The 57671-nt window shown below is 75.1% G+C and carries 40 protein-coding genes, 1 tRNA gene and 1 pseudogene (1 of these 42 running past the window's edge); 16 read left to right on the forward strand and 26 right to left on the reverse strand.

Annotated features, from left to right (window positions below; translation table 11 throughout):
- The coding region (locus tag ACYVO2_RS25890) for an aldehyde dehydrogenase family protein (RefSeq protein ID WP_461010400.1) at nt 1-369 on the reverse strand (369 nt) is incomplete at its 3' end.
- Nucleotides 370-396: 27 nt separating this feature from the next.
- Nucleotides 397-1326, reverse strand: a complete 930-nt coding sequence (locus tag ACYVO2_RS25895) for a proline dehydrogenase family protein (protein ID WP_461010401.1) — start codon at nt 1324-1326, stop codon at nt 397-399.
- A 148-nt stretch (nt 1327-1474) separates the two neighbouring features.
- On the opposite strand from ACYVO2_RS25895, the gene ACYVO2_RS25900 reads away from it, so the two are divergent.
- Entirely contained in the window at nt 1475-2674 is a 1200-nt protein-coding gene (locus ACYVO2_RS25900) for a PucR family transcriptional regulator (RefSeq protein WP_461010402.1), read from the forward strand.
- 165 nt (nt 2675-2839) lie between these two features.
- On the opposite strand, the gene ACYVO2_RS25905 is transcribed toward ACYVO2_RS25900, so the two are convergent.
- Complete coding sequence (locus tag ACYVO2_RS25905) at nt 2840-3691, reverse strand: SAM-dependent methyltransferase (RefSeq protein WP_461010403.1); 852 nt, start codon at nt 3689-3691, stop codon at nt 2840-2842.
- A 425-nt stretch (nt 3692-4116) separates the two neighbouring features.
- Between ACYVO2_RS25905 and ACYVO2_RS25910 the strand changes: the two are divergent.
- A pseudogene (locus ACYVO2_RS25910) lies at nt 4117-4444 on the forward strand (LLM class flavin-dependent oxidoreductase); the annotation flags it as partial.
- 206 nt (nt 4445-4650) lie between these two features.
- On the opposite strand, the gene ACYVO2_RS25915 reads toward ACYVO2_RS25910, so the two are convergent.
- The 4 genes from ACYVO2_RS25915 to ACYVO2_RS25930 all read right to left on the reverse strand — a co-directional run bounded on the left by ACYVO2_RS25915 (nt 4651) and on the right by ACYVO2_RS25930 (nt 8541).
- Nucleotides 4651-5283, reverse strand: a complete 633-nt coding sequence (locus ACYVO2_RS25915) for a fascin domain-containing protein (protein WP_461010404.1) — start codon at nt 5281-5283, stop codon at nt 4651-4653.
- A gap of 540 nt (nt 5284-5823) precedes the next feature.
- Entirely contained in the window at nt 5824-7347 is a 1524-nt protein-coding gene (locus ACYVO2_RS25920; RefSeq protein WP_461010405.1) for an MFS transporter, read from the reverse strand.
- Between the two features lie 73 nt (nt 7348-7420).
- Complete coding sequence (locus ACYVO2_RS25925) at nt 7421-7966, reverse strand: TetR/AcrR family transcriptional regulator (RefSeq protein ID WP_461010406.1); 546 nt, start codon at nt 7964-7966, stop codon at nt 7421-7423.
- A gap of 499 nt (nt 7967-8465) precedes the next feature.
- A tRNA-Arg gene (locus ACYVO2_RS25930) sits at nt 8466-8541 on the reverse strand.
- A gap of 489 nt (nt 8542-9030) precedes the next feature.
- On the opposite strand from ACYVO2_RS25930, the gene ACYVO2_RS25935 reads away from it, so the two are divergent.
- The 7 genes from ACYVO2_RS25935 (at nt 9031) to ACYVO2_RS25965 (ending at nt 17959) form a co-directional block, all read left to right on the forward strand.
- Nucleotides 9031-10512 (forward strand): dynamin family protein, encoded by a 1482-nt coding sequence (locus ACYVO2_RS25935; RefSeq protein ID WP_461010407.1) that lies wholly within the window; start codon nt 9031-9033, stop codon nt 10510-10512.
- Between the two features lie 2 nt (nt 10513-10514).
- Nucleotides 10515-12128 carry a GTPase gene (locus tag ACYVO2_RS25940; RefSeq protein WP_461010408.1) on the forward strand — a complete coding sequence of 538 codons (1614 nt, stop codon included), beginning with the start codon at nt 10515-10517 and terminating at the stop codon, nt 12126-12128.
- Nucleotides 12129-12323: 195 nt separating this feature from the next.
- Nucleotides 12324-12827, forward strand: coding sequence for a single-stranded DNA-binding protein (gene ssb / locus ACYVO2_RS25945; RefSeq protein WP_461010409.1), 504 nt, complete (start codon nt 12324-12326; stop codon nt 12825-12827).
- Between the two features lie 310 nt (nt 12828-13137).
- Nucleotides 13138-14538: an LAETG motif-containing sortase-dependent surface protein gene (locus ACYVO2_RS25950; RefSeq protein WP_461010410.1), complete on the forward strand. Its 1401-nt coding sequence runs from the start codon at nt 13138-13140 to the stop codon at nt 14536-14538.
- A 624-nt stretch (nt 14539-15162) separates the two neighbouring features.
- Nucleotides 15163-16827 carry an energy-dependent translational throttle protein EttA gene (gene ettA, locus ACYVO2_RS25955; protein WP_461010411.1) on the forward strand — a complete coding sequence of 555 codons (1665 nt, stop codon included), beginning with the start codon at nt 15163-15165 and terminating at the stop codon, nt 16825-16827.
- Nucleotides 16827-17279: an acyl-CoA thioesterase gene (locus ACYVO2_RS25960; protein WP_461010412.1), complete on the forward strand. Its 453-nt coding sequence runs from the start codon at nt 16827-16829 to the stop codon at nt 17277-17279. Before ettA ends, ACYVO2_RS25960 begins: the two co-directional genes overlap by 1 nt.
- Nucleotides 17276-17959: a hypothetical protein gene (locus tag ACYVO2_RS25965; protein WP_461010413.1), complete on the forward strand. Its 684-nt coding sequence runs from the start codon at nt 17276-17278 to the stop codon at nt 17957-17959. Before ACYVO2_RS25960 ends, ACYVO2_RS25965 begins: the two co-directional genes overlap by 4 nt.
- Nucleotides 17960-18059: 100 nt before the next feature.
- Here the strand turns inward: ACYVO2_RS25965 and ACYVO2_RS25970 are convergent, their stop codons facing one another.
- From ACYVO2_RS25970 to ACYVO2_RS26025, 12 genes are all read right to left on the reverse strand, one after another.
- Nucleotides 18060-18467 (reverse strand): globin, encoded by a 408-nt coding sequence (locus ACYVO2_RS25970; RefSeq protein WP_461010414.1) that lies wholly within the window; start codon nt 18465-18467, stop codon nt 18060-18062.
- Nucleotides 18468-18534: 67 nt separating this feature from the next.
- Nucleotides 18535-19569: an FHA domain-containing protein gene (locus ACYVO2_RS25975; RefSeq protein ID WP_461010415.1), complete on the reverse strand. Its 1035-nt coding sequence runs from the start codon at nt 19567-19569 to the stop codon at nt 18535-18537.
- A gap of 76 nt (nt 19570-19645) precedes the next feature.
- Entirely contained in the window at nt 19646-20989 is a 1344-nt protein-coding gene (locus tag ACYVO2_RS25980) for a vWA domain-containing protein (RefSeq protein ID WP_461010416.1), read from the reverse strand.
- Between the two features lie 101 nt (nt 20990-21090).
- Nucleotides 21091-22218 (reverse strand): PP2C family protein-serine/threonine phosphatase, encoded by a 1128-nt coding sequence (locus ACYVO2_RS25985; protein ID WP_461010417.1) that lies wholly within the window; start codon nt 22216-22218, stop codon nt 21091-21093.
- 4 nt (nt 22219-22222) lie between these two features.
- Nucleotides 22223-24709 carry a serine/threonine-protein kinase gene (locus ACYVO2_RS25990; RefSeq protein WP_461010418.1) on the reverse strand — a complete coding sequence of 829 codons (2487 nt, stop codon included), beginning with the start codon at nt 24707-24709 and terminating at the stop codon, nt 22223-22225.
- Complete coding sequence (locus ACYVO2_RS25995; RefSeq protein WP_461010460.1) at nt 24706-25992, reverse strand: hypothetical protein; 1287 nt, start codon at nt 25990-25992, stop codon at nt 24706-24708. Before ACYVO2_RS25995 ends, ACYVO2_RS25990 begins: the two co-directional genes overlap by 4 nt.
- A 145-nt stretch (nt 25993-26137) precedes the next feature.
- Entirely contained in the window at nt 26138-27133 is a 996-nt protein-coding gene (locus tag ACYVO2_RS26000; protein ID WP_461010419.1) for a glutamate ABC transporter substrate-binding protein, read from the reverse strand.
- 83 nt (nt 27134-27216) lie between these two features.
- Nucleotides 27217-28638 (reverse strand): hypothetical protein, encoded by a 1422-nt coding sequence (locus ACYVO2_RS26005; RefSeq protein ID WP_461010420.1) that lies wholly within the window; start codon nt 28636-28638, stop codon nt 27217-27219.
- 306 nt (nt 28639-28944) lie between these two features.
- The gene (locus ACYVO2_RS26010; protein ID WP_461010421.1) at nt 28945-30138 is read right to left on the reverse strand and encodes an ROK family transcriptional regulator; all 1194 of its coding nucleotides are present in this window, start codon (nt 30136-30138) and stop codon (nt 28945-28947) included.
- Nucleotides 30139-30237: 99 nt separating this feature from the next.
- The gene (locus tag ACYVO2_RS26015) at nt 30238-34185 is read right to left on the reverse strand and encodes a wHTH domain-containing protein (RefSeq protein ID WP_461010422.1); all 3948 of its coding nucleotides are present in this window, start codon (nt 34183-34185) and stop codon (nt 30238-30240) included.
- A 7-nt stretch (nt 34186-34192) separates the two neighbouring features.
- Nucleotides 34193-34615 carry a hypothetical protein gene (locus ACYVO2_RS26020; RefSeq protein WP_461010423.1) on the reverse strand — a complete coding sequence of 141 codons (423 nt, stop codon included), beginning with the start codon at nt 34613-34615 and terminating at the stop codon, nt 34193-34195.
- A 176-nt stretch (nt 34616-34791) separates the two neighbouring features.
- Entirely contained in the window at nt 34792-35940 is a 1149-nt protein-coding gene (locus ACYVO2_RS26025) for a mechanosensitive ion channel family protein (RefSeq protein WP_461010424.1), read from the reverse strand.
- A gap of 265 nt (nt 35941-36205) precedes the next feature.
- Between ACYVO2_RS26025 and ACYVO2_RS26030 the strand changes: the two genes are divergently transcribed.
- Nucleotides 36206-36742, forward strand: a complete 537-nt coding sequence (locus ACYVO2_RS26030) for an HNH endonuclease (RefSeq protein WP_461010425.1) — start codon at nt 36206-36208, stop codon at nt 36740-36742.
- 138 nt (nt 36743-36880) lie between these two features.
- Here ACYVO2_RS26030 and ACYVO2_RS26035 read toward each other — a convergent pair whose 3' ends face one another.
- Nucleotides 36881-39925, reverse strand: coding sequence for a beta-N-acetylglucosaminidase domain-containing protein (locus tag ACYVO2_RS26035; RefSeq protein WP_461010426.1), 3045 nt, complete (start codon nt 39923-39925; stop codon nt 36881-36883).
- Between the two features lie 179 nt (nt 39926-40104).
- Here ACYVO2_RS26035 and ACYVO2_RS26040 point away from each other — a divergent pair, with 179 nt between their 5' ends.
- The 3 genes from ACYVO2_RS26040 to ACYVO2_RS26050 all read left to right on the forward strand — a co-directional run bounded on the left by ACYVO2_RS26040 (nt 40105) and on the right by ACYVO2_RS26050 (nt 43923).
- Nucleotides 40105-41517, forward strand: a complete 1413-nt coding sequence (locus tag ACYVO2_RS26040) for an amidase (RefSeq protein ID WP_461010427.1) — start codon at nt 40105-40107, stop codon at nt 41515-41517.
- Between the two features lie 3 nt (nt 41518-41520).
- A complete protein-coding gene (malQ, locus tag ACYVO2_RS26045) occupies nt 41521-43626 on the forward strand; it encodes a 4-alpha-glucanotransferase (protein ID WP_461010428.1) in 2106 nt (701 codons plus the stop codon).
- Between the two features lie 63 nt (nt 43627-43689).
- Nucleotides 43690-43923, forward strand: coding sequence for a hypothetical protein (locus ACYVO2_RS26050; protein WP_461010429.1), 234 nt, complete (start codon nt 43690-43692; stop codon nt 43921-43923).
- Between the two features lie 163 nt (nt 43924-44086).
- On the opposite strand, the gene pepN (ACYVO2_RS26055) is transcribed toward ACYVO2_RS26050, so the two are convergent.
- Entirely contained in the window at nt 44087-46654 is a 2568-nt protein-coding gene (pepN, locus tag ACYVO2_RS26055) for an aminopeptidase N (protein ID WP_461010430.1), read from the reverse strand.
- Nucleotides 46655-47003: 349 nt separating this feature from the next.
- On the opposite strand from pepN (ACYVO2_RS26055), the gene ACYVO2_RS26060 reads away from it, so the two are divergent.
- The gene (locus tag ACYVO2_RS26060) at nt 47004-48749 is read left to right on the forward strand and encodes a TIGR03767 family metallophosphoesterase (RefSeq protein WP_461010431.1); all 1746 of its coding nucleotides are present in this window, start codon (nt 47004-47006) and stop codon (nt 48747-48749) included.
- Between the two features lie 24 nt (nt 48750-48773).
- Here the strand turns inward: ACYVO2_RS26060 and ACYVO2_RS26065 are convergent, their stop codons facing one another.
- A complete protein-coding gene (locus ACYVO2_RS26065) occupies nt 48774-49754 on the reverse strand; it encodes a hypothetical protein (protein ID WP_461010432.1) in 981 nt (326 codons plus the stop codon).
- Nucleotides 49755-49868: 114 nt separating this feature from the next.
- Nucleotides 49869-52454, reverse strand: coding sequence for an aminopeptidase N (pepN, locus tag ACYVO2_RS26070; protein ID WP_461010433.1), 2586 nt, complete (start codon nt 52452-52454; stop codon nt 49869-49871).
- Between the two features lie 181 nt (nt 52455-52635).
- Here pepN (ACYVO2_RS26070) and ACYVO2_RS26075 point away from each other — a divergent pair, with 181 nt between their 5' ends.
- Nucleotides 52636-53310 (forward strand): DsbA family oxidoreductase, encoded by a 675-nt coding sequence (locus ACYVO2_RS26075; RefSeq protein ID WP_461010434.1) that lies wholly within the window; start codon nt 52636-52638, stop codon nt 53308-53310.
- 235 nt (nt 53311-53545) lie between these two features.
- On the opposite strand, the gene ACYVO2_RS26080 is transcribed toward ACYVO2_RS26075, so the two are convergent.
- A complete protein-coding gene (locus tag ACYVO2_RS26080) occupies nt 53546-54187 on the reverse strand; it encodes a superoxide dismutase (protein WP_461010435.1) in 642 nt (213 codons plus the stop codon).
- A gap of 129 nt (nt 54188-54316) precedes the next feature.
- Nucleotides 54317-55729, reverse strand: coding sequence for an amino acid permease (locus ACYVO2_RS26085; RefSeq protein ID WP_461010436.1), 1413 nt, complete (start codon nt 55727-55729; stop codon nt 54317-54319).
- A gap of 343 nt (nt 55730-56072) precedes the next feature.
- Here ACYVO2_RS26085 and ACYVO2_RS26090 point away from each other — a divergent pair, with 343 nt between their 5' ends.
- Entirely contained in the window at nt 56073-56672 is a 600-nt protein-coding gene (locus tag ACYVO2_RS26090; RefSeq protein ID WP_461010437.1) for a biotin transporter BioY, read from the forward strand.
- A 48-nt stretch (nt 56673-56720) separates the two neighbouring features.
- Here the strand turns inward: ACYVO2_RS26090 and ACYVO2_RS26095 are convergent, their stop codons facing one another.
- Nucleotides 56721-57671 carry the 3' portion of an amino acid permease gene (locus ACYVO2_RS26095; protein WP_461010438.1) on the reverse strand. Its footprint extends 534 nt past the window's final position, so 951 of the gene's 1485 nt are visible here — the last part of the coding sequence; the start codon falls outside the window, past its right edge — the gene reads right to left on this strand; the stop codon is at nt 56721-56723.

A 57671-nucleotide genomic window follows, 5' to 3' on the forward strand; every position in this document is an offset into this window, starting at 1 on the left:
CGCCATCGTCTCCCGCCACGGCCCGGCCAGCAGGTCCGCGGCCTTGAGCAGCACCGCCGCCCGGTCCTCGAACGACAGTGCCCGCCACCTCGGCCCCGCGGCCAGCGCGGCCTGCACCGCGTCGGTGACGTCCGCGTCGGTGGCGTTGCCGTAGGTGCCCAGCACGGAGCGGTGCCGGTGGGGCTGCACGACCGGCACTCGTTCACCGCCGCCCATGCGCTTCACCCCGCCGATGGTCATCGGCAACTCACGCGGCGAGGCGGCCAGCTCCTTCAGCCTGGCCTCCAACCGCGCCCGCTCCGCGGACCCGGGGGCGTAGGAGCGCACCGGCTCGTTCACCGGCACCGGCACCACCGACACAGCATCCATCGTCAACGACTCCTTGGGGACGAGGGCTCAGGCGCCCGGAACGAACGAACGGAGGAAGAAGGCCAGGTTGGCCGGGCGCTCGGCGAGGCGGCGCATGAAGTAGCCGTACCAGTCCGAGCCGTAGGGCACATACACGCGCACGGTCTCGCCGAGGTCGGCGAGGCGCTGCTGCTCGGCGGTGCGGATCCCGTACAGCATCTGGAACTCGTAGTCGCCCTTGGCCCGGCCGTGCCGGAGGGCGAGCTCCTGGGTGAGCCGGATCAGCCGGGGGTCGTGCGAGCCGATCATCGGATAGCCGCCACCGGCCATGAGGATCGCCAGGCAGCGCGCGTAGGCGCGGTCCACCTGCCGCTTGTCCTGGTGCGCCACGCTCGCGGGCTCGCGGTACGCGCCCTTGACCAGCCGCACCCGGGAGCCGGGCACCGCCAGGCGGCGGGCGTCGTCCTCGGTGCGGAACAGGTACGACTGGAGCACCGCGCCGGTGCCCGGGTGGGCGCGGCGCAGCTCTTCCAGGATGGCCAGGGTGGAGTCCACGGTGGTGTGGTCCTCCATGTCCAGGGTGACGGTGGTGCCCGCCGCGTCGGCGGCCTGGCAGACCTGGCGCACGTTGTCCAGCGCGACGTCGTGCCCGCCGTGCGGCAGCGCCTGCCCGAATGCCGACAGCTTCACGGACACCTCGGCGCGCGGCCCGTACCCCTGCGGGTCCAGCGTCTCCAGCAGCCGCAGATAGGCGTCGCGGGTGGCCAGGGCGCCGGCCTTGTCGGTGACGTCCTCACCCAGGTGGTCCAGGGTGACCGTGAGCCCGGAGGAGACCAGCCTGCGGACGGCGTGCAGCGCGTCCCCCAGGTCCTCCCCGGCCACGAAGCGGTCCACGACGGGGCGGGTGAAGGGAGCCGTCCCCACGACGCGGCGCAGGCGGTCGCTGCGCGCGGCGGTGAGCAGCAGGGAGCCGAGCAACGGTACCTCCGGTGGAGCGGACGAGCGGTGCGGGCGGGGCCGTGGGCCCCCGCGCGACCGCTGAGGGTTGTGTCCAAAAACGTAGGCAATGCGGGGCCGGTCGCTCCATGGACAGAAGTCACGTTCTGGGCGCGGCACAATTGGACAGATGTATGAAGGCGGGAGGACGGGAGTGCGCGGCGACTACCAGGACCTGGTGGAGGAGGCGGCCGGGCTGCTCGGCGCCCCGGCGACGCTGGAGGACCGCGACTTCACCCTGCTCGCCTTCTGCGCCCACGAGGGTGAGGCGGACCCGGTGCGGGCGCGGTCGATTCTCAGCCGCCGCTCGACGGCGGACGTGCGCGCCTGGTTCGAGCAGTTCGGGATCAGCACCGCCGAAGGGCCGGTGCGGATCCCGCCGCGCCCGGAGAGCGGGGTGCTCGGGCGGCTGTGCCTGCCGGCCAGGCACGAAGGCGTCACCTACGGCTACCTGTGGCTGATCGACCAGGACCCGGAGGGCGGCGGCTGGGACGCGGCGGCGCTGCGCCGGGGCATGGCGGTGGCGGAGCGCGCGGGCGCGCTGATGGCGGGGGAGGCGCACGCGGGCTTCCTGCTCGGCGCGGAGCTGGGCCGGCTGCTCGCGGGCACGGCGGCGGAGCGGCGGGCCGCCGCGTTCACGCTCGGCTCGGAGCTGGGGCTGCCCGAGGGCGCGCCCTACGCGGTGGCGTCGGTGCGGACGCCGGGCACGGGCGGACCGCCGGGCGTGGTGCGGGCGCTGCCCGGGCGCGCGGTGGTGTGGGCCGCGCCGGACGGTGAGGGGGCGGCGTACCACGAGTCGGTGCTGCTGATGCCGGTGCGCGGGGCGAGCGGCGCGGGCCCGGTCGCGGAGGCGGCGGGGCGGCTGATGGAGCTGCTCGCCCGGCGCGCCCCGGACGGCCCGGCCGCGTCCGGGGTGAGCGCCGTGCACCACGAGCTGCCGGACGCCCGCAGGGCCCTGCGGCAGGCCCGCGCCGCCGCTGCCGCCGCGAGCGCCGACCCCGGTCTGGGCCCGGTGGCGCGCTGGGACGCCATCGGGCCGTACCGGGTCCTGGCGGAGCTGCCGCCCGGCGCGGCCGAGGACCCGGTGCTGGCGCCGCTGCTCACCCCGTCCCACGAGATCCTGGTGCGCACGGTCGAGGTCTACCTGGACCGCGCGGGCCACGCCCAGCAGGCCGCGCAGGAGCTGAGCATCCACCGGCAGACCCTGTACTACCGCCTGTCCCGCGTCGAGCAGCTCACCGGCCTGGACCTGGACCGGGGCGAGGACCGGCTGCTGCTGCACATGGCGGTGAAGGCCAGACGGCTGGGCGGGGCCCGTCCGTGGCCGTGACGCCCGGCCGCCGCAGCCCCGGCCCCACAGGTGCCCTGCCCCGCCGCCGGGCCGGCCCCGCCGTCCGCCCGGCCCCGCCCGGCCCGCCCCCGCCCGTCCGGAGAAAGATGAACCCCCTGTCCGGCCGGGGGTAACCGGACAGGGGGCGTTTGGGGTGCCGGAACGCTACGGCTTGCGGGCGATCCCCGCGTACATCGCGATGTCCTCGTCGTTGACGCCCTCCAGCGTCCCGGGCTCGGGGCGCCACTTGTGCATCTGCACCACGCCGGGCTCCTCCAGCTCCAGCCCGTCGAAGAAGCGTTCCGACTGGGGCTTGGTCCGCCACCGGAGCGGCTCCCCGCGCGAGGCGTACTCCTGGCCGACGCGGGCCAGCACCTCGGGGTTGAAGTCGTCCGTGGCGATCGTCATGGCCACGTAGCTGCCCGACGGCATGGCGTCCACGACCCGGCGCACCACGCGGTAGGCGTCGTCGTCATCGAGGATGAAGTGCACCATCGCGATCAGCGTCAGGCCCACCGGCCGGCTGAGGTCCAGCGTCTCGCGCAGCTCGGGCGCGCTCAGGATCTTCTCCGGCTCGCGCATGTCGGCGTCGATGTACGCCGTTTTGCCCTCCGGCCCGCTGGCCATCAGCGTGCGGGCGTGGACCAGCACGATGGGGTCGTTGTCCACGTACACCACCCGGGATTCCGGGGCCACCTCCTGCACGACCTCGTGCAGGTTGGGCGAGGTGGGAATGCCGGTGCCGATGTCGAGAAACTGCCGGATGCCCTTCTCGGCCGCGAGATACCGGGCGGCGCGGTGCATGAAGTCACGATTGGCCCGCATGTGCACCCGCAGTGCGGGCCACACCGCCAGCGAGGCGTCACCGGCTTCCCGGTCGATGGCGTAGTGGTCCTTGCCGCCGAGAATGTAGTCGTAGATGCGTGCCCCGTGAGCGCGGTCGGTCCGCAGGTCAGTGGGGGCCTCACAGTCGGCGCCGCCCTGCCCGGGCTGTGTCGCGTCCTTCTGTTCGCTCACGGTACGACCTCTCGCAGTCTGTGTCCCGGCCGTTTGCTGTGACGCATCCTAAGGCCGGTCAAGAGTGCCAACTACCGCGAGGGTCAAGGGCGTTGTGTGAGCGTTCCCACAGGTCGCCCCGGCAACCGGGTGGATGTTCCGGCCGTTGTGGAACGGCGCAATTCACCCGGCGCGGGACCGGAAAATCCGGCGGTCGGCGAAGCGTATTCCCGCTCGACTCACCACTGGTGCCCGGGCGTTTCCTCCCGGTGATTCCCCGGGGGTGTTTCACGGACCTTTCGGGCGCGCCGGGGACGGCGGCACCCGTACCCGGCGCGCACGGCGGGGCTCGCCGAGGACGACGCGTCGTCACCCCTCCGCACGCGGCGCCCCCGGACAGCCGGCGCCCCCGCCGTGAGACCCTCGTCACACGGGGATCGGCTCGCAGGACAGGCGGTTCTCATCCCCCGGTGACGCTGCGCGAGCCGACACTGATCGCGCGGGCCCTGGCCACCCTGGACGAGCTGACGGACGGGCGGGCCGAGGCGGTGCTGTCCAGCGGGAACTTCGGCCTGCTCGCGCAGTACGGCATCGACTGGTCCCGCACCCGTCCGCCGGCCCGGGGTGAAGGAGGCGCCGCATGTGGTGCGGACGCTCCTGGACGAGGGGAGCATCACCTTTCACGGCGAGTTCCACACCTACGAGCGCCTGTTCGCCTTCGCCCGCCCCGTGCGGCGGCGGGTACCGCTGAAGTTGGGCGCGATACGCGGGCCGGGACTGGCGGGCGCCCCCGACGTGAACACCCGGCTCCGGCTGATCCACGACGAGGTCATGCCCGCGTTCGCCCGACGACCGGCCCCGGGCCTGCGCGGCCCGGAGCGCCCGGGGTCTCGCTGCGAGTCCCCGGGCGCTCACCGGCGGGTGCGGCCCGCGGCGCCGTCGCGGCGGACGTCACCGGTGCCGCCCGCCGGCGGAGGGCGTCAGGAGGTGACGAGGTCGTAGATCATGAACTCCTCCCACGAGCCCCCGATGTCGGTGGAGCGGGCGCGCAGGGTGTACTGGAGGTTGCCGGTGTAGTTGTTCTCCATCGCGACGAACAGGCCGTTCAGCTCGGACTGGAGCGCGTACCGGTCGGTCTCCTCGTTGTACCAGAGGATGAACCGCTCCCAGCCGCCCACCGAGTCCGACCGGGCGCGCAGCGCGTTCTGCGTGGCACCGGTGAAGTTCTTCTCCACCGCGACGTACTTGTTGTTCGCCTGGGACTTCAGCGCCCAGGTGTCGAGGGCCTCGTCGTACGACAGGATGTACGACTCCCAGCTCCCGGCCACATCGGTGGCCCGGGCCCGCTGGAGGCCCGTGTTGGGCGCCGCGTAGGTCACCTCGGTGGTCACGAACTTGCTGTTCTTGGCCGACTGGAAGGCGACCGGGTACTCCTCGACCTGCGCCGTCAGGCTCCGCTGGCCGGTCATCCGGCCCAGGTCGGCGCCCTCGACCCGCTCCCAGCCGCCGCCGGGCGCCGCCGCGTCGGCGGGCTCGGCCGCGCCCGCGGTCGTCGCCAGCGCGGTGGCGAGCAGGCCGCTGGTGGCCAGGAAAAGAGCTGCTGTGCGTTTCATTGCGTGACCCAACTCCCTGATGAACGTCTTTCGGGCTCGAACCGCGTCACACGCAGGCCGGTGGGAGGCGCAGGGCCACCCCAAGGCTCGAACGGAAGTTGTGGAATCACGCGCGGTGCTCCGCGAGAACCGGCGCGTCGGCCGGCCGTGCTGGTTCCCCCCGCCGCGCTCCCCCCGGAGCGCGGTGTTTCCCCGAGTCCCCCGATGTCCCCCGACTCCCCGGCTCGTACGCCGCGGGAGTAAAACCATGTCACACCGCTCGCCCTCGGCACCACCCTCAATCCGGCGTTGTCCGAATGCGCTTTCGACGTACACACGCCGTCGCGCGCCCTGTCACCCGGAGTGCTCTCTTCCGCCCCCTGTCGTTGGGTGAGGGTTCCCGAAAATACGGAGACCGGAGTACAACCCCGCACCGCCGTGCCGCCCCCCACCGCACACCCGCGGGCCCGGCCGCCCGCCCCCGCGTCCCGGGCCCCGGCCGGTTGCGTCCGTGTTCGGCCAATCCGGGCTCGGACCACGCGCGGGGGCGGGCGGCCGTGCTCACACGGTGTGCCCGGCGGGGTCCGGGGGCCGTCGCCTCAGGTGGCGGCAGGCGAACAGGCCGCCCGCGGCGAGCGCCGCCGCGGTGATGGACAGGGTGAGGGTGTAGCCGTTGTCGAAGGCGGACGTGGCGGCGTCCAGCAGGGCGCGGGCGCCCGGCGCGGGCAGCCCGTCCGCCGCGGCACGGGCCTCGTCGAGGCTCTCGGCGGCCGGGGCGGGGGCGCCCTCGGGCAGGGTGACGGTGCCGGTGTAGACCGCCGTCAGCACGCTGCCGAGGACGGCGACGCCGCTGAGGCTGCCGAGCTCGTAGGAGACCTCCTCCACGGAGGACGCCATGCCCGCGCGGTGCGGCGGTGCGCTGCCGACGATGGCGGCGGAGGCCGCGACCATGACGGCGCCCAGGCCGGCGCCCACCAGGAGCAGCCCCGGCACGGCCCAGGCCGCGCTGCGCCCCGGGCCCAGCAGGGGAGCCGCACCCGGGGTCAGCAGCAGGGTGACCAGCACGCCCAGCGCGCCCACGAGCAGACCGCCGCCGATCAGCGGGCGCGTCCCGGCGCGGTGCAGCACTCCGCCCGCGAGCACACCGGCCGGCAGCGCCCCCACGGCGAACGCGGCCACCAGCAGGCCCGCCCGCAGCGGGGTGAGGCCGACGACGAGCTGGAGGCGCTGCGTGAGGACCAACTGGACGCCCGCGGCGGCGAACATCGCCAGCGCGGCTGCGATGACGCCGGTGAGGATGCGCCGGTCCCGGAGCAGGGCGAAGTCGAGCAACGGGAACGGCTGCCGGCGCTGGCGGCGCACGAAGAGCCGGAACCCGGCCGCGGAGACCAGGAGGGCGAGGACCACCGCCCAGGGCGCGGGCTCCGGCTTGGTCACCTCCTTGATCGCGTAGACCAGGCCGACCAGTCCGACCATGACCTGCAACGACGCCACCAGGTCCCAGGGCCGGTCCCGGTGGCCCGCCCGGCCCGGCGCCAGGACGGCCGCCGCGGCCAGGGAGAGCAGCACGATGGGCACGTTGACCAGGAACACCGAGCCCCACCAGAAGTGCTCCAGCAGCAGCCCGCCCACGATCGGGCCGAGCGCGGTGCCGACGACCGACACCGAACCCCAGATCCCGATGGCGACACCGCGCTCACGCTCGTCGTCGAAGGTGATCCGGATCAGCGACAGCGTGGCGGGCATCATCGCGGCGGCGCCCACCGCGAGGAAGGCCCGCGCGCCGATGAGGACCTGCGGGGACGGGGCGAACGCCGCCGCCGTCGACGCCGCGCCGAACAGCACCAGGCCCGTCAGGAACATCCGCTTGTGCCCCACCCGGTCGCCCAGCGTGCCCGCGCCCAGCAGCAGCCCCGCCATCACCAGCGGGTACGCGTTGATGATCCACAGCTTCTCCGAGGCATCGGCCCCCAGCTCGCCGGTCAGGGTCGGCAGGGCGGTGTAGAGCACCGTCATGTCCACCGATATCAGCAGCAGCCCCGCCGAGACGGTCGCCAGGACCAGCCAGCGCCGTGCCCTGCTCATGCCGCGCCCGCGGCGTTCCGCACGCGCCGCCGCGCCCTCGGCGGCCGGCCGGTCACGGGGGAGGGGACGGCGGTCACGGCGCGGTCGCCTCCTCGGCGAGCGCGGCGATCCGCCGGCACACCGCCTCCTTGACCTCGGGCGTGAGCCGCACCCGGCTGGTGGCCTCGAACAGCCACAGCCCGTCCGCGGCCAGCCGGGCCAGGAACAGGTCCAGCCATCGCGGGTCGGGCGAGGACGGCTCCGGCAGCCACCGCTCCATCAGCGCGTCCCACGCCCGGGCCAGCTCCGGCCGCGCGGCCGCCTCCACCAGGAACGCGAGCTCCGCCTTGCTGGCCCCGCCCTGCGCCCCCACCCGCGCGTAGGCGGCCGCCCGCTCCTGCGGCGTCGCCTCGGTGAGCGGCTTGCCCAGCTCCGCGAGCAGCCGCTCCTCCCAGCCCGACGTGAGATGCCGCTGGATTTCCAGCAGCAGCTCCTCCCGGGTGCGGAAGTGGTAGAGCAGTCCGCCCTTGGTGACCCCGGCCTCTTCGGCCACCGCCTCCAGCGTCAGATGGGTGATGCCCTCCCGCTCGGTCACGCGGATGGCGGCTTCCAGGATTTTGGTCTTCGAGCTTGGTCGCATGAGCGTAACTGTACCATCCGGATGGTACAGTTACGCTGGTGGGCGGGGATCTCGGACAAGAAGACCGGCTCTGGTGGAGATGGGGGGCGAACGGTGGGCGGGGCGCCCTGGGGGCAACGGTTCACTGCGCGTGGCGGACATCGCGGAGTGCGGGCTCGCCGACCCCACCCGGTTGCCCGGTGCGTCGGCGGGCGGCCGGGAGCGTGTGGGTCGTCAGCGGCCACCGGTGAAACCGCGACCATCGGATGGTCGGGCGAGCGGACGATGCGTCCGAAGGCGGGCGGTCATGTGATCACACGCCCGAGTCCGGCCCGCCACCCCGCCCCGAACGCGTCGCCCACCGCCAAGCGTTGGCCATGACCTTCCGTCAGAAGCACTTGGCCGATGAGAAGTGATCGGCGCGGTCGCGGGACGGGCGCGCCGGACGGCCGTCGTGGAGGATCGTGAGCGGTCGCGGTGAGGAGGGCGCCGCCGGGTGTCGGCTGCCGCTGAAGGAGGATGGTGCCCCCGGCAGGACTCGAACCTGCGGCCAAGTGCTTAGAAGGCACCTGCTCTATCCGCTGAGCTACGGGGGCTGGACGGCGACCGCGCGCCGTGCCCGCTCCCGGCGGTGGTGACGGTGCCGACCGTGCGGGCCGTGGGATGGCGGGCTCGGCGGTTCCGTGACCTTGCCGGGGACAAGGATAAGGCTCGGCGGTCCTCGTACAGGTTGCTTCACCTCCACAACACGTTGTGGAGGTTCCGTGAAGCGATCCGATAATCGCAGGCGTTCGTGCCTCCTGCACAGCTTTTTGCCCATGAAGTGACGGGCGTTGTGGACTCGTTATCGCCGAGGTGGCCGAGAGTGAGCGCGGAGTGGCTGCCTGGTTGCCGCCGCGTGTCGCTGCTCGTCGCGAGGGTGCGGAGGGGGTGCGGAAAGTGTGTTCGCCGGGTCTGCCGCGCCGGTGGTCGCGCCCCCCTTCGCGGGCGGTTGCTCCCCGCGAGTGGGCCCTAACGGGTGCCGGATCGCTGGCGTCGTCCATGTGGAGCTTTCATAATGCCCCAAAATTGGGCATTCTTCCCATGTGTCGATCTTGGAAGTAGAGCCAGAACTGCTCGAGGCGCTGTCCGCACTGCGCGATCGGGTCGCCGCCGCACGCTTCCCGCTCGCCGTGCCCGGCGCGCCCCGGGCACGGCGGGCACGGCAGGAGCTGCTCGCGCAGCTCGACGACTACCTGCTGCCGAGAATGCGCAGCCCGCACGCTCCCCTGCTCGCCGTCGTGGGCGGGTCCACCGGCGCGGGCAAGTCCACCCTCGTCAACTCGCTGGTGGGCAGCGAGGTCTCCCCGGCCGGGTTCCTGCGGCCCACCACCCGGGTGCCGGTCCTGGTCTGCCACCCGGACGACCGCGAGTGGTTCGCCGACCGGCGTGTCCTGCCGGGGCTCGCCCGGGACGAGGAGCTGCGGCTCGTCGGCGCCGACGCGCTGCCGCCGGGGATCGCCCTGCTCGACGCCCCCGACATCGACTCGCTGGACGGGCAGGGCCGCGAGCTGGCCGCCGAGCTGGTGTGCGCCGCCGATGTCTGGGTCTTCGTCACCAGCGGCTCCCGCTACGCCGACGCCGTGCCGTGGAACCTCCTGCGCACCGCCAGGGAGTACGACGTCACGCTCGCCACCGTGCTGGACCGGGTCCCGCACCGGGTCGCCCGTGAGCTGTCCGACCACTACGCCGCCCTGCTCGCCGAGGCCGGGCTCGGCGACGTGCCCAGGTTCACCGTCCCCGAGCTGCCCGAGTCCGTCGGCCACGGCGGGCTGCTCCCGCACACCGCGGTCGCCGGCCTGCGCGCGTGGCTGCGGGAGCAGGCCGAGGACCCGGCCGCGCGCCTCGCCGCGGCCCGGCGCACCGCCCAGGGCGTGCTGCGCTCACTGCGCGCCCGGGTGCCCGAGCTGGCCGCCGCGTCCGCCGCCCAGCACGCCGCGGTGCTGCGCCTGTCCAGGGCAGGTGACGCGGCGTACGCCCGGGCGGCGGAGGTGATCGGCGAGGAGGTCCGCGCGGGCGCCGTCGTCCGGGGCGAGGTGCTCGCCCGATGGCGGGAGCACACCGCTACCGGCGAGGACGACGGAGTCTGGGAGGCCATCGGCGACGGCCTGGCGGCGCTGCTGCGCTCGGCGCTCGACGGCGCGGCGGAGCGCACCGCCCTCGCCTGGGCCGCCGACCCGGCGGGGACCGGCCTCACCTGGCCGGAGCACGAGACGGTGCGCACCCACCGGCGGGTGGCCGAGACGGTCGAGCGGTGGCAGAAGCAGGTGTTCGCCCTGGCCGGCGGCTCCCGGGCGGCGCTGCGCCTGGCCGCCGCCGTGGTCGGGGCGCCTGGCGCGGAGGGCGGCCGAGGCCTGGCGGAGGCCGGGCGGGAGCTGGACGCGCTCGTCGGCGACCTGGTGCGCGGGGAGTGCGAGCGGCGGCTGGCCCGGCTCGACGAGATGGACGTCACCCCGCACCAGCAGGTGGCGCTGATCGCGGCGCTTTCGGTGGTGCGGCGGGAGACCGCGGAACGGAGGGAGAGGTGACCATGACGGCCACGGCGCTGCGGACCAGGCTGGACGCCTTCGAGGACCTGCTGCGGCTCTCGGAGGAACGGGTGGAGCGCGAGGCGCTCGATCCGGCGCGCGAGTTGCTCAGACGCGCGGGGGAGCGGATGCGGCTCTCGGCGCGCCACACGGTGGTGGCGCTCGCGGGGACGACGGGCAGCGGCAAGTCGTCGCTGTTCAACGCCGTGTGCGGGCTCGACCTGGCGGTGGTAGGGGCCCGGCGGCCCACCACGAGCACCCCGGTCGCCTGCGTGTGGGACCCCGAGGGCGCCCAGGAGCTGCTGGACCGGCTCGGGGTACCGGAGCGGATGCGGTTCACCCGCCGCCGCTCGCTGGACACCGCGCGGCTCGGCGGAGAGGAGGAGCCGCGCGGCCTGGTGCTGCTCGACCTGCCCGACCTGGACTCCGCCGACCACCGCCACCGCGCCCAGGTGGACCGCATGGTGGGCCTGGTGGACGTGCTGGTGTGGGTGGTCGACCCGGAGAAGTACGCCGACGCCAGCGTCCACGAGCGGTACCTGCGGCCGCTGGCCGGGCACGCGGAGGTGATGGTCGTCGTGCTCAATCAGATCGACCGCCTGCCCGAGGACGCGGTGCCGCAGTGCACCCACGACCTGCGGCGCCTGCTGGACGAGGACGGCCTCGCCGTGGAGGAGCACGGCGAGGCCGGCGCCCAGGTGTTCGCGACCTCCGCGCTGACCGGCGAGGGCGTGGGCGAGCTGCGGGCGGCGCTCGAGCGGATGGTGCGCGAGCGCGGGGCCGCGGACCGGCGGATCAGCGCCGACCTGGACCGGGCGGCGCGGGAGCTGCGCCCGGTGTACGTGGGCGGGCTGCTGCCGGGCCTCGACGAGGAGGCGCGGGAGCGGTTCTGCGAGCGGCTGGCCGAGGCGGTGGGGGCGCGCGCGGCGGCCGAGGCCAAGGAGCGGGCCTTCGTGCGCCTGGCCGCGACCGCGTTCGCGCCCCCCTACGCGCGGTTCCTCGCCCGGACCCCGGTGCGCTTCCTCGGGCGCTCCCTGGTGTGCTCCACCGTGGCGGCGGCCGGCGACGGGGGCGAGCAGCCGTCGGACGAGCCGGTGCCGGCCCACCGCGCGGTGGTGGACGAGGCCGTGCGCGAGGTGGTGCGGGACGCGGCGGCGGGGCTGCCCGAGCCGTGGGCCCGGGGCGTGCGGGAGGTGGCGGAGCGGGGCGGCCGGGAGCTGGCCGGCGCGCTGGACGAGGCCGTGGCGGGGGCGCGCTCGGACGCGCCGGAGCGGCCGCGGTGGTGGCGGGGCGCCGAGGCGGTGCAGTGGCTGCTGCTGTGCCTCGCGGCGCTGGGCCTGATGGGGCTGCTGGGGCGGGCGGCTCGGGTGCTCGCCTGGCCGTGGTGGATGCCGGGCGCGCTGCTGGTGGGCGCCATGGTGACGGGGGTGGTGCTGGGCTGGCTGGGCCGGTGCCTGGCGGGCGGCCCGGCGCGGCGGCGGGGGCGCGAGGTGGAGTCCCGGCTGCGCGAGGCGGCCGAGGAACGGGGCGCCGCACTGGTGCTGGACCCGCTCGACGGCGAGTTGCGGCGCTACCGGCGGGTCAGGGAGCGGTACGGGGAGGCGGCGGGAGCGTGAGGCTCCTCCCTCACCCCCGCGAGCGACCGGGTTGTCCACAACCACCGAGAAATCCACAGATTTCCGCCCTCCCGTCGGCAAAGCCCTGAATACGGGAATGCTGGAGGTGTCCGGGAATGCGGCGCGGCACACAACGCGGCACCCGGCATGACACACGGCATGACACGCGGCATGACACATGGGGAGGGGCCGGAAATGAACGAGACGACGGTGACGCTGATCGGAAACGCGGCGTCGGAGGTGAAGTACCGGCAAACGCCCTCGGGAATCCCGGTGGCCAGCTTCCGCCTGGCCTCCACGACGCGACGCTGGGACCGCGGGCGCAACGCCTGGGTGGACGGGCACACGTCCTTCTACACGGTGTGGGCCTGGCGCACCCTCGCCGGGAACGTGGCCACCTCGGTGGGCCGGGGCGACCCGCTGGTGGTGCAGGGCCGGCTGCGGGTGCGCGAGTGGGAGAAGGAGGGGCAGTGGCACACGGCGGTGGACATCGACGCGGGCGCGGTCGGCCACGACCTCTCGCGCGGAACCTCCGCCTTCCGGCGGGGAGTTCGCGGCCGGCCGGGTGAGGAGGACGGGCTGGCGGGGCCGCCCTCCGGGCCCGGGGCGGTGCCGGAGGCGGTGCCCGAGGGGGCCGGGGAGCCGGAGGGGGAGCCGCTGCTGCCGGGGATGCCGGCGGAGCCCGCCCCGGTGGGGTGATCGCACCGATTGATCATCCTCTGGGGCCTTGGCGGTAATTCTCGGCAATTGCCGTGCCGTGCGGTTTTCGGCTCGTCAGGATGATTTATCGATATTCTCGCGTTCACACCTGCGACGGATAACGATTCCGAATCGAATTGGTGGTCGAGGCTTCCTCCTGTCGGAGGGTCGGCGGCGGTTCCCTAGGATTCCTCGCGTTGTACGGGGGGTCCACGATGCGTGCGCGAGGCGTGACGACCTGCGCCGCCTCGCACAGAGGGGTAAACGTATGTTCCGTGTACAAGGGCGGAGAAGTGCGCGCCTTTCCGCCGTGCTCGCGGCAACCAGCCTCGCCGCGGTCAGTGCCATAGCCGTCGCCGGCCCGGCGCAGGCGGAGGACGGCCCCGCCGGAACCGCTGCGGGCGCCCGTGCCAAGCTCGGGAACCTGCTGGAGCAGGAGTCGGGGACCGTCAAGATCGGCGAGAAGAGCATCTCCGCGGGTCTGTTCAGCCTCTCCGTCGAGGGCGGCGGCGAGCTGAAGACCTACTGCGTGGACATCTTCCACCAGACGCGGAACGGCTCCGTCTACCAGGAGACGGACTGGGCCAAGTCCACCCTCCACAGCAACGAGGACGCCGGGAAGATCGTCTGGATCCTGGAGAACTCGTACCCGAAGGTCAACGACCTGGCCAAGCTCGGTGAGGCCGCGGGCCTCGGCGCCAAGGACCTGGACGCGGCCGAGGCCGCGACGGGCACCCAGGCCGCCATCTGGTGGTTCTCCGACAAGGTCAACGCCGTCCCGAAGGAGGCCGACGCCAAGAAGCTCACCGACTACCTGAAGGACAAGGCGCAGCAGCTCCAGGAGCCCGCGCCCTCCATCACCCTCGACCCGGCAGCCGTCTCCGGCAAGGCGGGCGAGAAGCTCGGCCCGGTCAAGGTCAACACCACGGCGCAGGCCGAGGTCTCCCTCGACGCGGCCGCGCAGTCCGCCGACGTCAAGGTCGTGAACAAGGACGGCCAGGCCGTCACCACCGTGGCCGGCGGCGACGAGCTGTACTTCGACGTCCCCGCGGGCGCCGAGCCGGGCGTGGCGTCGCTCACCGTCAAGGCCCAGACCGTGGTGCCGGTCGGCCGCGTGTTCGTCAGCGAGGGCAGCCAGACCCAGATCCTCGCGGGTTCCAGCCAGGCCACCGTCCAGGCGACGGCCACCGCCACCTGGGCGGCCCCGGACTCCAAGGGCCCGATCCCGGCGATCACCACCGCCAACAACTGCGCCGAGGGCGGCGTGGACATCACCGTGAGCAACGAGGGCGACGAGGAGTTCGTCTTCGAGCTCGAGGGCAAGGAGTACACGATCGGCGCCGGCAAGACCGAGACCGTGCTCTTCCCGGTGAAGGAGGACGAGGCGTACAAGGTCTCCATCGCCATGCCTGACGGCACCGAGAAGGTCTTCGAGGGCGTCCTGAACTGCAAGACCGACAGCACCAACGGCGGCAGCGCGGGCGGCAGCGCCACCGGCGGCGGCAACGAGCCCACCCCGGCCTCCGCGGGCGGCTCCTCCGAGGGCTCCTCCTCCACCGACGGCGGCAGCACCACCGGCGGTGACCTGGCCGAGACCGGCAGCAGCAGCTCCACCCCGCTGATCGCGGGCCTGGCCGTGGTGCTCCTGGCCGTCGGCGGCGGCACGGTGTTCTTCCTCCGCAAGCGCAAGGCGGGCACCCCGGCGGCCTGAGGCTGACCGCCGGAAGGCACCCGCCCGGCGCGTGAGCACCGGAGCGGAGCACGACACAGCACGACACAGCACAGCAAGCAGTACACGGGCGGCGGGCCCCGTGGTTCCCCGGAACCACGGGGCCCGCCTCGTGCCGGACCCCGGGCCCCGGACCCCGGGCCCTGGACGCCGGACCCCGGCCCCCAGCCCCGGCCCCCGGCCCCGGACCCGGGACAGCAGTGGCGACGCCGGGGGATACGGGCACGGTCGCGCCCGAGCGGCGGGACGCCGGGCATCGAACCTCACCCAAGAGCGGGGTGAGCCGCGGCCGGCCCCGGGCGCTCCCGTCGAGTCCCCCAGGGCCATGTGCTTGGAAGGCACCTGGTCCATCGATCCGACCTGCGCCCGCGCCCGGGCCGAGCCGCTCCGGTCCCGAGTCCGCGGCTCGCCGCCCGGGGCGCCCTTCCGTCCCCGCCGTCCCTCACCCGGGTGTTCACCCGGGGGTTTCCGGGGCGGCCCCGGGATGTCACCCCTGTCCCGCGCACCCCGTGCGCACCCCGGGGAACGGCATGTGACCGGTGCCCTCGGCGTACGGCAAGATGGAAGGGATCTGACCACCCCCATGACGACGCCGGACGGTTTCCTTTGGCTGAGTACATCTACACCATGCGCAAGGCGCGCAAGGCGCACGGCGACAAGGTGATCCTCGACGACGTATCGCTGAACTTCCTGCCCGGGGCGAAGATCGGCGTGGTCGGGCCGAACGGTGCCGGCAAGTCAACCGTCCTGAAGATCATGGCCGGTCTGGAGCAGCCGTCCAACGGCGACGCCTTCCTCGCCCCGGGCTACTCGGTCGGCATGCTCCTCCAGGAGCCCCCGCTGGACGAGTCCAAGACCGTGCTGGAGAACGTCCAGGACGGCGTGGCCGAGACCAAGGCCAAGCTGGACCGGTTCAACGAGATCGCCGAGCTGATGGCGACGGACTACTCCGACGCCCTCCTCGAGGAGATGGGCAAGCTCCAGGAGGATCTCGACCACGCCAACGCCTGGGACCTGGACGCCCAGCTCGAGCAGGCCATGGACGCCCTGGGCTGCCCGCCCGGCGACTGGCCCGTCACCAACCTCTCCGGTGGTGAGCGCCGCCGCGTCGCGCTGTGCAAGCTCCTGCTGGAGCAGCCCGACCTGCTGCTGCTCGACGAGCCCACCAACCACCTCGACGCCGAGTCCGTGGCGTGGCTGGAGCAGCACCTGGCCAAGTACGCCGGCACGGTCGTCGCGGTCACCCACGACCGGTACTTCCTGGACCACGTCGCCGAGTGGATCCTCGAGCTGGACCGCGGCCGCGCCTACCCCTACGAGGGCAACTACTCCACCTACCTGGAGACCAAGCAGTCCCGGCTGAAGGTCGAGGGCCAGAAGGACGCCAAGCGCGCCAAGCGCCTCAAGGAGGAGCTGGAGTGGGTGCGCTCCAACGCCAAGGCGCGGCAGGCGAAGTCCAAGGCCCGGCTGGCCCGCTACGAGGAGATGGCCGCCGAGGCCGAGAAGATGCGGAAGCTGGACTTCGAGGAGATCCAGATCCCGCCGGGCCCCCGCCTGGGCAACCTGGTGGTGGAGGTCGCCAACCTCTCCAAGGCGTTCGGTGACAAGGTCCTCATCGAAGACCTCTCCTTCACCCTGCCCCGCAACGGCATCGTCGGCATCATCGGCCCCAACGGCGCGGGCAAGACCACGCTGTTCAAGATGATCACCGGTGAGGAGAAGCCGGACTCCGGCACCGTCCGCGTCGGCGACACCGTCAGCGTCTCCTACGTCGACCAGAACCGCTCCGGCATCGAGGCGAAGAAGACGCTGTGGGAGGTCGTCTCCGACGGCTTGGACTACATCAACGTCGGCCAGGTCGAGATGCCCTCGCGCGCCTATGTGAGCGCCTTCGGCTTCAAGGGCCCGGACCAGCAGAAGCCGGCCGGTGTGCTCTCCGGCGGTGAGCGCAACCGCCTCAACCTCGCGCTCACCCTCAAGCAGGGCGGCAACCTGCTGCTGCTCGACGAGCCCACCAACGACCTCGACGTGGAGACCCTCTCCTCGCTGGAGAAGGCCCTGCTGGACTTCCCCGGCTGCGCCGTGGTCATCTCCCACGACCGCTGGTTCCTCGACCGCGTGGCCACGCACATCCTGGCCTACGAGGGCGACTCCAAGTGGTTCTGGTTCGAGGGCAACTTCGAGTCCTACGAGAAGAACAAGGTCGAGCGGCTGGGCCCCGAGGCGGCCCGCCCGCACCGCGCCACCCACAAGAAGCTGACCCGCGGCTGATGGCGCGTCATCGGTACGCGTGCCCGCTGCGCTGGTCCGACATGGACGCGTTCGGGCACGTGAACAACGTCGTCTTCCTGCGCTACCTCGAAGAGGCGCGGATCGACTTCATGTTCCGGCTCGCTCCCGGGCAGGGCAGCACCGCCCTGTCCGGGGGCAGCGTGGTCGCCCGGCACGAGGTGGACTACCTCAGGCCGCTGGTGCACCGCCACGAGCCGGTGACCGTCGAGCTGTGGGTCACCGCGATCACCGCCGCCTCGCTCACGGTCGCCTACGAGATCAAGGACGCCAAGCAGGTGTACGTGCGCGCGAGCACCATCGTGGTGCCCTACGACCTGGAGCGGGGCAGGCCGCGCCGGATCACCGCCGAGGAGCGGTCGTTCCTGGAGAAGTACCTGGAGGACACCGTGCCGGACGGTCCCCGCAGGCGGGCCGGGGCCGCCGTCGCATGACCCGGCTCACTCTCGCCGACACCAGGGAGGCGGCGGACCTCGCCGCCTTCCTGGCCCGGCTACTGCACTACGACAAGGCCGCCGCCGTGCGCCTGCGCGCCCACGGCACCGCGCTCGCCGTCTTCGGCCACCCGCCGTTCGACGTCCTCGCCATCCGGGCCGTCCGGCTCGCCGACGAGGCCGAGCTCGACGTCACCGTCTCGGCGGGACGACTGCTCGACGGCCTGGACGACGACGCGGCCACCGCCGCCGTGCCCGAACCGGTCACCGGCCCGCCGTGGGCCGGGCTGCTGCCGCCGCGCGGTGGCTGGCGGCGGGTGGCGGAGCTGCCGCTGGAAGCCGTCCGGCGGGCCGTCGCCCAGGGCGTCGCGGAGTTCCGCGCCCGCACCGAGAGCCTGCCGGCCGACCGGCGCACCCGCGCCGAGCTCGACCGGGTGGCCGCCGAGATTTGGTCCCGCTCCCTGGACGCCGCCGCCGACCTGCCGCTGCGCGCCGTCCACGCCGCACACTCCCTGGGCTTCCTGCGGCCCGCGCGGGTGCCCGCGCAGCCCCACGAGTCACCTGAGGCGGTGGTGGTCCTGGCGTCGGGCACCTGGCTGCGCCTGCGCACGGCCTACGGCTCGGTGGCGCTGCGCCGCTCCGGCGGGCCGGGGCTGAGCGTCACCCCGGTGTCCTCCTGAGGGGGACACCCCGGCGGCTCGCCGGCGGAGGCGTCGGCGGAGGCACCGACGGGCCGGCCGAGACCGACCTCCGGGCGGAGGGGCGCGCAGGGCGCGCCCCTCACTCGTCCGTGCTGTTGATCAGGGAGCCCGCGGCGAACACCAGGTACTCCCACAGCTCGCGCTCGTGCTCCGGGGAGAGGCCGAGGCCGTCCACCGCGTCGCGCATGTGGCGCAGCCACGCGTCGTGGGCGGCCCGGTCCACGCGGAAGGGCATGTGGCGCATGCGCAGCCGCGGGTGGCCGCGCTGATCGCTGTAGGTGCGCGGGCCGCCCCAGTACTGCATGAGGAACAGCGTCAGCCGCTCCTCGGCCGGTCCCAGGTCCTCCTCCGGGTACATCGGCCGCAGCACCGGATCGTCGGCCACGCCCTGGTAGAAGCGGTGCACCAGGCGGCGGAAGGTCTCCTCGCCCCCCACCGCCTCGAAGAACGTCTCCTGACCGAGTGTGCCGCGCCGGATCTCTCTCACCCTCCCATGGTCTCATCACCGGCGGGCCGGGCCCACGGGCTGCCCCCGCGGCCCCGGCCGGCGCGCGTCACAGCCTCGGCAGCTCGTCCCGGTGCACGGTGATCGTGGTCCACGCGCCCACGTGGACCCGGTCGCCGTCCTTGAGCGGGACGGGCACATACGGCTCGATGGAGTCCTCGGCGCCGTTGAGGGTGGTGCCGTTGGTGGACTCCTGGTCGATCACCGCCCAGCTTCCGTCCGGCTGGACGACCAGCAGCGCGTGCTTGTGCGACACCCCGGGGTCCTCCGGGGGGCGGGACAGGTCGATCTCCGGGGTCTCCTCGCCCGGACGGTGCCGGGCGCGGCCGATCCGCAGTTGGTTGCCGGTCAGCTCGAAGCGGCGCTCGGGGGAGTACGGCGGGAAGAACAGGTGCTGCGCCTCGGGGCCGCTGCGGGCCATCATCGCCGCGTAGTACTCCCGGTCGGCGGTGACCGTGACGTACCAGGACGCCGGGCCCGCCGAGCGGGGTATCGGAGCTCCGTCCAGGGGCGGCCGGGATATGGGCGGCGGTCCTGGCTGCTGCGCCGGCGGCTGGAGGCGGTAGCTGCTCTCCACCGAGTCCGGCTGCGGCGCCGCTCCCCACGGAGGCGGGGCGGCCGAGGGCGCGGGACCCGGCGGCACGGGAGCGGGCGGGACAGGCGCGGGTGGGACGTGCGCGGGTGGGACGTGCGCCGGGGGCGCGGGTGGCGGCGCCCCGACCGGCGCGGGCGGTGGCGGTGGCGGCATCCGGGGCGGCGCGGGCGGGGGCGGCGGCGCCGCGGCGGCCTGCCCGGCGCCGAACTGCCAGCGGCAGCCCTCGCAGTACGCCTCCCCGTCCTCGCGGGGCGTCCTGCACCGCGGGCACAGCTCCACGGCCGCCGTCGCGTCGGGGTCAGGGCCGAGCGGCTCCGGGCCCGACTCGGGCGGCGGATACGACCCGCCGGGCCCCGCCGGGTGCGGCGGCCCCGGGTGGTGCGGCGCGGGACGGTGCGGCGCCGGACGCGGCGGCGCGGCCATCAGCCGGCCGCACACCGAGCAGTAGTCCCCGGTCTCCGACTCGTGGCCCATAGGACAGGTCGGCATGCGTTCCCCCTCCACGCTGGTGCTCTGCTTAACCGGTGCGCCCGGCCTCCCGGCGCGCCCCGCTGGCGCGGACGCCCTACTTCTTCACCCGGACGGTCTTGGTCGAGCGCGTCTCCAGCGTCATCTCGTCCTCCTGCGCCACGCCCGACTTGAGTCGAACAGTACCCTCGGCCGCGTCCACCACGTCCACGACCTTCGCCAGCAGTTTCGCGGTGTCCTCGTTGCCGGAGGCGTTCGCCAACTGGACGGCGCGGCCCAGCTTCGCGGTCGCCGAGTCCAGCCGGCCCGCCTTGCGGTCCTCCAGCCCCTGCTGGATCATCTCCGCCAGCTCCTCCTGCCCCGTGTAGTGGGCCACCTGCGGGTTGATCCTGGTGGACGCCGCCATGTCGTTCGTCCACACCGCGCGCACCAGGCCCTGCCCGAGCACCTCGGCGGCGCCGTCGGAGCGGCTGAGCACCAGGCTGACCCGCGCGGCGAGCATCTCGTCGCCCACGGACGCGGCGGGGACGCGCACGCCCACGTGGTAGTCGCGGCTCTCGTCGCCCCACGAGCCGGTCGGATAGTCGCCCGAGCGGGGACCGGACTCGGTGCGCCGCCCGGTGAGGTCCTCCACGGTCGGCGCGACCTGCTTGACGAACAGGATCTCGGCGCTCTGCGGCGTCCACAGCCGCAACTGCACGTCCGCGACCTCCTTGCCCATGGCCGTCTCCATCATGGAGCGGAAGTCCTCCTCCAGGCCGGAGGGGTCGGCGACGATGTCCACCGAGCCGAGCAGCGCGGAGGATATGCGCCGCAGCTCCTCCACCGCCCAGTCGGTGCCCACCCCGCGGCAGTCGCAGGTGAACCGGCCCGCGCAGTCCTCCAGGGCGGCGCCGAGCGTGGCGGACTCCTCGTGCTCGTTGCGCCCGTCGGTCAGCAGGATGCCGTGGCGTATCGCCACCTCGCGGGAGTGCAGCAGGCGGTCGGCGAGCCGCAGCCAGGTGCTGATCGCGGTGCCGCCGCCGGCGCTCAGCCGCCGCAGCGCGTCCTTGGCGGCGTGCCGGGTGTGCGGGTCGGCGACCGCCAGTCGCCCGCCGCCGGGATAGATCTCCCGGGCCTGGTGGGTGCCCGCCACCACGGCGAACGCCACGCCGTCGCGGACGGTGTCGATCGCCGCCGCCGTCGCCTCGCGGGCGGCGCGCATCTTCGTCGGCGGGTAGTCCATGGAGCCCGAGCAGTCCACCATCAGCACCACCGCGGCGTCCGGGGCCACGCCGTGCGCCAGGGTGGGGCTCGCCAGCGGCATGCCGCCGGTGGTGCCCCCGCCGGTCGCGGTCACCGTGACCACCGCGTTGACCTCGCGCCCGCCCTCCGGCAGGTACTCGTTCTGGTACACCTCGACGCTGAACTCGGGCAGGTTCGACTTGGCCAGCCTCGCCATGTGGGGCAACTCCTTGTCGCGGAACGGTGGTGGGGGCGCCGGTGTCGCGCCGGCCCGGGGGCCGCCGGCTCACTCGCGGCGGCGCTTCGGCCCTCGGGCCTTCAGGACGCTTCCGGCGGCGTGGCGTCGCCGCGGCCGACGGTGGGCGGGAACGGGAGGACGGCCACCGTCACGTTGTCGTGGCCGCCTCCCTCGAGCGCCACGCCGACCAGGTGGCGGGCGGAGCGCAGCGGTTCGGTACGGGCGTCAGCGGGCACGACCGCGGCGAGCTGGGCGGCCGACTCGGCGTAGTTCCACAGCCCGTCGGTGCACACCACCACCACGCCGGGGCCGTCCGGGCGGAAGGAGGTGGTGTGCGGATCGACCTCGACGGCGTCGGCGCCCAGCCAGCCCGTGATGGCGTGCGCCCGCTCGTCCGCGTAGGCGTCGGCCTCGGACATCAGGCCCGTGGCCACCATGCGGGCCGCCCACGAGTCGTCCTCGGTGAGCCGGCGCGGCGCGATGCGGTCGTCCGGTATCCAGTAGGCGCGGCTGTCGCCGATCCAGCCGACGGTGACGGCGCCCGGGTCGGCGACTGCGCTGACGCAGGTGCAGGCCGGCGCGTTGTGGTCGCGGCTCGGCCCGTCGGACAGGGCGTTGACGGCCTCCGCCGCGGTCAGCAGCGCCTGGCGCATGGCCTGCCCGGGGCTGGTCCCGGCCTCCAGCGCGTCCAGCAGGGCGTCGGTCACGGCCTCGGCCGCGGTGGCCGACGCCTCGTCGGGCCGGGTGGCCGACGACACCCCGTCGCACACCACGGCGACGACGGCGGGCGCGCCGTCGGGCAGGCTGGTCGCGGACACCTGGAACGCGTCCTCGTTCCTGTGGTGCCGCAGCCCGCGGTCGCTGACCCCGGCCACTCCTTCGAGTTCGCGTTCCATGTGATCCCGTTCCCGCGGCTGGGCGTGGCCGCACGTCTCGCAGTACCCGTCGTTGTCGATGCGGCCGCCTGAGCAGGCGGTGCAGGAACGCCCCGCCCGCTGCCCCGCGGCGCGCGCGGGCGTGCCCGCCCTGCGCCGCGGGTCCGCGCCGGGAGCGACCGCGCTCACCCGCGGCACGCGCAGGGCGAGCGTGTCGGCGCCGCTCCCGTTGACCCGCGCCCGCTCGCCCAGCGCCGCGCCGCACCCGCCGCAGAACCGGTCCTCCGGAAGGCACGGTTCGGCGCAGCCGGGGCAGGGGGTCGTCTCCGTCATGTGCTCACACCCATGTCCTCGGACGCAAGCGGTTGGCCTGCTCCACCAGTTCGATCCGCTCCCGGCCCTGCTGCGCCAGCCGGGCCAGCACCCGGTACGAGCGCTCCAGGCCGAACCGCAGCCCGCGCTCGGACAGCTCGCTGCCGAGCAGCGAGCCCCGGGACGGCGCCGCGGCGCCTCCCGCACCGGCACCGCCGTCGTCCGACAGCAGCCAGGCGAGCGCCGTGCCCAGCACCTCGACGGCCAGCGCCTCCCGCCGCTGCCGGTCCAGGTCGAGCCGCTCGATCTGCTCGGCGGCGGCCCGCAGGTCGTCCAGCAGCGGCTCGCCCGCCGGGCGCTCGCTCAGCCGGGCGCGCACCGCGGCCACCCGCGCCGCGGTGAAGTGGATGGAGGAGTCGGGGACGGACTCCAGCACCCGCACCGCCCCGGCCCGGTCCCCGGAGGCCAGCAGCACCCGGGCCAGGCCGAACGCGGCGCTGACGTAGCTGAGGTCGGTCGTCCACACCAGCCGGTAGTACTCCACGGCGTTGTCGAGCTGGCCGAGCAGCTCCGCGCACAGGCCGAGCGCCAGCTTCGGCGCGGGCTCCCCGGGGAACGCGTCGTACACCGCGTCGAAGGACAGCGCCGCCGTCGCGTGGTCCTCCCGGGCCAGCGCCACCAGGCCCTGGTACCAGATCACCCGCCAGTCGTCGGCGCGGTCCGCCTCCAGCGGGGCCAGGCACTCCCGGGCGGCCTCCACCTCGCCGAGCTCCAGGCGGGCGCGCAGCTCGCGCAGCCGCAGCTCGGGGGAGGCGGCGGGGGCGGCGCCCAGGGCGGCGACCAGCTCCTGCGGGGCGGTGGCCGCCAGCGCGGCGAGCAGCCCCGCGTTGGGGTCGGACGGGTCCACCCGGGGCACCGGCAGCGCCAGCGCGGCGGCGCGCGCCTGCGGCCGCACCACCGGGGGCGCCGTCGCGGTAGCGACCGCGCCGGGCGCGCCCGCCGCCGTGAGCACCGGCGAAGGCCGCGCCGCCACCAGCTCGGTGTCCACCACCTTCAGCTCGGGGCCGAACAGCGTGGACAGAGCCGGCCGCTGACGGCCCGTGCGCAGCGCGATCACCTCGCGCAGCACCCCGGTGAGCTGCTCGCTCATCTCCTCGGCGGAGGCGAACCGACGGTCCGGGTCCGGGTCGGTGGCCCGCACCAGCAGCCGGTAGAACGACTCGTACCGGGTGAAGACCTCCACCTCGTCGGGGTCGGGGAGGCTGTGCACGTAGGTGGTGGTGTAGCCCTGGAAGTCGAAGGTGAGCACCGCCAGGGTGCGCGCCACGGTGTACAGGTCCGACGCGACGGACGGGCCGACCTCGGCGACCTCGGGCGCCTGGTAGCCGATCGTGCCGTAGATGGCGCTGTCCTGGTCGTCCAGGTGCCGCACCGCGCCGAGGTCTATCAGCTTGAGCCTGTCCTCCTGCTGGATGGCGTTGTCCACCTTGAAGTCGCAGTAGACCAGGCCGCGTTCGTGCAGGTAGCCGAGGGCGTCCAGCGCCTCGAGCGCGTAGGCGATGGCCTGCTCCACCGGCATCGGCTCGCGCCGCCCGTCGGGGGTGCGCCGCTCGTTGGCGATCTCCTTGAGCGACTTGCCGCCGACGTAGTCCATGACGATGTAGCCGTCCATGGTGCCGGTGTGCTTGTCGAAGTGCTCGACGAAGTTGATGATGCCGACGATGTTCGGGTGGTCGATCTGGGACAGGAACCGGCGCTCGGCCACGGCCGCCGCGAGCGCGTCCTCGTCGCCGGTGTCCAGCAGGCCCTTGAGCACGACCCACTTGTCGTCCACGGCGCGGTCCACGGCCAGGTAGATCCAGCCGAGGCCGCCGTGTGCCAGGCAGCCCTTCACGTCGTACTGCCCGTGCACGACCTGGCCGGGCCGCAGCTTGGGCACGAACGAGTACGGGTGGCCGCACTTGGTGCAGAACCCCTCGCTGCGGCCGGGGCGCCCGGCCCGGCTGCGGCCCACCTGGGCGTCGCACTTGCTACAGAAGCGCTTGCGCTCGGGCACCTCGGGGTTGTCGAGCACGGCCGATTGCGGGTCGGGCCGGGGCACCACGGGGACGGACACCAGTCCGGCGCCGAGCCGCCCCCGCGTCGGCGCGCTGCCGCCGGTACGGGAGCTGCGCACCGAGACCGCGGCCGTGGAGTGGCCGGTCAGGGTGCGGGCGAGCCTGCCGGAGACCGAGCGGCGCGAGGCCACCCGCCCCGACGACGAACGCCCCGACGCCGAGCTGCCCGACGCCGACCCGCCCGACGACGACCGCCCCGAGGAGGACCTCCCGGAGGAGGACCGGCCGGACGGCGCGGACGACGGGCCCGGCGAACCACCGGAGGACGTGCCCGCCCCTCCTCCGCCCCCGCCGGCCGCCGCCTGCGGGGCCATGCCGCAGGTGTCGCAGTAGAGATGGCCGAGGCCGTCGTCCTCCAGGTTCCCCGGGCAGCCGGGACGTCCGCACGCGCTCATGTTCTCCCCCCTCGCTTCCGTTCCGCGTCCCTGGCCTCCTGCGCCAGGACGTCGGCCACCGCCTGCTGGTAGCGCAGCACCGCGTGCCCCGCGGCCCGCAGGTCGCACGGGGCGCTCCACAGCATCCTGCGGGCGACGTCGTAGCGCTCCAGCAGCTCCACGTCCTCCGCGCAGCCCAGCCGCGCCGCCTTGGCCCGGTAGGCGTCCAGCCGGCCGCGCAGCTCCGCCCGCACCGCGAGCGGCGCGGTGACGGCGCTCAGCGACTCGCGGGCGCGGGCCAGCTCCTCGTCCGCGGCCGCCTCCAGCACGTCGAGCAGCGACGACAGGCGGTGCCACTGGCCGGCCCTGCGGTAGTCCCCGGCGGCGACGATCCGCTCCCGCAGACCGGACGGCGGGCCGCCGACCGCGGGCACCTCGGACGCCGCGATCTTCGCCAGCACCTCGCCGCGCGCGCTCCTGGCCTCGGCGAGCGTGGCGTCGGCCCGGGCCAGCACGTCCCGCACCCGGTACAGCCGCTCGTCCGCCTCCTCGCGGACCCGCAGCACCGCCTCCACCTCCCGCCTGACCTCCTCCAGGGCGCGGGCGATCCGGTCGTAGCCGGAGGTGTCGGCGGCACCTGGCACCCCCGCGCCGGGAACCGCGCTGCCCGGCAGCCACAGCTCCAGCGGGTCGGCGACCACCAGCGCGCGCAGCTCCGCCAGCTCGTCGGCGACCTGCTCCAGGGCGTCGCCCGCCGGGTGCTCCCCGGGCCGCACCCCCACCGAGCGGGCCAGCGAGCGGACCCGGCCGACCTCGGCCGCGAGCAGGTCGATCCGGGCGGGCAGGGCCGTCCACACCGCGTCCGCGGCGGTGACCACCTCCATCACCTGCGCGTACCAGCCGTTCATCCGCTCGACCAGCTCCGCCAGGCTCAGCCGCTCGGCCAGCCGCGCCGGCCCGGCGAGCCCACGCGCCGCCTCGGGCACCCGCGCCCCGGCGACGGTGACGCCCTGCCCCGCCAGCAGCTCGGTCAGCTCGGCCAGGTCGCCGGGGGAGGGGCGGCTGCGCCGCGCCCGGATGCCCCGCGCCGCCTCCAGCGCCTGGCCGTACGCCTCGAAGTGGGCCCACAGCAGGGAGACCGCCTGCTCGGCGGCCGCCCACCGCTCCTTGGTGCGGCCGGTCAGCGCGGCGCCCTCGAGCAGCCTGCGCCCCGAGTGGTCCTGGAGCGCGAGGAGGGAGGACTCGATCGCCTGGTGCTCGGAGCCGAGCCGCGCCAGCGCACGGTCCACCTCCTCCCGGCTCATCGCCATGGAACCCCCTTCCGCACCGCAGTGCCGCAGCCGTGATGCCCCCGTCGTCCCGTTCGGTCGCTTCCGCTCCCCGGCCGTGGCCGCGCCCGGCCGCCTCGTCCGCATGCCCGTCGCCGTGCCCGTCGCCGTGCCCGGCGGCTCAGTCCCGGTACCTCGCCGGCGGCGGGGCGGCCGGCGGGTCCATCACCTTCGCCAGCCATGTGCCGAACGACCGCATCCAGGCGCTCTCCCGGCCGCCGGAACGGTACTGCTCGAGCACGTGGTTGACCCGCCGCACCAGGTCGGTGTCGGCCTGGTGCATGGCCACGCCGTAGGGCTTGTCGGACGGCATGGTGCCCACCATGTGTATCTGGGGGTCCTGCGCGGCGTCCCCCGCCCCGAGCGCGGCGTCGGTCAGTATGGCGTCCACCTCGCCGAGCTGGAGCCGCACCAGGCAGTCCAGTTGGTTGTTCACGACGGTCACGTCCGCGCCGCGCGCGTCCCGGCGCAGCTCCTCCAGGGCGGTCGATCCGCGGTTCGCGCACACCGTCCTCCCCTTCACCTGCGACTCCTCGAACTCCGTGACGGGGGAGTTCTTCGGCACCAGCAGCCGCAGCCCGGACTCGAAGTAGACCGTGGAGAAGGCGACCTGGGCCAGCCTCTCGCAGGTGATCGTCGTGCTGCGGATCACCATGTCCACCTTGCGGTCCTGTATCTGCGGAATGCGCTGGTCGGCGGACATGCTCTTGAAGACGATCAGGTCCTCGTCGCCGAGTATGTCCCTGGCCACGGCCCGGGCCAGGTCGATCTCGAAGCCGACGATCCGGCCGGTGGCCGGGTCGCGGTGGCTGAGCTGGTAGCTGGTCTGGCTGACGCCCACCAGCAGCTTGCCGCGCTTCCTTATCCGCTCCACGGCGGGCCCCGAGGCGGTCGACGGGCGCAGGCTCGCCCTGGGGTCGCAGTCGTCCGCCGCGGCCCGCGCGGCCGCTGCCGGCTGCCCGGTACCGCCCGCCGGAGCGCCCCGGCCGCCGTCCCCGGTCAGCAGCAGCGACGCGGCGGCGGCCAGCGCCAGCGCGCACGCGCACACCATGGCCGCCACGCCGCCCCAGCCGCGCGGCACCCGCCCGCGGCCGGGCCCGGGCGCGTTTCCACTCATCAGCCGGTCCCTCCTCGTTGGCACCCCGCCGCCCCCCTCCGGCCGCCCCGCACGGCCGTCCGCCGGCGCCCCCGCCGCGCCGTTCACCGGTACTCCGACAGCCGTCGCCCGATGCCGAGGACGGTGCCGAGCGCCGCCAGCACCGCGAGCGTGGCCGCTCCGGCGGCCAGGCCCGTGAACGCGTCGCGTCCCGCGTCCGCCGCCTGCCTGAACTCCGCCAGTTCGTGCTCGACCGCCCGCGACAGGCTGCGGTCCATGGAGTCGAAGGCCGCGCCCGTGGTGGCGCCGGTCTGCCACCCCTCGCCGCCCGGGACGCCGATGACCATCTCCAGGGCCTTGTCGTAGTCGCCCTCGTCGTCACTGGCCCGCGCCGCGGCGTGCCGGTCCGTCCACCGGTCCATGCTCCGCCGGGCGTCCTCCACGGCCTCGCGGCCCCGCGAGTCGTCGGCGAGCCGCCAGGCGACCTCGAGCAGGGTGTCGCCGCGCAGGTCGTCGCCGCTCAGCCGGCGCGTCTCCTTCCGGAACGCCTCCTCGTAGGCCGCCCCGGAGCCGCGCGCCACCAGCGTCAGGTTCTCGTCGCCGCGCGCCTTCAGGGCCGAGATCCTGGCCTCGCTGAGCACACGCACCGACCTGGCGCCCTGGTCGTCGCTGCGGTCGAACTGCCAGCGGGCCACCGAGTGCCCCGCCACCAGCCACAGCAGCAGCGCGGCCGTGCCCGCCGAGGCGGCGAGCAGCCCCACGTTGAACACCCGGTTGGTGCGCCGGTACAGCCGCCGCTGCGCCCACACCAGGCCGCCGAGCGCCACCGCGCCCAGCGCGATCGACGCCCACGGGAACTCCTCGGCGTCGGCGTAGTCCGACTCCAACTGGTCGGTCTGCGCCTGGTACAGCCGCTCGGCGGCCGGCAGCAGCGTCGTGCGCATCTTCTCCGAGGCGTACCGCAGATAGGCGCCGCCCAGCGGCAGCCCCTGCCGGTTGTTGGCCCGAGCGGACTCCACCAGCCCGGTGTACACCGGCAGTTCGCGGTTGAGCAGTGCTATCTGCCGCTGCTCGGCGCCGCCCGAGGGGGCGTCGGCCGCGGCCTCGGCGAGCAGGGTGGAGGCGATCCTTATGTCCTCGTTGTAGCGCTCGCGCGACTCCTTCGGCTCCTGGCCGCCCGCCAGGAACCCGCCGGCCGCGGTGGCGTCGGCGTCCGCCAGGTGCCGGTAGATCTCGGCCGCCTTGACGCTCAGCGGCTGGCTGTCGTCCAGCACGGCGCGCGCGGAGTCCTGGCGGGAGGTCACCTGCCAGGCCGTCAGCGCGCCGAAGACGAGCACCAGCGCGATGATCCCCGCGCCGATCAGGCGCAGCCGGCCGGGCTCGGTCGTCGTGGCGTCCCGCAGCCGGTCCCACGACTCGCGGTACGCCGGGCGCCGCGGCGGCGCCGCGGCGGGCTCGCCGCCGGGTGCCGGCGGCGCGGCGAGCACGCCCGTGGAGCCCCCACCGCCTGCCTGCGTCGCAGCCACTGACCCCTCCCCCCGGGTGCCGTACCCGCGGCAGCAGTATGGCCGCAGGCACCGACATCCACACGCTGATTCCACGATCTTGCGTAGCCCGCCCGCGGCGGGCCCGGCGGCGGCGCTCCCCCTCACCGCCCGGCCCCGCCGAGGACGGACCCGTCCCTCTGCCCTTTCCACGCGCGACACCCGCCCGCGGTTCCGCCCCGAGCTCCCTATTCGACCATCCGTGTGAATCCGGGGCTCCGACCGTTTGCCCCGCGCGCGGGCGGGCCGGACGCGCGGGTCGCGCGCCGCCGGGGCGCGGCGCGCCGGTCAGGAGCCGGCGCCCGCCGCGGCCCTGGTGTCGAAGACCTCGTCGCGGGTGGTCAGCAGCGCGCTCTGGAGGGCGCCGCACACCACCGGGTGCTCGGTGACGCCGGTCAGCACCAGCTTCGGCCGCGGCACGGTCAACTGCGCGAGCTCGGCCTGCACCAGCCGGCGCAGCGGCTCACCGCCCGCCGTGATCAGCCCGCCGCCGAGCACGATCAGCTCCGGGTCCACCACGGCGACGACCGCGGCGAGCCCCACGGCGAGCCGCTGCGCGAACCCGCGCAGCACCGCCTCCCCGGCACCGCCCGCCGCCGGCAGCCCCGCGACCGCCTGCCGCGCGTCCCGCGCCGCGATCCCGTGCTCCCTGGCCAGGGCCAGCACCGCCGGGCCGCCCGCGAGCGCCTGGAACCCGCCCTCGTTGGCCCGGCCCACGCCGCGCACCAGCGGGGTGCCGGGCAGCGGCAGGAACGCCACCTCGCCCGCGCCCCCGGTGGCGCCCCGGTGCAGCCTGCCCCCGATGACCACGGCCGCGCCGATCCCCTCGTCCCCCCACAGCAGCACGAAGTCCCGGCACGTCCGGGCCCGGCCGAGCCGCTGCTCCGCCACCGCGGCCAGGTTGACGTCGTTGTCCACCTCGAACGGCACGCCGAGCGCGGCCCCCAGCTCGTCCAGCAGCCCGGGGGAGTGCCAGCCCGGCAGGTGGGGCGCGTACCGCAGACGCCCCGTGCCGGGGTCGAACGCGCCGGGCGTGCCGATGACCACCCGGTGCAGCCGCTCCCGGCCGAGCCCCGCGTCGGCCAGCGCCCCGTCCAGGGCCCGGCGCACCCGCTCCACCGCGCCCCGCGCCCTGCGGCCCGGGGTGGGCAGCCGGAAGGAGCCGACGGTGCGCCCGGTGATGTCGGCGACGGCGGCCCGGATGCGGGCCGGGGTGACGTCGAGCCCGGCGACGTGCGCGGCGTCGGGGTTCACCTCGTACAACTGGGCGCCGGGTCCCGGCCGTCCGGCGCTGGTCCCGGTGGGCACGACCAGCCCGGCCGCCTCCAGCCGGCTGAGCAACTGGGACGCGGTGGGCTTGGACAGCCCGGTGAGGGCGCCGAGGCGGGTGCGGGACAGGGGGCCGTGCTCGAGCAGCAGGTCGAGCGCGGCCCGGTCGTTGATGGCGCGCAGGAGGCGGGGGGTGCCGGGGGTGGTGGGCATGGGCGGGGGCCTCCTCCCGGCCGGGGCGGTGTCGTCAGGAACGCCAGGGAATGTAAAGGAACCGTCGCGCGGGAGCGGGTGTCAAGCCGTTGCGGCAGGTCAGGACGGTTCGGTCAGGGGGACGCGGGCGAGGGCGGCGCGGATGGCGGTGGGGAGGTGGGGGACGGTGAGGCCGAGGGTGCGCAGCAGGGCGGCGGCGTCCTCCAGGGGGAGGCGGCGGTGGCGGGCGACGGCGAGGACGTGGTGCAGGGGGACGGGTGCGGCGGAGTCGAGCCAGGGCCGCTTGGCGTCCAGGTCCAGGCTGAGCAGGGTCAGGCACTCCTCGACCGGGAGGCCGTCGGGCAACCTGACCTCGGGCACGTCCAGGCCAAGTGCGGCCAGCCGCCCGGCGAGCTCGGCCGGCGGCAGTCCGGTGCGCTCCGCCGCGATGAGCAGCTCCACCAGGTCCATCGGCTCCTCGATGCCGGTCCCGTGCGCCCAGGCGGGCAGGAGGTGCCCGAGCTCCTCCACGGCGTCCGGCGTGAGCCGGGCGGCCGGCAGGGTGACGACCGCGAGCCCGTAGGCCCGCAGGCGCTCCGTCACGCGCCCGGGCGTGGTGCCCAGGGCCTCGGCCGCCGCGAGGACGCGGTGCGGGAACAGCGCGTCGAGCGGGCTGAGCCAGGGCGGGACGCCGTCGTGGTCCCTGCTGAGCAGCGCGAGGTCGTCCTCGTCCGCCTCGGCGGGCAGCACCGGGGGGAGCGGGAACCCGTACGCGGTGAGGCGGGCCGCCGCGTCGCCCAGCGTGATGGACAGCTCCCGGGAGGCCAGGACCAGGTGTGCCGGGGGGACCGGGGCGAGCGGGAGCAGCCACGGCGGCCTGCCGTCCAGGTTGACGCTGACCAGGCGCAGCCCCACCGTGTCGGCGGGGTCGGGCAGCGCCGGGGACGGGCAGTGCAGGCCGTACACGGCCAGGCGCCGCAGGACGTCGCCGGTGGACAGCCCGAGCGCCGCCGCGGCGGCCGACACGTGCCCCGGCGGGACGGCCTCCTTCCCGTCGTACCAGGACTCCCTGCCCAGCAGGTTCCTGCTGAGCAGCTTCAGGTCGGTGTCGTCGGGGCGCTCCGGCAGCGTGTCCGCCACCGGCGCCTGAAGGCCGTAGTACCGCAGGCGGCGCGCCGCCTCGTTCAGGCCGACGCCGAGCCGCAGGTGCACGTGCAGCAGGTGGGGCAGCAGCTCCGGGGTGTCCGTCCCGAGCAGCGCCAGGTCGACCGCGCTGACGGGCCGCTGCGCCGGGAAACGCTCGGGGACGACGCCGGCGACCCCCAGGCGGCGGGCGCGCAGGGCCACCGCGCGCGGCGGGTACCCGGTGGCCATCGCCACGCCGACGACCGCCGAGGGGATCTGCCGCTGCTCGTCCAGGAGGGCGTCCAGGAGAGCGATGTCCGTCGGCAGGGCGGGAAGCACCGCCCGGGTGTCACCGAGCTCCGGCACCACCTCCGCGAGCAGGGCGAATTCCGCGCAGCCCGGATTGGCCAGCACCCGCCACAGCAGCAGGTGCTCCGCCAGGCCCCGGAGCCTGCCGTAACGCGTGCTCACCGCCTGCTCGCCGGCCTCCGGCTTGTCCACGGCGCCGAGTTCCGCGTCCAGCTCCATGAACCCGGCGACCGCCATGTCGTACTCGCGCCCGTTCAGCGGCAGGCGCAGGCCCGAGGCGGTGGCCGCGCGGGTGACGATGTCCGCCAGGCGCGGGCTGTCGGTGGTGACCTGGGCGAGCCAGCCGAAGGTGGGCAGGGCGCGGGGCTGATCGGCCACCAGCTCCTCGGCGGCGGCCGTCACCAGGGCCTCGACGTCCTCCGAGACGTCGTCCAGGACGACGGTGCGGTCCACCGAGAGCCGGGGCGGCCGCTCCGACTGCGCCAGGTCGATCAAGGCTCCCCGCAGCACGCCCCGGTCACCGGGGCCGCTGAGTCCCGCGTTGCCCGGCGCGCCGCTCACCAGCAGCCCGTCCACGAGCAGCGCGCCGCCCCGCTCGCACCAGACCACCCGGCTGTCGGCGCACGGCACCATCGCCCCGGCCGCCGACAGGCCCTCCTCCTCCCACGGCGGGCGCTCCCTCGGCCGGGGCCTGCCCGGCAGCCACACCTGCGGGGCGCCCCGCCCGTCGTGCTCCACCTCGGTGCGGAACTCGGCGATGCCCAGCAGCCGGTCCAGCTCCCGCAGGCACGACGGCGCCCGGTCCCCGTCCCGCAGGTACAGCCGCACCCGGGTGCCCGGCTCGCCCTCCTCCCGCAGCCGCTGGATGCGGAACAGGTGGCCCGGCCCCACGATCGCCACCCGGAACAGCGGTCCCGGTCTGCCGCGCCGGCCCATGCGGCAGGTGGTGACCTCTATCTCGTCGGCCAGCATGAAGTAGCTGAGCACGCCGATGCCGAACCGGCTGTTCGGGTGCAGCCTCACCGGCGGGTCCAGCGCGTCCCAGTCCGCCTTCCCGTCCAGGAACTCGGTCAGCTCGGGGAAGCGCGCGCCCGCCTGCGAGAAGACGCCGGTCAGCTCCTCCTCGCCCATGCCCACGCCGTTGTCGGCGCACTCCAGGTAGTGGCGCCCGTGCTCGTCGGTGCCCTGGACGAAGCGGATCCTGCCCCGCCAGGCGGACCCGAACCCGCTCGTGCGCTCCAGGTACTCGTGGCGCGCCCGGCGGTAGCGGCAGGCGTCCAGCGCGTTCTGGTACAGCTCGCGGACGGCCAGCGCCCGGTTCTGGTAGAGCTGCTCGCCCATGAGCAGCTCCTGCACCCGCTGCTCGTCCAGCCGGAAGCGGTGGCCCTCGCCGTCGAAGACCGGGCGCCCGTCCACCTCGGCCGCCCGCACCGAGTCGGCGGAGGCGCGGGGCGGCAGGTGCTCCAGGGCCTTCAGGGTGGTGTCGTGCGCCGTCTCCCGCAGGACCGCGTGGAGCAGCGCGTCCACCCGCCCGGCGTGCTCGCGCAGCGCCTTGAGCACCGCCTCGTGATGGCAGTCCGCGCGCAGAACCTGCCCGGCCGCGTGCTCGTCCCAGGCGGCGTGCTCGACCGTGCCGCGCAGCAGGGCCAGGTCGACCGAGTTGGGGATGCCCAGGTGCTGCACCACGGTGTCCGGCAGGTCGGGGATCTCCACCGCCTGCATCCTGGCGACGGCGAGCAGCAGGCCGACGAGGCGGGCCCGGACGGTCTGCCGCTCCTGGGCGTCGGCGAAGCCGCCGAACAGCGGCACGGTGGCCCCCACCGCGCTCGGCCGGTCGCTGCGGCACAGGGTGACCGGGTCCAGCCGCAGTCCGTACAGCAGTTCGGTGACGGGTGTGCCGGTGAGGACGCGGCGCACCAGGGGCAGGTCGTCCCCGGCCACCCGGTCGGCCACGGCGCGCAGCGCGGCCGGTCTGCGGACGTCCTTCAGCCCGGCCAGCCACTGGTGGAACAGCCACCACCCGATCTGCTTCCCGGCGTCGGGCCGGCCGGGCAGGTCGAGCTGCGCAGCCCTGAGCAGTCGGGGATGGCGCTGGGCGAAGTGCTCGAACGCGCGGCGCTCCGGGCCCGCGGGACCCGCGGCGGGGCCCGGCGCGGCGGGCCCGACCAGCGCGGCCAGGCGCGCCGCCGCGTCGTTCCAGCAGACCTGGTACAGCAGCGGCGCCAGGCTGAGCAGCACCGCCTCGGCCGGGCAGAACGCTTCGGCGGGCGCGTCGGCGGGCCGCCGCCTGAGCAGGGTCGAGGTGTGGTGGAGCATCCGGGCGGCGAGGGTGGCGTCGAGCCAGGGGTCCTCCCCCCGCCGCAGCTCGCCCACGGCGGCGTCCCGCAACCAGGCCAGGCGGCGCGCGGCGGTCAGCGCCTGGCCGCGGAAGGCGTCCCCCGGGTCGCGGGTCAACCGCCAGACGTGGTGGTCGCGCACGAGCCGGACCCACACGTCCTCGCCCTGCCCGCCGTCGGCGGCCCCACCCGCCCCCGCCCCCGCGAACTCCACCCGCCCGATGCTCCCCGCCAGGATCACCGGTGCGTTGAACTCTCCCCCGCCGCCCAGTTCGTTGCGGGTGCCCTCCCCCTCCACGCGCGGCTCAGGGCTGCGGCGGGGGCGGCGGGGTGCCGAGGTTGAAGGTCAGGCTGCCGAAGTCCTGGCCCTGGATCATGGGGCCGTTCACGGTGGTGTCCCGCACGACGTTGTGGACGTCCCCGCGGCCGGTGGGCGCCGCCTGCTGCGCCTGCGCCCACCACTCCCGGAGCGCCTGCCCGAACTCGGGGTCGGCGGCGGCGCGGGCCCGGAGGGCGTCGTGCAGGGCCGCGGCGCGGGAGGAGTCGTCCGGGGCCTGGGCCAGCGCGGCGAGCTCGTCCTCGCCGGTGGGCGCCGCGGGGTCGGTGTCCTCGCCGCGCCGGAACGGGCGGCGGATCAGCGCGGTCAGGCCGGCCCATGTCTGGCGCCCGAACTCCCCGCCGGCTCCCCCGGCCAGAGCCGCCAGTACCGCCACCGAGATCGGATCCACACTCGCCTCCGCGGGTCGCGTCGTCTTGTGGACCAACCGTACTGGCCCGGTGGCGGGTTGACCGGGGTGCGGCGGCAACTTCCCGGGGGCGCGGCGGGTGGCGGCGGGCGGTGCCGGGAAAACGGCGGGGGACTCGCCCGAACGAGGGAACGGTCAGGCCCGTTCGGGTGAACCGGTTACTTGGAGAGACCTTCCCCGCGCGGGCCGCGCGCCCCCGGCGCGTCCGCGGACTGCGCGCCCGGGAGCGGCGACGCCGCCATGGCCTGGGGCGAGGCCGGGTTGGCCAGGGCCGACGGCGGGGCGACCGCGGCGGACGGGTCGGGGGCGGGCTCCGGCTGCCCGGCCGGGACCACCGCCGTGCCCACGATGCGGATGCCCTCCTCGTCGAACGCCCGCTTGATGCGCCACCGCAGCTCGCGGGCGGCCGCCAGGGCCTTGCCCGGCATCGTCTTGGCCTGGACCCGCACGACCATCATGTCGCCGGTCACCTCCTCCAGGCCCAGCACCTGCACGGGCTCCCACAGGACCTCGTTCCAGGGCTCCTGCGCGCTCATCCGCTCGGCGGCGGTGTTGATCACCTTGCGCACGCGGTCCAGGTCCTCGTGGTAGCCCACCTGGACGTCCACGAACGCGGTGGCCCAGCCCTGGCTCATGTTGCCGATCCGCTTGACCTCGCCGTTGCGCACGTACCAGATCTCGCCGTCGTCGCCGCGCAGCTTGGTCACGCGCAGCCCGACCTCGATGACGGTGCCGGTGGCCACGCCCGCGTCGATCACGTCGCCCACGCCGTACTGGTCCTCCAGGATCATGAAGACGCCGGAGAGGAAGTCGGTGACCAGGTTGCGCGCGCCGAAGCCGATGGCCACGCCCGCCACACCGGCGCTGGCCAGCAGCGGAGCGAGGTTGATCTTCAGCACGGACAGGATGGTCAGCGCGGCTGTGCCCAGGATCACGAACGACGCGACGCTGCGCAGCACCGAGCCGATGGCCTCCGACCGCTGGCGGCGCCGCTCGGCGACGACCAGCAGCCCGTCCAGCGCCCGGCCGGTGCCGGACGCCGAGCCGCGGGCCATCCGGGCGATCAGCCTGGTGATCATGCGCCGCACGACCACGCGCAGGACCAGCGCCGTGACCAGGATCAGCAGGATCCGCAGCCCGGCCGCCAGCCAGTTCTGCCAGTTCTCGTCCACCCAGTCGGCCGCGTTCGTCACGGACGTGTGCGCGTCGTCCAGGTTGGGCATCTGGTCCGACGGCGTGGGCGTGGGCGTGGGGGTGGGGGTGGGCGCGGCGGTGAGAACCGTGGTCTGGGCGGACCAGAACACCATTCCTCCTTACGTTCACGAGCCCCTCGAGCACGGCGTGGGGGGAGCGGGGCCCTGGACCGGCGGGCAGCCCGCTCGACCGCTCACCACAGTAACCGGGCGGAGTGCGGGCATCTCGCGGTCGTTCTGTGGGGATCCAAGGGGTGTGGCCCAAAACACTTCAGATCCGTTACCTGGTCATGGTGGCGTCATCACCAGGAGGAAGGACACACTGGAGGAGATCGTCCCGGCGCGAGCCACGCGCCGCCGGCGTAACAGGGAGGCACCCGTGCCGCATGTTCTTGTCCTCAACGCGTCGTACGAGCCACTGGGCGTCATCCCGACGCGCCGCGCGCTCGTTCTCGTCCTCAACAAGAAGGCCGTGTGCCTCGAGGAATCCGGCGTCCTGATGCACAGCGCGACCTGCGCCGTACCGGCGCCCAGCGTCGTCCGGCTGACCCGCTTCGTGCGGGTCCCTTTTCGTGGCCCCGTTCCGCTCACCCGCAGGGCGCTGTTCGCCCGGGACGGCGGCAGGTGCGTGTACTGCGGCGGCGTCGCAACCAGCGTCGACCACGTGGTGCCGCGCAGCAGGGGCGGCAAGCACTCGTGGGACAACGTGGTGGCCGCGTGCCGCCGCTGCAACCACGTCAAGGCGGACCGGCACGTCGCGGAGCTCGGGTGGCGCATGCGCCACCAACCAGCGCCGCCCACCGGACTGGCCTGGCGCATCATCGGCACGGGCCACAAGGACCCGCGCTGGATGCCATACCTCCAACCGTATGGCGCCGAGCATGCCTTGGCCCGGATCGACGGCATATCCGCCTAGATCCGGGCCTTCGTGTTCCCCGGCCCGGAACCGGGGGACGGCGACCGGACGGAGACAGGGAGCCTGTGGGCGCGCGCGCCGACGGGCTCCTTCGTCGTGCGCGCGCCGCACCCGGACGGCCCGCCGCGCGGCGGGCCGTCACTCCGCCACCGCGTAGACCTCCACGGCGTACAGCGAATACCCGTACCGCGTGGCCCGTTTCACACCCTGCACCCGGACGAAGCGGGTGCCCGGGGCGTCCAGGTGGACGGTCTCCGCGCCGCCCCGGCCGTCCCGCACCGCCGCCGCCGTGCGCCAGGCGCGGCCGTCGGCGGACGTCTGGACGCGGTACGACCTGGCGTACGCGTCCTGCCAGCGCAGCACGAGCCGGCCCACGCGCGCCGGCTCGCGCAGCTCCAGCCGCAGCCACGCGCCGTCCCGCGCGGGCGACGACCAGCGGGTGGCCGGGTCGCCGTCGACGGCCGCGGCGGCCGGGAAGTCCGGGGTCTCGTCGCCCGACGAGGCGGCCCGCGCGGTCCTGGCCAGGTCGGGGCCCGCCGTCGCGGGGTGGGTGCGCACGGTGAGCCGCTCGGTGATCACCTCGCCGTCCACGGTCAGGCGCACGGGGACCGTGTGCGCTCCGGGGGCGGCCGACCGCGGGACCGTCACCGTCAGCGGGGTGGTCACGGTCGCGCCCCGGCGCAGGGTGGCGGGGGCGGGGGCGGTGACCTCCAGGCCCTCGGGCGCCGGCGCGGCCAGGTCCGCCACGGCCGTGCCGGGGCGGGTGGCCGTCACCCGCACGGGGACGGTGGCGCGGGAGCCGGCCGCCACGTCCACCTCGCGCCGCTCCAGGGACACCTCCGCGGCCGGGGTGTCCGCGTACCAGGGGACCACCTCGTGGACGACCGGGGCGGGCGAGCCGGGGGACGGGACGACCCGGACCCGGTCCGCCCGCACGCCGCGCGCGGACAGCTCCGTCCAGCCCCCGCTCCCCAGGCGGCCCAGCGGGCGCCAGCCCTCGCCGGGCACGTGCGCCCGCACCGCGGCGCCGGAGCCGGCGGCCGGGTCCGCGAGCACGGTGAGCCGGTCCAGCGGCCGCGCCGCCCCGCCCTGCCGCGCCGCCCCGTCGAGCCGCACCGTCAGGCCGTCCCGCGGCGCCCGGCGGGACGTCGCCGCGTCGCCGTCCGCCGCCCGGCCGCCCGAGGCCGCGCCCGCGTCCCGCGGGGCCCCGCGGCCCGTGGACGCCCCGCCGCCGACGCCCGTCCAGTCGTCCGCCGCGGCGAGCGCCCGGTCGAGGAACGGGTCGAGGACGCCCTCGCCCACCGCGGCGCCGCCCCCGGCGAGCTCCTCCCGCAGCCGCAGCACCCGCAACTGCTCCCGCCACGCCCGCTCGCCGTCGCCGCGCCGCTGCGCCGTGAGCATGTCCACGGCCGCCCGGCCCGCCTCCCCGTACCGGCCGAGCTGGTCGGTCCAGGGGCGCAGCTCGCCGGCCAGGGGCAGGCGGGCCAGGTGCCCGGGTGCCTCGGCCATGCCGTCGAACGCGGCGCGCAGCGGGGCGGCCCCCGCGGCGCCGGTCCGCTCGTGGGCGGTCCAGAAGCCGTCGATCAGCTCGGCGAGGCGGGCGGACTCCCGCCCGTCCAGCGGGGAGGAGGAGCTGTTCGCGGCCAGGGCCCGCAGGGCGCCCTCGGCGCGCACGTCGCCTCCGGCCAGGTCCCGCAGCGCCGCGTCCCAGGACTGGGCCGGCCGGTACGCGCGCGGGTTCCAGGCGAAGTCGGCCACGGTGAACAGGGCGATCCTGGACGCGGCCGGCTGCCGCATGGCGTTCGCCAGCAACTGGGCGGAGGCGGCGGCCACCGCGGGGGAGCGGCCGGTGTAGGGGCCGAGGAAGACCCGGTCCTCGGCGTAGTCGTTGACCGGGTAGTTGTCCATCGTCACCAGCGGGTGGGTGAACGCGTCGCGGGCCGCGGCCAGCTCCGCGCCGGTGATGGTGCGCGGCACCACGCCCACCCCGCTCCACGCCACCTGCACGTCGCCGTCCAGGGCGTCGGCGAGCGCCGTCCGGTACTCGGTGCTGCCGTCCTGGTAGAACTCGGTGGGCAGCACGGACAGCGGGGCGGCCGCGCCGCGGTCCTTCCCGGTCAGCCAGGCGGCGACCGCGTTGGCGAGGTCGGCCTGGGCGCGGGCGGCGGCCTTCGGGCCGGTCCCGTGGGCGTCCCGGTCGGCGCCGCAGTGCCACTCCTCGTAGGACACGTCCTGGAACTGGAGCTGGTAGGCGCGCACGCCCAGCGACCACATCGCGTCCAGCTTCGCGATCAGGGCGCGCAGGTCGTCCCGGGAGGAGAAGCAGAACGACTGGCCGGGGGAGACCGCCCAGGCGAGGGTGACGTGGTTGCGGCGGGCCCGGTCGGCCAGGGCGCGCAGCTCGGCGGCCCGCGCCTTCGGGTACGGCTCGCGCCAGCGCACCTGCCGGTAGGGGTCGGCGCCGGGCGCGTACAGATAGCGGTTCTGCTTGGTGCTGCCGAGGAAGTCGAGCATGGCCAGCCGCTGCCGGTGCGTCCACGGCTCCCCGTAGAAGCCCTCCACGACGCCGCGCACGGGCGCCACCGGCCAGTCGCGTACGGCGACGCCGGGGACGGCGCCGTCCCCGGCGAGCCGGCGCAGGGTCTGGGCGGCGTGGAAGGCGCCGTCGGAGTCGGCGCCGGCCAGGGCGACGACCTCGCGGTCCCGGCCGTCCACCGCGGCGCGGCCCGCGGCCAGGACATAGCCGCCCGCGGGCAGGCGCGCGGTGCCGGGCGCGTCCAGCGCGGCCAGGACCCGCCGGGCCCCGGGGCCGCCCGCGTACACCAGCAGGCCCGTGGCGGGCAGGGGCGCGCGGGAGTCCGTGAGGGTGGTGACCTCGCGGGCGCCCGCCGAGCGCAGCGCCGTGCGCAGCGTGTCGAGGCCGGCGTCGTCCACCTCGGGGCCGGCGAGGAGCGCCACGGACGGGGTGACGGCGACGGCGGGGCCGCGCTCCCGGATCGACTGCGGACGCGGGTACAGGGCCGGCGCCGGGGCCGAGGCCCCCGGGGCGGTCGCGGCGGTCGCGGGGGAGGGGCTCGCCGGCGCCGCGGCGGCCGGGGGAGCGCCGGTGACGCCGCCGATGACGGCGACGGCCAGCGCCGCCGCGCCCGCCACCAGGGCACGGGACCGCCGGTGATGCAACACGGCCTCCGGATGTTCTCGTGGAGTTCTCCTGTCGCGGACTTGACGGGGGCGAGCCCACCACCGGGGGGACGCGCTGTCAACACGCTCGGGGAATTGCCCCGTTGTGCCGTCACCCGGACGCGGACGGCGCCCGCGCGGGCGCACTGCCCCGCACCGGTGGCGCGGCCTAGGCTGGCCGCATGCCGGAACCCCACGAGCTGACCATGCTGGAGCAGGCCGCGGCGGTCAGGGCGGGCGAGCTGTCGCCCGTCGAGCTGGCCGAGCACTACCTGACGCGGATCGAGCGGCTCGACGGGGAGGTGGGGGCCTACACGACCGTGACGCCGGAGCGGGCGCTGGCGGACGCGCGGCGGGCGGAGCGACTGCTGGCGTCCGCGCCGGAGGAGCCGCCGCCGCTGCTGGGCGTGCCGCTGCCGGTGAAGGACCTCACCCCGGTCGCGGGCGTGCGCTTCACCATGGGGTCCGCGGTGTTCGCCGACCGGGTCGCGGACGAGGACGCCGCCGTGGTCACGCTGCTGCGCGAGGCCGGGACGACGCTGCTCGGCAAGACCAGCACCCCCGAGTTCGGGCTGCCCGCCTACACCGAGTCCCGGGTCGGGCCCCCCGCCCGCACCCCCTGGGACCCGGCGCGCGGCGCGGGCGGGTCGAGCGGCGGCGCGGCCGCGGCCGTGGCCGCGGGGCTCGCGCCCGCCGCGCACGGCAGCGACGGCGGCGGGTCCATCCGGATCCCGGCGAGCTGCTGCGGCGTGGTCGGGCTCAAGCCGACCCGGGGCCGGGTCAGCCCCGCGCCCGGCGGCGACGTCAACGGCCTGGTCACCCACGGCCCGCTGGCCCGCACCGTGCGGGACACGGCCGCGCTGCTCGACGTCATGGCGCGGCCGGTGCCCGGCGACCCGTTCCCGCTGCCCCTGCCGTCCACCTCGTTCCTGCGCTGGACGGAGCGGGACCCCGGGAAGCTGCGCATCGCCAGGTGCGCCGAGCCCGACACCCCCGAGGCGGTGCTCGACCCCGAGGTGCGCAAGGCGTACGAGGAGACGTCCGCGCTGCTCGCCGAGCTCGGCCACGAGGTGGTGGAGGTGCCCCAGCCGATGCGGCCGGGCGAGCGCAGGGCGTTCTCGCCGGTGTGGTCGGTGATGGCCGCGCTCGCGGAGGTCCCCGAGGAGCGCGAGGGCGAGCTGATGCCGCTCAGCCGGTGGCTGCGCGCCAAGGGCCGGTCGGTGGACGGGCCGGGGTACGCGCGGGCGCTGCTGCGGCTCCAGGCCGTGGGGCGGCGTGTCGCCGAGGCGGTGGAGCCCTACGACGCGGTGCTCACCCCGACCCTGGCCAGGCTGCCCGCGCCGGTGGGCGCCCTGCGCGACGACGCCGACCCGTCCGCGGACTTCTCCGGGCAGGTGAGGTTCACCCCGTTCACCGCGGTGTGGAACATCACCGGGCACCCCGCGATCTCCCTGCCGCTGTGCTGGACGGCCGACGGCCTGCCCGTCGGCATGATGCTGGCGGGCAGGTACGGCGGGGAGGGGCCGCTGCTGGCGCTCGCGGCGCAGTTGGAGGCGGCTTCTCCCTGGCACGCCCGCCGTCCGGCATGCTGGTGAGCCATGGGTGATCTGGCGGCGCTCGCGGCACGGCACGGTGTGGACGTCACGTACGAGCCCTCGCCCGGAGAAGTCGTCCGGGTACCCGAGGAGACCGTCGTCGCGGTGCTGGCCGCGCTCGGGGTGGACGCGAGCACCCCGGAGGCGGTGGCGGAGGCACTCGAACGGTACGAGAGACAACAGGCCGAGCGGCTGCTGCCGGTGTGCGCCGTGGTGCGCGCCGGGGAGCCGCTGCGGCTGCGGCTGCCCCGGGGCGCGCGCCTGCGGGTGGAGGCGGAGGACGGCGGCGAGCTCGACCCGGGCGGCGCCCTGCCCCTGGGCCGGCACACCCTGCGGGCGCGGGCCGGCCGCGCCGAGGCGAGCGCGCCCCTGATCGTCGTCCCGCCGCGGGCCCCCGCCGTCCCCCGCCGGAGCTGGGGGTTCCTCGCCCAGTTGTACTCCGTGCTGTCCTCCCGCTCCTGGGGCATGGGCGACCTCGGCGACCTCGCCGACCTGGCCGCCTGGTCCGGCCGCTCGCTCGGCGCGGGGTTCGTGCAGATCAACCCGCTGCACGCGGCGCTGGCCGCCCCGCCGTCCGACCCGTCCCCCTACCGCCCGTCCTCCCGCCGCTTCCCCGACCCGGTCTACCTGCGGATCGAGGACGTGCCCGAGTACGCCTTCCTCGACCCCGCGGACCGGCGGCGCGCCCAGGACCTCGCCGAGCGCGCCGCCCGACTGCGCGACGCGGTGCTGCGCGAGGGCGCCCTCATCGACCGGGACGCGGTGTGGGCGCTCAAGCGCGAGGCGCTGGAGCTCGTCCACCGGGTGCCGCTGTCCCCCGGCCGCGCCGCCGCCTACCACGACTTCCTCGCCGAGCAGGGCCAGGCCCTGGACGACCACGCCACCTGGTGCGTCCTCGCCGAGCTGCACGGCCCGAACTGGCGCACCTGGCCCGCCGCCCACCGCCACCCCCGCAGCCCGGCCGTGGCCAGGCTGCGCGGCGAGCTCGCCGACCGGGTGGACTTCCACTGCCGGCTGGCCTGGCTCACCGACACCCAGCTCGCCGCCGCCCAGCGCGCCGCCGGGCAGGCGGGCATGCCCGTCGGCATCGTGCACGACCTGGCCGTCGGCGCCCACCCCGACGGCTCGGACGCCTGGGCGCTCCAGGAGGTGCTGGCGAGCGGCATGTCCGTGGGCGCGCCCCCGGACGCGTTCAACGCCCGCGGCCAGGACTGGGGCCTGCCGCCCTGGCGCCCCGACGCGCTGGCCGCCACCGCCTACGCCCCCTACCGGGGGCTGCTGCGCGGGCTGCTGCGCCACGCGGGCGCGCTGCGCATGGACCACGTCATGGGCCTGTTCCGGCTGTGGTGGGTGCCCGAGGGCCGCCCGCCGACCGAGGGCGCCTACGTCCGCTACGACGCGGAGGCGATGCTGGGCGTGCTCGCCCTGGAGGCGCACCGGGCCGGGGCGGCGGTCATAGGGGAGGACCTGGGCACGGTCGAGGACGGGGTGCGCGAACGGCTCGGCGAGCGCGGCGTGCTGGGCACCTCGGTGCTGTGGTTCGAACGGGACTGGGCGGGCGGGGGCGCGCCGCTGCCGCCTTCGGCTTGGCGCGCCGACTGCCTGGCCACCGCCACCACCCACGACCTGCCCAGCACCGCGGCCCGGCTGACCGGCGAGCACGTCGAGCTGCGCCACGGCCTGGGCCTGCTGGCCCGCCCGCTGGAGGCGGAGCGGGCCGACGACGCCCGCGAGGTGACGCGGTGGCTCACCGAGCTGTCCGGGCTCGGCCTGCTGCCGGAGGACTTCACCCACTGGGAGGCGGAGCGCTGGGAGGAGGAGGTCGTCGCCGCGGTGCACCGGTTCCTGCTGCACACCCCGGCGAAGCTGGTCGGGGTGTGGCTGCCCGACACGGTGGGCGACCGCAGACCGCAGAACGTCCCCGGCACCTGGGACGAGTACCCCAACTGGCGGTTGCCGCTCGCCGACGCCTCCGGCCGCCCCCTCACCCTGGAGGAGCTCGCGGCCTCGCCCCGGCTGCGCCGCCTGGTCGCGACCCTGCGCCGGGACGCGCCGCACGGGTACCCGCCGCCCCCGCAGGAGCCGCCCCGGGACGGCGCGGCCGGGTGAAGCCCGCGGGCACACGGGGGACCCGGGCGTCGGGTGCCGCGCGGCGTTCGCTACGTTGGTGGGGTGGACAACAAGAACGCCCTGCGCGCCGGCGCCGTCACCGCCGGCACGGTGCTGATGCTGCTGACGTCGTCCCCCGCCTTCGCCCTGACGCCCGACGACGGGGACGAACCGGGCTCCGGGCTGAGCGTCGCCGAGACCCTCGGCCTGTTCGTGGGCCTGCCGGTGCTGGCGTTCCTGGTGATCGCCGGCCTGGTGATGCTCCCGGGCATGGGCAAGGGCAAGCAGGAGCAGTGACCTGACGGGCGGCCCGCACGGGCCGCCCGCGGGGACGGCCGGGCCCCGCCCGGCCGCGACACCGCCCCCCCCGGGGGGGCGGCCGGACGGCGGACCGCGCTGCGCGGCCCGCCGCCTTTCCGCGTCCGCGGGGCCCGGCTCGGCCGGACCCCGCGCCGTGACCTCAGGCCCCCGCGGCCCGGTCCGCGGCCTGCGCCCGCAGCGCGCGCGCCACCCCGTCCTTGGACTCCACCACCAGGCGCCGCAGCGCCGGGGCCGGGCGCACCGCCGCCAGCCACTCGTCCGTGGCGTCCAGCGTCTCCTGCGACACGTGGACCGCCGGGTACAGGCCGACCACGATCTGCTGCGCCATCTCGTGGCTGCGCGAGTCCCACACGCCCTGCACGGCCTGGAAGTACTTCGCCGTGTACGGCGCGAGCAGCTCCCGCTGGTCGGTCTGCACGAAGCCCGCGATCGCGGCCTCCTGCATCGCGTTCGGCAGCCCGTCGCCCTCGACGACCTGCGCCCACACCTCGGCCTTGGCCTCGGGCGTGGGGCGGGCGGCGCGGCAGCTCATGGCGTGGCGCTCGCCGGCCGAGGTGCGGTCGCGGTTCAGCTCCGCCTCGATCTCGGCCTCGCCCGCCCTGCCGGTGGCGGCCAGCCGGCCCAGCAGGGCCCAGCGCAGCTCGTCGTCCACGACCAGGCCCTCGACGGTCTCGCTGCCGTCCAGCAGCCCGGCGAGCAGGTCGAGCTGGGCGTCGGTGCGGGCCGCGGCGGCGAACGCGCGGGTCCAGGCCAACTGGTGGTCGCTGCCGGGCCGGGCGGCGCGCAACTGCTCCAGCGCTGCCTCGGTCCAGCGGGCCAGGCCCTGCTCGCGCCACTCCGGCGCGGCGTACAGGTCGAGGGCGAGCTTGGCCTGGCGCTGGAGCGACTGGACGACGCCGATGTCGGACTCCCGGCCGATGCCGCCGAGCACCAGCTCCAGGTAGTCGCGGGTGGCCAGCTCGCCGTCGCGGGTCATGTCCCAGGCCGAGGCCCAGCACAGGGCGCGCGGCAGGGACTCGGTGAAGTCCGCGAGGTGCTCGGTGACCACGGCGAGGGAGTCGGCGTCCAGGCGGACCTTGGCGTACGTCAGGTCGTCGTCGTTGAGCAGCACCACGTCCGGGCGCCGCTTCCCGAGCAGGGCGGGCACCGGCGTGGACTCGCCGTCCACGTCGAGCTCGATCCGCTCGGTGCGCACCAGCGCGCCGTCGCGCAGCTCGTACGCGCCGACGGCGATGCGGTGCGGGCGCAGCGTCGGGGTGCCCTTGGCGCCCGCGGGCAGCGGCGGCGCCTCCTGGACGATGTCGAACGCGGTGATCCGCCCGTCCTCGCCGGTCTCGATCCGCGGGCGCAGCACATTGATGCCCGCGGTCTCCAGCCACGCCTTGGACCACGCCGACAGGTCCCGGCCCGAGGTCTCCTCCAGCGCCTCCAGCAGGTCGCTCAGGCGGGTGTTGGCGTAGGCGTGCCGCCGGAAATAGGCCTGCACGCCGCGGAAGAACTCGTCCATGCCCACGTAGGCGACCAACTGCTTGAGCACCGAGGCGCCCTTGGCGTACGTGATGCCGTCGAAGTTGACCAGCACGTCGTCCAGGTCCCGGATCTCGGCCATGATCGGGTGGGTGGACGGGAGCTGGTCCTGCCGGTACGCCCAGGTCTTCATGGAGTTGGCGAAGGTGGTCCAGGCGTGCGGCCAGCGGCTGCCGGGGGCGTGCGCCTGGCAGGCGATGGAGGTGTAGGTGGCGAACGACTCGTTCAGCCACAGGTCGTTCCACCACTCCATGGTCACCAGGTCGCCGAACCACATGTGGGCCAGCTCGTGGAGGATGGTCTCGGCGCGGGTCTCGTAGGCGGCGTCGGTCACCTTGGAGCGGAAGACGTACTGGTCGCGGATGGTGACCGCGCCCGCGTTCTCCATGGCGCCCGCGTTGAACTCCGGCACGAAGAGCTGGTCGTACTTGGCGAACGGGTACGGCAGGTCGAACTTCTCCTGGAACCAGTCGAAGCCCTGCCGGGTCACCTCGAAGATCGCGTCGGCGTCCAGGTACCCGGCCAGCGACGGGCGGCAGTAGATGCCCAGCGGCACCACCTGGTCGCCGCGGCGGTACTCGCTGTGCACCGAGGTGTAGGGGCCGGCGATCAGCGCGGTCACATAGGTGGACAGGCGCGGGGTCGGGTCGAACCGCCACACGCCGTCCTCGGGCTCCGGGGTGGGCGAGTTCGACACCACCGTCCAGCCCTCGGGGGCCTTCACGGTGAACCGGAAGGTGGCCTTCAGGTCGGGCTGCTCGAAGCAGGCGAAGACCCGGCGGGCGTCGGGCACCTCGAACTGCGTGTACAGGTAGGCCTGCTGGTCCACCGGGTCGACGAAGCGGTGCAGGCCCTCGCCGGTGTTGGTGTACGCGCAGGTGGCGACGACCTTCAGCTCGTTGTCCTCGGCCAGGTCGGGCAGCGTGATCCGGCTGTCCTTGAACACCTCGGCCGGGTCCAGCGCCTTCCCGTTGAGCACCACCTCGCGGACGGCGGGCGCCACCAGGTCGATGAAGGCGGTGGCGCCGGTCTCGGCGGACCGGAACCGGACCACGGTGGTGGAGGGGAAGGTGCCGCCCTCCTGGGCGCCGCTCAGGTCGAGGTCGATCGCGTAGCTGTCCACGCGCAGCAGTCGGGCGCGCTCCTGCGCCTCTTCACGGGTCAGATTCGTGCCTGGCACGGTCGGCAACTCCTTATGGGTGACTTCGCGCCCATACTTCCACGGCCCGGCCCGGGCCACCCGGTGATCTCCCGTGTCCGGCGCCGGCGGGGCGTCCGGGCGGCGGGCGGGCGGCCCGCGCCGGGTGCCCGCGGGGGCCGGAACCGCTCCGGTTACCGCCGCGGCGCCGCAGCGTTGCCGTTCGGCGAACGGGTGACAAAAGGTGCGGGGCGGCACCATTCACCGACTCCGGTTCGGCGCCCTGCCGTACGGAGCCGTTCAACCCCGGGTCACCCCCGCTGCGCATGCTCCCGGTGAGTCGACGCACCACCGACACCGACGGCCGCGAGCCAACGCCCCGGGGGCACCCATGCCTGCACAGACCAGCTCCACCCCGATCGACAGGCGCCGCTTCCTCACCGTGGCGACAGCCACCGCCGCGGTCGTGGGCGGCGGCGCGGCCACCGCGGGCCTGCTCGCCGGGGGCGGGAGCGCCGCGAGCGCGACCGGGACGCCGTCCGCCCGCGGCGCCGCGGGCACCGCCTACGCCGCCGCCCGCCCCTCCACCGCGGGCACCACCCTGCGCTCCGTCGCCGCGCTGCCGCCGGGCACCGGCTACCGCAGGCTGGTGGCCGCGCCCGGCTGGCCGCTGGTGGTGCGCACCGACCTGGCCGGCGCCGACCCGCGCCGCACCGACCGCCGCACCGCGCTGGCGTGCTTCGTTCAGTTCACCGACCTGCACATCATCGACGTGCAGCACCCGCTGCGGTACGAGTTCATGCGCGACCGCACCGCCAGCGCCTGGCGCCCGCACGAGGCGCTGACGGTCGCGGGCGCCGCCGCGCTGGTGGAGCGCGTCAACGGCCTCGGCGGCGGCCCGCACACCGGCCAGCCGGTGCGGTTCGTGATGACCACGGGCGACAACACCGACAACAACTGCGCGGCCGAGCTGGAGTGGTTCCTGACCGTCATGAGCGGCGGCCGCGCGGTGCCCGACACCGGCGCGCGCGGTGTCTACGAGGGCGTGCAGGACTCCGGCGACCCGCTGTACTGGCACCCCGAGAGCAGCCTGCGCGACAACGACAAGAAGCTGGGCTTCCCCACCCTGCCCGGCTTCCTGAAGGCGGCGGTCGGCCCCGTCACCAGCCCCGGCCTGCGGATGCCGTGGTACTCCACCGTCGGCAACCACGACGACCTGCCCGGCGGCTGCTTCCGCGGCGAGGGCGTCTTCCACGACTACGCCGTCGGCTCGCGCAAGCTCCAGACGCTCTCCCGCGCCGAGGGCGTGCGCCTGTGGGACGCCATCGAGGCCGACCCCACCGGGGCCGCCGACCTGTTCGCCGACTACCTGCGCACCCACGCCCGCCGGATGCGCCCCGTCACCCCCGACCCGCGGCGCGCCCCGTTCACGCCCGCCCAGTACCTGGCGGCGCACCTGGACCCGCGGTTCGCCGGCGCCGGGCCCGCCGGCCACGGCTACACCGAGGACAACCTGGACGGCGAGCGGATGTACTACACCTTCCCGGTGGCCGACGGCGTGCTCGGGATCAGCCTGGACAGCACCAACCGGGGCGGGCACTACGAGGGCTCGCTCGGCACCGGGCAGGTGCGCTGGCTGGAGCAGCAACTGCGGCGGCACCGCGACGCCCGGGTGCTGGTCTTCAGCCACCACACCAGCAGGACCATGCGCAACACCCGCCCCGACCCGGCCCGCCCGCACGAGCGGCGGCACGGCGGCGAGGAGCTGGTGGAGCTGCTGCACCGGCACCCCAACGTGGTCGCCTGGATCAACGGCCACAGCCACAAGAACAAGATCCGCGCCCATGGCCACCGCGAGCCCGCCCGCGCCTTCTGGGAGATCACCACCGCCTCCCACGTGGACACCCCGCAGCAGGCCCGGATGATCGAGCTGGCCGACAACGGGGACGGGACGCTGTCGCTGTTCACCACTCTGCTGGACTCCGCGGCCCCCGTCCGCACCGCCTACGACGACCTGTCGCAGACCTCGCTGGCCTCGCTGTACCGCGAGTTGGCCTACAACTCGCCCGGCTCCCAGCCGGAGAAGGCCGGCACGCCGCGGGACCGGAACACGGAGCTGCTGCTGCGCACCGCCTGACCGCGCCGCGGCGGGCCGGCCCGCTCACCGGGGCAGCGCGGTCACCGGCGGCAGCCCGTCCCCGGGCACGGCGGCCACCGCCCCGGCCCGCAGCGCCGCCAGCAGCACCGAGACCTGGGTCTCCGGGGTGTCGCGCAGCTTCTCCGGCGTCAGGTACACCACCGTGATCCCCAACTGCTCCAGCACCGCGCGGCGGGCGGCCTCCTCCGCCCAGTCCTCGTCGCCGAACCCGGGCGCCCGCACGTCGATGTCCAACACCACGCCGTGGGCGGGCCAGTACGCGTCCACGGCGGCGAGGAACCGGCCGTCCGGCAGGTGCAGCGAGACGTTCCACACCGGGTCGGGCAGCCCGTAGGCCCGCACCAGCTCGAACGCCAGGTCCTCGGCGCAGGACCGCCCCCTGGCCAGCGCCGCGTCCACCGCCGCGGCCACGTCCGCCCTGGCCAGCAGCCCGGAGGCGTCCAGCTCCGCGACGACGGACGCGGTGGGCGCCGGGCCCGCGGGCACCGCCTGCACCAGCAGCTCGCGGACCAGGCCCGGGTCGCCCAGCGTCTCCACGGCGTCGGCCAGGGCGCGGGCGGCCGGGGCGCACGGCAGCTCGCCCACGCGGACGGGCGCGGGCACGGCGTGGCTGCGCCGGATCCGCACGAACCCGGCGTCGCGCAGCCTGCGCTGGTGCGGGACCAGCAGATCGACGGTGTCCACCTCGCCCAGCCCCGGCGCGCCGGGGAACCCGTACAGGGCGAGCGCGGCGAACCCGGTGAGGACGGCCGCGCGGTGCGCCGGGGCGCGGTGGGTGCGGGCGCCCGCGTACAGCAGGGCGGCCCGCAGCCGCTGCTCGTCGGTGGGGGGCTCCGGGTGGAGCAGGTACACCTTGGGCAGCAACTGCCGCCAGGGGCCGCCGGGGCGGCAGCTCTCGGCGATGAGCGTGGCCGTGACGCCGCGCTCCCTGAGCTGGCGTTCCGTCACGACTCCGTGGGCCGGGGTGGAAGTGTCGTGTGCCATGGGGGCAGCCTTGCCGGGGCCGGGGCGGGGCGGTGCGGTTGTTACAGGCCCGTTGAGAAAGCCGTACACGGCGGCGGGACCCGCGCCGGGCGGGGGCCCGCCGCCGCCCGCCGGCTAACGCCCGTCCCGCTCCTGCGCCCGCAGCGCCCGGGCCAGGTCGTCGCGGGCCTCCAGGACCAGCCGCCGCAGCGCCGGGACGTCCGGCGCGGTCTCCAGCCAGGCGTCCGCGCGCGCCAGCGTCCGCGGGGTGGAGCACAGCGACGGGAACAGGCCGGAGACGATCCGCATGGCGATCTCGATGCTGCGGGTACGCCACACCCGCTCGATCACCGAGAAGTACCGCTCGACGTACGGCTGGAGCAGCTCCCGCCGCTCCGGCCGGCCGAACCCGGCGATCGCCGCCTCCACCAGCGCGTTCGGCAGGTGGGCGGACTCCACCACGTCCTGCCACACCTGCTCCTTGACCTCGGCGGACGGCCGCGCGGCCAGACAGCGCGCGCGGTGGCGCTCGCCCGAGGCGGTGTTGTCCCGCCGCAGCTCGGCGGCGAGCGCGTCGGCGTCGGCCGCCCCGGCCGCGGCCAGCGGTTCGAGGAACGCCCAGCGCAGCTCCTGGTCCACCACCAGGCCGTCCAGCTCGACGGAGCCGTCCAGCAGCGCCCGCAGCAGCGCCAACTGCTCCTCGCCCGAGGCCACCGAGGCGAGGAAGCGGGCCCACGCCAACTGGTGCCCGCTGCCGGGCTCGGCGGCCTTCAGCTCGCGCTCGGCGCCCTCCGCGAGCCGGCGCAGGCCCTCCTGGCGCCACCCGGGGGCGACGTAGTGCACCACGGCGTGCCGCGCCTGCTGGTGCAGCGACTGGAGCACCCCGATGTCGCTCTCCCGCCCGGCGAACCGCAGCACCAGCTCCACGTACTCCCGGGCGGGCAGCAGCGCGTCGCGGGTGAGGTTCCACATCGCGGACCAGGCCAGGGCGCGGGCCATGGGGTCGGCGATGTCGCCGAGGCCCTCGCGCAGCACCGCCAGGGAGTCGTCGTCGAAGCGGACCTTGCAGTAGGTGAGGTCCTCGTCGTTGACCATGACCAGGTCGGGGCGCGCGGACCCGGCCAGCTCGGGGACGGCGGTCTCGGCGCCGGTCACGTCCGTCTCGGTGTGCGCGTACCGGGTGATCCGGCCGTCCTCGCCGCGCCGGTACAGGCCGACGGCCACGCGGTGCGGGCGCAGGGTGCCGCCGGGCGCGGCCTCCTGGTGGACGGTGAGCGCGGCGAGCGCGCCGGAGTCGTCGTAGGTGGCGCGGGGCGTGAGCACGTTGACCCCGGCCGTCTGCAACCAGGCCCCGGACCACGCGGCCATGTCGCGCCCCGAGGTCTCCTCGAGCACCGCGAGCAGGTCCTGGAGGGTGGTGTTGCCGTACTCGTGCCGCTTGAAGTAGCGGCGCGCGCCCTCCAGGAACGCCTCGCGCCCCACATAGGCGACCAGTTGCTTGAGCACGGAGGCGCCCTTGGCGTAGGTGATGCCGTCGAAGTTGAGCTTGGCGTCCTGGAGGTCCCGGATGTCCGCGGTGATCGGGTGCGTGGTGGGCAACTGGTCCTGCCGGTAGGCCCAGAACTTGCGCCGGTTGGCGAAGGTGACCCAGCCGTCGGTGAACCGGGTGGCCTCCACCAGCGCGAACGCGCCCATGAAGTCGGCGAACGACTCCTTCAGCCACAGGTCGTCCCACCAGCGCATGGTCACCAGGTCGCCGAACCACATGTGCGCCATCTCGTGCAGGATCACATTGGCCCGGCCCTCGTACGACGCCTGCGTGACCTTGCCGCGGAAGACGAACTCCTCCCGGAAGGTCACGCAGCCGGGGTTCTCCATCGCGCCGAGGTTGTACTCCGGCACGAACGCCTGGTCGTACTTGCGGAACGGGTACGGGTAGTCGAAGTGCTCGTGGAAGAAGTCCAGGCCCTGCTTGGTGACGGTGAAGATGTCGTCCGCGTCGAAGTGCTCGGCCAGCGACGCCCGGCACAGCGCGCCCAGCGGGATCCGCAGCGTCCGGCCGTCGGCGAGCCGCCGCGTGTACTCGTCCCGCTCGTGGTGGTAGGGGCCGGCGACCACCGCGGTGATGTAGGTGGAGATCGGCAGCGTCGGCGCGAACCGCCATGTCGCCGCGGAGTCCCCGACGGGCTCGGGCCCCGCCTCGGCCGGGGAGTTGCTCAGCACCGTCCAGTGCGCGGGCGCGGTCACCTCGAAGGTGAAGGGCGCCTTGAGGTCGGGCTGCTCGAAGTTGGCGAACACCCGGCGCGAGTCGGCGGGCTCGAACTGCGTGTACAGGTACGTCTCGCCGTCCACCGGGTCCACGAAGCGGTGCAGGCCCTCGCCGGTGCGGCTGTAGGCGCACGACGCGTCCACGGTCAGCTCGTTGACCTCGGCCAGGGCGTCCAGGGCGATCCGGGTGCCGTCGAACACCTCGGCCGGGTCCAGGGCGCGCCCGTTGAGGGTGACGGTGTGCACGGCCGGGGCCAGCAGGTCCGCGAAGGTGCTCGCGCCGGGCTCGGCGCAGCGGAAGCGCAGCGTGGTCACCGAGCGGAACGTGCCCGTCCCGCCGTCCGGGGCGCTCGCCAGGGCGGACCGCAGGTCCAGGGCCACGTGGTAGCTCTCCACGGAGATCAGGCGGGCCCGCTCCGCGGCCTCGTCGATGGTCAGGTTCTCTCCCGGCACTGCGCTGCTCCCTCGCGTACGTGATGCGGTTCACTGCGCGGCGCCGCGGCGGTGGCCGGGGCGCCGTGTCAGGTCATGCTGTCATCCCGGGGCGGCCGCGGGCGGCCGGGAATGGGCCGGGCGCGCTGGGGCGTTGTCCCCGGCACGGGCGGGCCCGCGTCGGTCGCCCACGTCCTGACCCATGCCGACAGCACACCGTCGAGGAGCACCTGTGACCGGCAGCGCCGAGCAGCAGAACAAGACCGCCGACTTCTGGTTCGACCCCCTGTGCCCGTGGGCCTGGATCACCTCCCGGTGGATGCTGGAGGTGGAGAAGATCCGCCCGGTGACCGTGCGCTGGCACGTGATGAGCCTCGCGGTGCTCAACGAGAACCGGCTCGACGAGCTGCCGGAGCGGTACCGCGAGCTGATGGCGCAGGCGTGGGGCCCGGTGCGGGTGGCCGTCGCGGCCGAGCAGAAGTTCGGCAACGAGGTGCTCGGCCGGCTGTACACCGCGCTCGGCACCCGCTTCCACATCCAGGGCCGGCCCAAGGACCGCGACACCCTGGTGGACGCGCTGAAGGAGGCGGAGCTGCCGACCGAGCTGGCCGACGCCGCCGACTCCACCGAGTACGACGAGGCGCTGCGGGCCTCGCACGCCGAGGGCATCGGCCTGGTCGGCGAGGAGGTGGGCACCCCGGTGATCGCCGTGGACGGCCCGACCGGCGACCGGGTGGCGTTCTTCGGCCCCGTGGTCACCCCGGCCCCCAAGGGCGACGCGGCGGCCCAGTTGTGGGACGGTGTGCTGGCGGTGGCCTCCATACCGGGCTTCTTCGAGATCAAGCGCACCCGGACCGTGGGCCCGATCTTCGACTGAGCCGGCCCCGGGGCGCCCTGGGGCGCACCGAGCCCCACCGAGCCGCCCCGGGCCCGCCCGGGACGCGGAAACGGCCCCGCGCGACGACTCCGCGCGGGGCCGTTCCCCTGGTCCCACGAGGTGACGGGTGAGAAGACGATCACGCTCGCGGGCCGTCCGTGCCACCGGTGCGCCGGTGGGCCGGCAGGCTCCGGCCGGTGGGCCCGGAGGGCTCCGGCCGGGTGCGGCGGCCGGGTCAGGGCGCCGCCAGCAGGTCCAGTGACTTCTCCCGGGCGGCGGTGAAGCGCCGGGAGACGTCCTGCCAGTTGACCACGCGCCACATCGCCTCGACGAAGTCCACCTTCTGGTTCCGGTACTGGAGGTAGAAGGCGTGCTCCCAGGCGTCGAACACCAGGATCGGCACGCTGCCCTGCCCCACGTTCCCCTGGTGGTCGTACACCTGCTCGACGATCAGCCGCCTGCTCACCGGCTCCCACGCCAGCACGCCCCAGCCGGAGCCCTGCGTGGTGGCGGCGGCCTTGGACAACTGGGCCTTGAACCGGTCGAACCCGCCGAAGTGCTCGGCGATCGCGTCGGCCAGCTCGCCGGTGCCGTCCTTCTCCAGCGGCTCGCCGCCGCCGTCACCGGTCATGTTCTGCCAGTAGATGCTGTGCAGGATGTGCCCGGACAGATGGAAGGCCAGGTTCTTCTCCAGCCCGTTGATGCTGCCCCAGCTCCCCTTCTCGCGCGCCTCGGCGAGCTGTTCGAGCGTGTCGTTGGCGCCCTTGACGTAGGCGGCGTGGTGCTTGTCGTGGTGCAGCTCGATGATCTCCCCGCTGATGACGGGCTCCAGCGCGGAGTAGTCGTACGGCAGCTCGGGGAGCGAGTAGGTGGTCATGGCCTGGCCCTTCGACCGTCTCTTGGTCACAGGATGCAATTGCGAGCTACTTGCAACAACGGATCCTATGCAGCTCGATCTTCGCGGGCAAGGGCGCCCCGCTCGCCCCCGCTCACCCCCCGCCCCCGCTCACCCCCGCCGCCGCCTGGCCACGGCCACCACCGCCAGGCCCGCGGTCAGCGCGCCCGCGCTCAGCAGCTTCGGCCGGGACGGGCCGTCCGCCGCCATCAGCACCAGCACCCCGCCCATCCCGGCCAGCGCCAGCCACGTCAGGTACGGGAACCCCCACATCCGCAGCGCGAGCCGGCCGGGCGCCTCCCGCTCCAGGCGCCGCCGCAGCCGCAACTGGGCCGCCGCGACCACGCCCCACACCACGAGCAGCACCGCGCCCGCCGCGTTGAGCAGGTAAAGGAACACCGTGTCCGGCCACTTCATGCTCAGCAGCACCGAGAAGAAGCCGAACGCCACCGACGCCAGCACCGCCCGCCGGGGCACCCCGCCGCCGACCCGCAGCAGCCCGCGCGGCGCGTCGCCCCGCTCGGCCAGCGAGAACACCATCCGGGACGCGCCGTACAGGTTCGCGTTCAGCGCGGACAGCAGCGCCACGAAGACGACCACGCCCATCAGGCGGCCCGCCGCCGGCACCCCGATCCGGTCCAGCACCGCCACGTAAGGGCTGGTCCCCACCCGGGAGTCGTCCCACGGCAGCAGCGTGACGATCAGCGCCAGCGACCCCACGTAGAACAGCAGGATCCGCCACACCGCGCTGCGCACCGCCCGCCCGACCGCGCGCGCCGGGTCGTCGGACTCGGCCGCCGCGATCGTCACCACCTCCAGGCCGCCGAAGGCGAACACCACCGCCAGCACCCCGGAGACCACCCCGCTCCAGCCGTGCGGCAGCAGCCCGCCGTGCCCGGTGAGGTTGGCCGTCCCCACCGGGTCCGTGCCCGGTAGCAGCCCCGCGACGGCGAGCGAGCCCAGGACCAGGAATGCCACGATCGCGGCGACCTTCACCGCCGCGAACCAGAACTCGAACTCGCCGAACGAGCGCACCGCCACCAGGTTCGCGCCGGTGAACACCACCATGAACAGCAGCACCCACTGCCACTGGGCCACCGCCGGCACCCAGCCGTGGGCGATCGCCGCCGCTCCGGCCGCCTCCACCGCCAGCACCACCACCAGCAGGAACCAGTACAGCCAGCCCACCACGAAGCCCACCGCGGGCCCGAACGCCCGCTCGGCGTGCACCGAGAACGAGCCCGACGCGGGCATGGCCGCCGACATCTCGCCCAGCATCCGCATCACCAGCATCGCCAGCGCCCCGGCGATCAGGTACGACAGCACGATGCCGGGACCGGCCACGGCGACGCCCGCGCCGGAGCCCACGAACAGGCCGGCGCCGATCACCCCGCCGAGGCCGAGCATGGTCAGGTGCCGCTGGCGCAGCCCGCCGGCCAGGGGCCGGGCGGGGGCAGCGGCGGCCGGCGGGGCGGGGGAGGAGGGGCCGGAGGCGGGCGGGGGCGAGGAGGGGGCGTGGCGCATGGTGCGGGTCCAGGGGTGGGGGACGTGCGGGGGCGGGGCGGACGGCCGGGGAGGCGGCGGACGGGGGTGGGGAGCGGGCGGCGGAGCGGGCGCGGGGCCGTGCGGGGGCCGTTGGTGGATCCCCACAGTTTCCCCGCCCCGTCCGGCGGAGGCAAAACTATGACCTTGCTCACGTCACCAGCGCATACTCCGCCAGGGACAGCAAGGGCTTGCGGGCCGCGCTTGTGCCGAACACCACAACGCGCCCCGCGCCGCTTTGTCACCGCCACACGGTGGCCGCGCCCGTCTCCTGCGTTAACGTCACTCCGTCCCGCCCGTAACGGATCACCCGATTGGGGACCCCATGAGCACCTTCGTCTCCGCCCGCCACGGCGCGGGCACCGTCCTGGCCGACCTGCTGCCCGCCTCCACCGCGGCCCGCGCCCGGGTCCGCGACGCCGCCCTGGTGGTGTCCGGCGCGGCGCTGACCGGCCTGGCCGCCCAGTTGTCCCTGCCCGTGCCGGGCTCGCCGGTCCCGGTCACCGGCCAGACCTTCGCCGCGCTGCTGGTCGGCACCGCACTCGGCGCCCGCCGCGGCCTGGCGTCGCTGGCCCTGTACCTGCTCATGGGCCTGGCGGGCACCCCGTGGTTCGCCGGCGGCACCTCCGGCCACGGCGCCACCCTCGGCTACGTCGTCGGCTTCGTCGTCGCCGCCGCGATGGTCGGGGCGCTGGCCGAGCGCGGCGCGGACCGCGGCCCGCTGCGGATGCTCGGCGTGATGGCGCTGGGCAGCGCGGCGATCTACGCGGTGGGCGTGCCGTGGCTGGCGGTCAGCCTGGACGTCCCGCTGGGCGAGGCCGTCTCCCTCGGGCTGGTGCCCTACCTGCTCGGTGACGCGCTGAAGGCCGCGCTGGCCATGGGCGCGCTGCCCGCCGCCTGGAAGCTGGCCGGCCGCCGCAACTGAGCCGCCGACCGGGGGTTCCGCCGCCGGGCGGAACCCCCGCGCCCGCCGCTACCGGCCGTCCCCGGCCTTCTCCTCCAGGGCCTTGCCGGCCCCCGGCCCGGCCGCCGCCTGCCCGCGCTGCCGCAGCAGGGCCACCGCCAGCACCAGCGCGCCGACCAGCAGGGAGAGCAGCATCTGCTCCCGGCCGTCGGAGTCGGTGAGCATGTAGCCCATCACGAACACGATCAGCCCGATGGTGGCCCAGGTCAGATACGGGTACAGCCACATCCGCACGCTCAGGCGCTCCGGCGACTCCCGCTCGATGATCCGGCGCATCCGCAGTTGCGAGAAGCAGATCACCAGCCACACGAACAGGGCCACCGCGCCGGAGGAGTTCAGCAGGAAGCTGAAGACGGTGTCCGGCGAGGTGTAGTTGAAGATGACCGCGACGAAGCCGAACGCCACCGACGCCCAGATCGCGGCGGCGGGCACACCGCGCTTGTTGACCCGGGCGAACGCCGCGGGGGCGTCCCCGCGCTCACCCAGGGAGAACGCCATGCGGGAGGCGGTGAAGAGCCCGGAGTTCAGACAGGACAGCACCGCGGTGAGCACGATCACGTCCATGACCTTCGCCGCGCCCGGGATGCCGATCTCGTCGAGCACCGCCACGTACGGGCTCTCCAGCACGTCCTTGCCGTTCCACGGCAGCAGCGTCACCACGATCAGGATGGAGCCCAGGTAGAACACGGCGATCCGCCAGATCACGCTGTTGGTGGCCCGGCTGACCGCCTTCTCCGGCTCCGCGGACTCGCCCGCCGCGAGGGTGACGATCTCGCTGCCCATGAACGAGAACACCACCAGCAGCATCCCGGACAGCACCGCGCCGAAGCCCTCCGGCAGGAAGCCGCCGTGGCCGGTCAGGTTCTCGGTGCCCACCGCGTCCGTCCCCGGCAGCAGCCCGAACACCGCCAGGCCGCCCACCACGAGGAAGGCGATGATCGCCACCACCTTGATCCCGGC

It is taken from the genome of Streptomyces capparidis, assembly GCF_054782095.1.

Coding starts and splice junctions, on each gene's coding strand:
- ACYVO2_RS25960 (WP_461010412.1), top strand. CDS start 16,827: ATGGCGCGTCATCGGTACGCGTGCCCGCTGCGCTGGTCCGACATGGAC.
- ACYVO2_RS26060 (WP_461010431.1), top strand. CDS start 47,004: ATGCCTGCACAGACCAGCTCCACCCCGATCGACAGGCGCCGCTTCCTC.
- ACYVO2_RS26000 (WP_461010419.1), bottom strand. CDS start 27,133: ATGAGTGGAAACGCGCCCGGGCCCGGCCGCGGGCGGGTGCCGCGCGGC.
- ACYVO2_RS25990 (WP_461010418.1), bottom strand. CDS start 24,709: ATGAGCGCGTGCGGACGTCCCGGCTGCCCGGGGAACCTGGAGGACGAC.
- ssb (WP_461010409.1), top strand. CDS start 12,324: ATGAACGAGACGACGGTGACGCTGATCGGAAACGCGGCGTCGGAGGTG.
- ACYVO2_RS25940 (WP_461010408.1), top strand. CDS start 10,515: ATGACGGCCACGGCGCTGCGGACCAGGCTGGACGCCTTCGAGGACCTG.
- ACYVO2_RS25920 (WP_461010405.1), bottom strand. CDS start 7,347: ATGAGCAGGGCACGGCGCTGGCTGGTCCTGGCGACCGTCTCGGCGGGG.
- ACYVO2_RS26085 (WP_461010436.1), bottom strand. CDS start 55,729: ATGCGCCACGCCCCCTCCTCGCCCCCGCCCGCCTCCGGCCCCTCCTCC.
- ACYVO2_RS25980 (WP_461010416.1), bottom strand. CDS start 20,989: ATGGCGAGGCTGGCCAAGTCGAACCTGCCCGAGTTCAGCGTCGAGGTG.
- ACYVO2_RS25965 (WP_461010413.1), top strand. CDS start 17,276: ATGACCCGGCTCACTCTCGCCGACACCAGGGAGGCGGCGGACCTCGCC.
- ACYVO2_RS26065 (WP_461010432.1), bottom strand. CDS start 49,754: ATGGCACACGACACTTCCACCCCGGCCCACGGAGTCGTGACGGAACGC.
- ACYVO2_RS26090 (WP_461010437.1), top strand. CDS start 56,073: ATGAGCACCTTCGTCTCCGCCCGCCACGGCGCGGGCACCGTCCTGGCC.
- ACYVO2_RS25975 (WP_461010415.1), bottom strand. CDS start 19,569: ATGCCGACCTGTCCTATGGGCCACGAGTCGGAGACCGGGGACTACTGC.
- ACYVO2_RS25900 (WP_461010402.1), top strand. CDS start 1,475: ATGTATGAAGGCGGGAGGACGGGAGTGCGCGGCGACTACCAGGACCTG.
- ACYVO2_RS26080 (WP_461010435.1), bottom strand. CDS start 54,187: ATGACCACCTACTCGCTCCCCGAGCTGCCGTACGACTACTCCGCGCTG.
- ACYVO2_RS25995 (WP_461010460.1), bottom strand. CDS start 25,992: ATGAGCCGGGAGGAGGTGGACCGTGCGCTGGCGCGGCTCGGCTCCGAG.
- ACYVO2_RS26040 (WP_461010427.1), top strand. CDS start 40,105: ATGCCGGAACCCCACGAGCTGACCATGCTGGAGCAGGCCGCGGCGGTC.
- ACYVO2_RS26025 (WP_461010424.1), bottom strand. CDS start 35,940: ATGGTGTTCTGGTCCGCCCAGACCACGGTTCTCACCGCCGCGCCCACC.
- ACYVO2_RS26075 (WP_461010434.1), top strand. CDS start 52,636: ATGCCGACAGCACACCGTCGAGGAGCACCTGTGACCGGCAGCGCCGAG.
- ACYVO2_RS25915 (WP_461010404.1), bottom strand. CDS start 5,283: ATGAAACGCACAGCAGCTCTTTTCCTGGCCACCAGCGGCCTGCTCGCC.
- ACYVO2_RS25925 (WP_461010406.1), bottom strand. CDS start 7,966: ATGCGACCAAGCTCGAAGACCAAAATCCTGGAAGCCGCCATCCGCGTG.
- malQ (WP_461010428.1), top strand. CDS start 41,521: ATGGGTGATCTGGCGGCGCTCGCGGCACGGCACGGTGTGGACGTCACG.
- ACYVO2_RS26010 (WP_461010421.1), bottom strand. CDS start 30,138: ATGCCCACCACCCCCGGCACCCCCCGCCTCCTGCGCGCCATCAACGAC.
- ACYVO2_RS25985 (WP_461010417.1), bottom strand. CDS start 22,218: ATGACGGAGACGACCCCCTGCCCCGGCTGCGCCGAACCGTGCCTTCCG.